This window comes from Burkholderia reimsis, from assembly GCF_003294055.1.
GTDB classification, from domain to species: Bacteria; Pseudomonadota; Gammaproteobacteria; order Burkholderiales; family Burkholderiaceae; genus Burkholderia; species Burkholderia cepacia.
The window spans coordinates 1-57410 of sequence record NZ_QMFZ01000036.1; the positions used below are offsets into that span (position 1 = coordinate 1).

The following is a 57410-nucleotide window of genomic DNA, read 5'->3' on the forward strand; positions in this document are numbered from 1 at the left end:
CCCAATCCCCTCCCGTCGACCCCGGCTCCATCTCGGCCCGCCTCGACCGCCTCCCGCCCACGCGTGCCGTCTGGAAGCTCGTCGTCCTGCTGAGCCTCGGCTTCTTCTTCGAGCTCTACGACCTGCTGTACAGCGGTTACGTCGCGCCGGGCCTCGTGAAAAGCGGCATCCTGTCGGCGACGACACATGGCCTGTTCGGCACCACGGGCGTCGCGAGCTTCATCGCAGCGCTGTTCTCCGGGCTCTTCATCGGCACGATCGCGTGCGGCTTCCTCGCCGACCGCTTCGGCCGCCGCGCGATCTTCACGTGGTCGCTGCTGTGGTACACGGCCGCCAACGTCGTGATGGCGTTCCAGGACACCGCGACCGGGCTGAACTTCTGGCGCTTCGTCGTCGGTCTCGGCCTCGGCGTCGAGATGGTGACGATCGGCACGTACATCTCCGAACTCGTGCCGAAGCAGATCCGCGGCCGTGCGTTCGCATGCGAGCAGGCGGTCGGGTTCGTCGCGGTGCCGGTGGTCGCGTTCCTCGCCTACCTGCTCGTGCCGCACGCGCCGTTCGGCCTCGATGGCTGGCGCTGGGTCGTGCTGATCGGCGCGCATGGCGCGCTGTTCGTGTGGTGGATTCGCCGCGAATTGCCGGAAAGCCCGCGCTGGCTCGCGCAGCAGGGCCGGGTCGACGAAGCCGACCGCATCATGCGCGCGCTCGAGGCGAAGGTCGAAGCCGAATACGGACGGCCGCTGCCGCCGCCGGCGCCCGCCGAGCCCGTGCCGCCGCGCGGCAGCTTCCGCGACATGTGGGTGCAGCCGTATCGCAACCGCACGATCATGATGACGATCTTCAACGTGTTCCAGACGGTCGGCTTCTACGGCTTCGCGAACTGGGTGCCGACGCTGCTGATCAAGCAGGGCATCACGATCACGTCGAGCCTGATGTATTCGAGCGTGATCGCGCTCGCCGCGCCGGTCGGCCCGCTGATCGGCCTCGTGATCGCCGACCGCTTCGAGCGCAAGTCGGTGATCGTCGCGATGGCGGCGGCGATCGTCGTGTGCGGGCTGCTGTTCAGCCAGACGACGGTCGGCGCATTCCTGATCGTGCTCGGCATCGGCCTCACGCTCGCCAGCAACATCATGTCGTACAGCTTCCACGCATATCAGGCCGAGCTGTTCCCGACGTCGATCCGCGCACGGGCCGTCGGCTTCGTCTATTCGTGGAGCCGCTTCTCGGCGATCTTCTCGTCGTTCGTGATCGCGGCCGTGCTGAAGGGCTTCGGCACCTTCGGCGTGTTCGCGTTCATCGCGGGCGCGATGGTGATCGTGATGGCCGCGATCGGGCTCATGGGGCCGCGCACGAAGGGTATCGCGCTCGAAGCCATCTCGAAGTGACCGGTGATCGTGCACGCGTGTCGCACGGTTCGTGCTGCATGCGTGCCGTGCGATCGCATCGCACTGCGCGGCCGGTGCGTACGGCTTGTCGGGAATGATCCGGTTTCCGAATCGATTCGGCGAAGCCATCGCACCGCGGCGAAAAAGCAGCGCCTTTTGTCGGACTCGAATGTGCAACCAACGAGATTGCCATGCATCGAAAGATGCGTGCGGCAACGAGTTGAAACAAAGCGTGACGAAGCGCAAATCCCCGTAAAACTGCGGCTTGCCTCGCTGAAGATTCCTCCGCGGACGCGTAGAATGAAGGGCCTGACGACTCATTAGCCGCCATCGGACCGTACGCGTTGCATCGGCGAACGGCTCCGCCGCGAAGAGGCGTCGGCGCCGGGCGCACACGATGCGCTGGACGTGTCGATGGCTCGCGCGGAAGATGCGCCGCCCGCAACTGCAGCATGCGGCGGCCGGATCGGCCGATGGCTTCGAACGTATGATGCCTTTCAGCCTGACGCGGCCCATTTCGAAGTCGCGTTGCCGTACCCGCACAGTCGCCGCGTATGTGTCGCTCGCTGTTGCCCTGATCGTTCCCGTGCTTGTCGGGCCGCCTGCGTTTGCCGCGTCCGGCCCTTCGTCGTCCGTTGCTCCGTCATCCTCATCAGTTGCGCCGCCCGCGTCGGTGGTGTCTCATGCGCAACGAGGCTCGCCTGCGCATGCGTCGTCGGGGGCGTCGGCCGTACAGCCCGCTTCTGCAGCGTCGCACGAGCGTCATGCGGAGCCTGCCAGCGCGGCATCGGGTGCATCGACTGCTTCTGGCACTTCCGCTGCCGACGTCGCGTCAGCCGCTTCCGCCGCTGCGCCCGCTTCCGCCACCGCCGCGAGCGAGGCCGAAGCACCCGCGCCGACACCGCCACGCCGGCATCCGCCGCTATCGGCAGAAGAAGCAAAAAATGCGACGGCGCGCGCGGTCGACATGCGCAAGCGCTTCACGCAGGAAGTCACGCGGCGCCTGAACGTGCCCGCAAGCGAGCAGCGCGACTACGGCCAGCGGCTCCAGGAGGCGCTCGCCGATGCGGAACTCGGCGACCTCGCCGGCGAATACGTCGCGATGGTCGACCGCGCGCCGAACGTGCAGGCGCTCTTCATCTACTTCCGTGCAACGCCAGCCAACGCGTGGCTGATGATCGGCGCTTCGCCGGTCGGCACCGGGTTGCCGGGCAAGTACGACCATTTCCTGACGCCGCTCGGCGTGTTCCATCACTCGCCAGACAACATGGATTTCCGCGCGGAAGGCACGACGAACGAGAACGGCATTCGCGGCTACGGCCGCCGCGACATGCGCATCTACGACTTCGGCTGGGTGGACGGCGAGCGCGGCTGGGGCAAGGGCGGTGTGTCGCCGATGCGCTTCCAGATGCATGCGACCGATCCCGACCGGCTCGAAGCGCTGCTCGGTATCCGGCACTCGAAGGGCTGCGTGCGGATTCCCGCGTCGCTGAACACGTTCTTCGATCGTCACGGCCTGCTCGACGACGATTATCAGGCGCGTGTCGAGGCCGGCAAGTCGTTGTGGGTGCTGCGTCGCGACCGCGACATCACGCCGATCGCGGGCCGTTATCTGGTCGTGGTCGACAGCGCACGCAAGACCCGCCCGGCCTGGGCGCCGATGCCGGGGCGCAATGCGTGGTCGAAGGTGCCGAAGGGCGGCGACACGGCGGATTGACCGCCGGTTCGCGGGGCTGACGGCTGCAGGCGATGCCAGGATGAGAATAAATCCTTTTTATTGATACATAAGAAAAGCAAACTTTTATTATCCGATCCGGGTTCGTATAGTCGAGGCCAGTTTCGCGGAACCCTGCCGCGCCTGGACCACCACCGATCACACGACCCGCATGAAAACTCTCTACAAGCTCGCCCCGCTCGCGATGCTCGGCGCCTTCGCGACGCATGCCTGTGCGCAAAGCAGCATCACGCTGTACGGTCTTATCTCGGCCGGTGTCGGGTTCGCGACCAACCAGGGTGGCAAGAACGCCTGGCAGGCGTTGTCCGGCACGAACCAGAACCCGCGCTGGGGGCTGAAGGGCAAGGAGGATCTCGGGCAGGGGCTGTCCGCGATCTTCCAGCTGGAGAACGGCTTCAACGTGATGACGGGCACGGCCGCGCAGAACGGCCGCGAGTTCGGGCGGATGGCCTACGTCGGCCTTGCCGACCGCACCTACGGCTCGCTGACGTTCGGCCGCCAGTACGACGCGATCCACGACTACATCGGGCCCGTGATCATCGCGAGCAACGGCGTGAACATCGGCGACAACGACAACGGCTACAACGACATCCGCGTGCAGAACTCGGTGAAGTACGTGAGCCCGGTGTACCACGGCCTGAAATTCACCGCGCTGTACGGCTTCAGCAACGCGACGGGTTTCGCGAACAACAGCGCCTACAGCTTCGGGCTCGGCTACGAGCAGGGCCCGCTGCGCTGGAGCGCGGTCTACGCGCAGTACAACCACCCTTACAGCGCGACGAACCAGGACGGCGCGATCGCGAACGACTACGCGTCGCCGCTGCTGATCTTCAGCAAGAGCGCGATGACGCCCGCGGCTTACGCCAGCCGGCAGCGGATCGCGGGCACCGGCGGTTTCTACACGATCGGCCGCGCGCAGTTCGCCGCGATGTTTACCGACGTGCGCTACGATTACCTCGACAATTCGCACCTGCACCTGCAGAACCTCGGCGTGAACGTCGTCTACACGATGACGCCGCAGCTCTTTCTCGGCGCCGCGTATGCGTTCACGAACGGCAAGTACGACGTGATCGACAAGCGGCCGAAATGGCACCAGGTGAACCTGCAGGCCGATTATTACCTGTCGAAACGCACCGACGTCGCGCTGACGGTGATCGCGCAGCAGGCGGCCGGCGACGCGGACCATGCGCAGATCTTCGCGTATGCGCGCTCGACCGGCACGCGCCAGATGATGGCGACGCTGGGCGTCCGGCACGTTTTCTGAGCGCCCGACCATGACCCATCCGATCGCATCCCGCCGCACCTTCCTGAAACTGTCCGCCGCGCTGGCCGGCACCGCGCTGCTGCCCGAAACGGGCGCGTTCGCCGCCGGCGGCGACGCCGCGCGCCGCACGGTGATCATCGATACCGACCCGGGGCAGGACGACGCCATCGCGATCCTGTTCGCGCTGGGCGCGCAGGACCGCCTCGACGTGCGCGCGCTGACCGCCGTCGCGGGCAACGTGCCGCTCGACCTGACCGAACGCAATGCGCGGATCATCCGCGACTGGGCCGGCCGCACGAAGACGCTGCCGGTCTACGCGGGCTGCCCGCGGCCGCTCGTGCGCGAGCTCGTGACGGCCGCGAACGTGCACGGCAAGACGGGGCTGGAAGGCGTCGAACTGCACGAGCCGCGCGCGCCGCTCGCGGCAGGCCACGCGGTGTCGTACCTCGTCGATACGCTGAGCCGCGCGGCGCCGAACAGCGTGACGCTGTGCGCGCTCGGCCCGCTGACGAACGTCGCGACCGCGCTGGTCGAGGCGCCGCAGATTCGCGGTGCGCTACGCGAGATCGTGCTGATGGGCGGCGCGTTCTTCGAGCGCGGCAACATCACGCCGGCCGCCGAGTTCAACATCTATGTCGATCCGCAGGCGGCCGAAGTCGTGTTCGGCAGCGGCGTGCCGATCGTCGTGCTGCCGCGCGATGTCGCGGTGAAGGCGCCGATCACGCCGGCGCGCGTCGCGCCGTTCCGTGCGCTCGGCAACCGCTGCGGCGCGATCGTCGCGGACATCATGGATGCCGAACTCGCATACAACAAGAAGCGGCGCGGCGCTGAGGACGCACCGATGTACGACCCGACCGCGGTCGGCTACCTCGTCGATCCGACGCTGTTCGGCGGGCGCAAGGTGAACGTGATGGTCGAGACGACCGGGCAGTGGACGCTCGGCGAGACCGTCGTCGACTGGAACGGGCGCAGCGGCCGCGCGGCGAACGCGACGTGGATCAACGAGGTCGACGCGGACCGCTTCTACGCGACGCTCGTCGAGCGTATCGCGAAGCTGCCCTGAGCGCGGGCGCTCATGCGGCGAACGGCGAACCGCATTCGGCCGACGTAATCAGATGTGCTTCGCAATCCACTCGCGGCATGTACGCACGTGCGGGCCGCGATCGTCGGCGGCGAGCGAGATCAGCGAGATCGCGCGCGTGACGCGCGGCTTGTCGACGCGCAGCGCAACGAGTTCGGGATCGTGCAGATGCATCGTATAGAGGCTCGGCAGCACGGCGGTCGCGAGGCCGTTGCGCGCGAGCGCGTAGAGCGGCTCGGTGTATTCCATCCGGTACGTGACGTTCAGGCGCAGCTTCTCGGCGCCGCCGGTGCGATGCAGCGATTCGCTGACGCTGCCGCGCACGAACACCGCGAGCTCGCGATCGACGAGCTTCGCCCACGTGACGCTTTTCGCGCGGGCGAGCGGATCGTCGTGCCGCACGACGATCACGATCTCGTCCTCGAACAGCTGCCGGTAGCGCAGCGTGCCGTCGTCGCTGTCGGGTTCGCGTACGCCGATGCCGAGATCCGCGACGCTGTCGCGCACGGCTTCGACGAGTGCGCTGTTGGGCAGGTCGGTGAGCGTGAAGCGCAGCGTCGGGTGGGCATCGCGCAGTGCGTTGAGCGCGGGCAGCAGGCGGCCGGCGACCGACGGGATGAACGCGATGCGCACGGTCTGGATGCGTTCGCCGATGAGCCGCGTCATGTCGTCGAAGGTGCCGCGTGCCTGGTTGAGCAGGCGTTCGGCGAGCGGCAGCACGGCTTCGCCAGCGGTGGTGAGCGTGAGCCGGTGCGCGGAACGCGCGAACAGGCGCCCGCCGAGCAGGAACTCGATCTGGCGGATCGACGCGGTGAGCGCGGGCTGCGTGAGCGACAGCGCCTGCGCGGCCTGCGTGAAGCTGCGTGCGTGGGCGAGCACGACGAAGTGCTGAACCTGCCGCAGCGTGAGCGCGGGCAGCAGCGACGAGCGGTCGGACGACATCGGGCAATAACGGTCGGGGTGCGGTACGCGGCAGTATAAGACCGCGCTGCGTGCATCGACACAGGACAATATTCGGAATCACAGGAGAACCACCATGTCAGCGACTGACACGATGCCGGCGCGCGCGCCGGCCAACTGGCTCGAACGCCGCTTCGCGCTCGCCGCGCGCGGCACGAGCGTGCGCACCGAGACGATCGCGGGCGTCACGTCGTTTCTCGCGGCCGCGTACCTGCTCGTCGTGATCCCGTCGCTGCTCGCGACGGGCGGCATGGAGCGCGGCGCGGCGACGACCGCGACGATCGTCGTGTTCGTGCTGTTCACGACGCTGATGGGGCTCTACGCGAACCTGCCGTTCCTGGTCGGCCCCGGCATCGGCGGCTCGGTGATCATCGGCGTGACGCTCGCGACGACGGAGCATGTGGGCTGGCAGACGGGCCTCGGCATCGCGTGCGTGTCCGGCATCCTGTTCTTCCTGCTGACGATTCTCGGTGCGCGCGGCGTCGTGATGAAGCTGATACCGGTGCAGATCAAGCTGGGGCTCGGCGCGTCGATCGGGCTGTTCGTGACGATGCTCGGGTTGCGCAATGCGGGGATGGTCGTCGCGAACGCGAAGACCAACGCGTTCGCGCTCGGCGATTTCTCGCGGCCGGGTGCGCTCGTCGCGCTGATCGGCCTGGCGGTCGCGATCGTGCTGCAGGCTCGCAAGGTGCCCGGCGCGATCCTGATCGCGATCCTCGTCGCGGCAGCGGCGGGCGTGCCGCTCGGCGTCACGCATCTGCCCGCGTCGTTCGTGTCGCTGCCGCACAGCATCGCGCCGATCGCGTTCAAGCTCGACATCGGCAGCGCGTTGAGCCTCGCGGCCGCGCCGTACCTGTTCGCGTTCTTCGCGGCGGAATTCTTCTCGACGCTCGGCACCGCGCTCGCGGTCGGCGCGAAGGCGAACCTGCTCGACGAACAGGGCAACCTGCCGAACATCAACCGGCCGTTCCTCGTCGATTCGCTCGCGGCGACGATCGGGCCCGTGTTCGGCATTCCCGCGCTGACCGCGCTGATCGAATCGGCGGCAGGCGTCGAGGCCGGCGGCCGCAGCGGGCTGTCGTCGCTGGCCGCGGCCGTGCTGTTCGCCGCGATGCTGCTGTTCGTGCCGGTTGCGCTCGCGATCCCGAAAGAGGCGACCGCGCCGGCGCTGATCCTGATCGGGCTGTCGATGTTCGCAACGATCCGCCATACGCATTTCGACGACTTCACCGATGCGCTGCCCGTGATGTCGATGGTGCTGCTCACGCTGATGTCGAACAGTTTCGGCACCGGCATCGCAGGTGGGCTGCTGTGCTACGTGCTCGTCAAGCTGCTGGCCGGCCGCCGGCGCGACGTGTCGTGGGGGCTCGTCGTGCTCGCGCTGCCGCTCGGCTATTACTTCTGGACCGTCGTGAAGCCGCACTGAGAGACGGCTTTCGCGACGTATCGGCACTACCCAAAACGAGACTGCAATGAAGGCAACACCAGGTAACGTCCCGGCCGCGCGCACGGGCATCGAGATCACGCCGGCCCATCGGGCCTTCTTCCACGCGCTGCCGAAGGTCGAGCTGCATTGCCATCTGCTCGGCGCGGTGCGGCACGACACGTTCGTCGCGCTCGCGGAACGCAGCGGCGCGCCGATCGAGCGCGCGGAGATCGACGCGTTTTATGCGCGCGGCGAGAAGCCGGTCGGCGTGCTGCACGTGCTGCGCGCGCTCGACAAGTATCTGCTCACGCGGCCCGACGATCTGCGGCGCATTGCTTACGAGTATCTGGAGGATGCGGCCGCGCACAACGTGCGGCATGCGGAATGCTTCTGGAATCCGACGGGCACGGTGCGGGTGTCGGGGATCGCGTATGCGGACGCGCAGGCCGCGATCGTGACGGCGATCCGCGACGCCGCGCGTGATTTCGGAATCGGCGCGCGCCTGATCCCGAGCATCGACCGCGAGCAGGATCCGGACGAGGCCGTGGCGATCGTCGAATGGATGAAGGCGCATCGCGCGGACGAAGTGGCGGGGCTCGGGATCGACTATCGCGAGAACGACCGGCCGCCGGAGCTGTTCTGGAAGGCTTACCGCAATGCGCGCGCGGCCGGTTTCCGCACGACCGCGCATGCGGGCGAGTTCGGGATGCCGTGGCGCAACGTCGAGACGGCCGTGGATCTGCTGCAGGTCGATCGCGTCGATCACGGCTATACGATCGTCGACAACCCCGAGCTGTGCGCGCGCTACGCGGAACGCGGGATCGTCTTCACCGTCGTGCCGACGAATTCGTACTACCTGCGCACGCTGCCGCCGGAGCAATGGGCGGAACGGCATCCGATGCGCAAGATGCCGGGCCTCGGGCTGAAGATCCATCCGAACACCGACGATCCGACGCTGCACAAGGTCAACCCGTCGGAGGCGTGGGAGCTGATGTTCAGCCACTTCGGCTTTACGGTCGCCGATCTCAAGCAATTCATGCTGAACGGGATCGACGGCGCGTGGGTCGACGATGCGACGAAGGCCGCGTGGCGTGCGGCGTGGGCGCCGGAGTTCGACACGCTGGCCGCGACGCTCGCGGCCGGTTGAGCGCGTTGCCTGCCACATCGGCCGGCCGGCGCGTCAGCCGGCCGGTACTTCGTTCAGGTGGAAACGCAGGTCGCCCGCGAGATCGAACAGCGTGTAGTCGCGAAACGCGAAACGCCACGCGCCGTCGACGCGCTCGAACGCGTCGTGATAGCGGCCCGCCGCGATCGGCTGCAGCGGAAAGCCTTCGGTGGCCTGCAGCACCGTGTAGTACGAGCGAGCCGTCGCGCGCTGCGCGGCTTCGTCGATCTCGATGACCGGATTCGTGATCACATGCTTCGTGCGCGGGGTGCCGCACGGGTAGCGTTTCACGCGCGCGTCGAACAGCGCGAGCAATTCATCGGCGCCGATCGTCGGCGCATCTTCCGCGACCTTGATCCGCGCGTGCCGGAACAGCGCCGCCATGCCCGGCAGGTCGCCGGCGTCGAGCAACGCCGCGTAGCGGTACAGCAGGTTCGCGATCTCGACAGCGCTTGCGGTCATGCGGCCTCCGGCATCGATGGACGATGACGGCGATGGTGCGCGGCGCGGGGGCGGGCCGCTTCGTCCAGGTGGACTAAGGCGGCGCATCGTTCAGGCGCGATGCCGCGCACGCATCCCGTCATGGCTTCGCATCGCCGGGCGCGACCTGCCAGCCTTGCGGGCTGGCGTAGGTCGGTCGCGTTCGCTATATTGGCGCACGGCGGCACCCGGTCGTGTCGCTGCCGCCGTGCGCGCCCGCGCCGGCGTCCGACAATAATTCGAATCCTGAGAGGGCCGCCGTGCGCATTCCTGTTTTGTGTCTGATGTTGTTCGTCTCGATGTCCGCGCGAGCCGGCAGTGCCTGCGACGGGCTGCTCGGCGATTACGCGCCGGCCGCCGGCAAGCCGGCGACGCTGCGCGTCGAGAAAGTGGGCGGCAAGATCGTGCTGCGCGGGCGCGACGCCGGCCAGTGGAGTGCCGAAACGGCACCGACGCAGGAAGCCGAGCTGGAAACCGACGGCCCTGACAAGGCGCCGCCGGGCGCCTGTGTGCTCGAGGTGCCGGGCGGCGAACTGATCAAGATGCCGATCGGCTCGCCGTATCAGGTCACGTCGATCACGGGCAACAGCTTCACCACGAAGCATTCGACCACGGGCGTCCTGCTGCGCAGGGTGCAGGGCTTCCAGGTCGACGGTATCGAGTTGTATCGGGTCGCGCGCCGCGGCGATTCGCCGCCGGCCGCGGCACGCTGACGGCGTGCGAGCCGACGTTCCGCGATACACGACGACACAACGACACAACGACGAGGGCGACCCTTCCGATGGGCAATCGATCATGGCTTTATCTCCAGGCCGGTGACGGCGACGACGCGCGAACGATCGAGTTCGCGGAATCCAACAATCACTTTCCGCTGCTGTGGCGCGTGCTGCTCGCCGACGGTGGCGCGAGCGACGCGATAACGGATCAGCGCGTGTTCGGCGACGCCGGCACGCCGAACCTCGCCAGCGATGCGCGCGCGGCGCATGCGCGACTCAGCCGGCTCGCGTCGTTCGTCGTCGCGTATCCGCTGCCCGGCGACGATCCGGCACTCGCGCGCCAGTTCGATGCGCTCGTGCGTCACCTCGGCGAGTCGATCGATGCGTTCGGCGATGCGCACGGCGCACCGCGGCTGTCCGCGAATCTCGACGAACTGTCATGGCTCGACGGCGGCGATCCGGACGAATTCATCCGCGAGGAACGCGACAACTGCACGCGCCTGTGGTGGCGGGTCGCGAACTGCATGGATTTCCGCGACGTGCGCGGCGTGCGCGACGTGCTCGAGATCGATACGCCCGCCGACTGGCGCGACTGGGCGTGGGGCTTCGGGTTCGGCGGCGTGTCGCATTACTATTTCCAGCGACAGGAGCCGCCGCGCGGCGTGGCGTTTGCCGAGATGTTCGACGCCGGCGAAGTGCACGGCAACTGGCTCGGTTACGGCACGTTCAGCTTTCGCGCGCGCAACGGCCTGTGGGGCGTGCGGCGGGAAGTCGATGACGCGTGGCACGTGATCGTGCCGCCAGAGTGGACGAACCTGTGGACGAGCGGCGCGCGCGATCGCCGGTTGCTGTGGGCCGCGCGCGACGGGAAGGTCGGCCTGCTGTTCGCCGATGGCGACGTCGACGGCGATGGCGACGAGATGCGGATCGTGCGCGAACCGGCGTTCGACGCCGTGTGGGATTTCAGCGGCGACGTCGCGTGCGTGCGCGTCGGCGAGCGGTTCGGGCTCGTGGGCACGGACGGCACGTGGGTGCTCGAACCGTCGCTCGACGATTTCGGCGAATTCACCGGCGGGGTTGCGTCCGCGAGCCTGGACGGCCGCTGGGGCTTTGTCGACACGCACGGTGCGTGGGTGATTCCGCCACGCTTCGACGATGCACATGAATTCGTGAACGGCGCCGTCGCGGCGGTATCCGAAGGCGAGCAGTGGGGGCTGATCGGGCGCGACGGGCAATGGCGCGCGCCGCCCGAGTGGGCCGCGCTCGAATGGTCGTCCGAATGCGGCGCCTTCCTCGCGCGACGCAACGGCCATGTGGGCCTGGTCGATGCGAAAGGCCGGGTCGTCGTCGAGCCGTTTTACGCGGAAATCGCCACGCTGACCGACGACGAACGGACGGACATGCTGTCCGAGCTTGGTGCGATCCGCCATGTCGTACGGCGCGACGACGGGCGTTGCGCGATCGTCGACGGGCAGGGCCACGTGCTGACGCCGTTCGATTTCGTCAACATGGGGGCGCTGCCGTGGTTACCCGATGACGAAGCCGTGCCGGGCGAACTGTTCACGCGGTACGCGATCGGCGTGCTGCCGGGCGAGCCGGTGAAGGTTGCGATCTGCGATCTCGAGACGGGCGCGACGGTCGTGCAGGGGCGCTACGACGACGTGGCCGGCCTGTTCTGGGGTGCGGATCACGGCTGGCTGGCCTGCGTGAAGGACGAGGGCGGTGACGACGTGCGGGCGACGGTGTTTCGCGCGGACGGCACCGTGCTGCATCCGGCGCGTTACACGCGGATCGGCGACGATGCGCTGTTCGACGACGATCCCGATGCCGCTGCCGGGCACACGACGTTGATGCCGTGGTACGTCCGTCGTGCCGAGGTCGCGCAGAACTGGAGCATGGGCGAACCGGTCGCCGCGTTGCGCGACGACGGCGTGCCGGTATGGCTGTACGCGGACGGGCACGCGACGACGACGCGGCGCTAGCCGGGGCCGCTGGCGTGCATGCCGGCGTGGCATGCAGGCACGACGTTCAGCGGAAGAACCTCAGCCAGTCGAACAGGCCGGGGTGCGGACGCCGCTTCGGCGCCGGCGCCGGTGCGCTGCGCGGCCGGAAGTCGGGCGAGAACTGCGCACGCGGATCGATCGCGCGCGTACGCAGTGCCGCATCGTAGAACGCCCCGACGATCGGCAACGCGCTGTGCGCGCCCGCGCCCCAGTAGTCGCTGCGCAGCGTCACGTTGCCGTCGTCGAAGCCGACCCACGCGCCGGCCACCAGTTGCGGATGCATCAGGATGAACCAGCCGTCCGTGTTGTCCTGCGTCGTGCCGGTCTTGCCCGCGACGTCGATGCGGATTCCGTAGCGCGAACGGATGTCCTCGCCGGTTCCGTAATCGACGACGCCGCGCATCACGTCGACCAGCGTCTGCGCGGCGGCCACCGGCAACGCGCGTTCGGGCGGTGCGCTGTTGAATGCGGCGAGCACCTTGCCGTCGCGGTCCTCGATGCGCGTGATCATCTGCGGCGCGACGTATACGCCCCGATTCGCGATCGTCCCGTAGGCGGACACCATTTCCTTCAGCGTGACGGGGCTCGTGCCGAGCGCGAGCGACGGCACCGCGTCGAGCGGGCTTTCGCGCACGCCCATCGCGCGCGCGAGCTGCGCGACCCTGGCCGCGCCTTCGCGCTGCATCACCTGCGCGGTGATGCGGTTGCGCGACAGCGCGAGCGCGTCGCGCAGCGTCATCGGTGCGTCGGTCGGCGGCTCGGCATCGGTCGGACGCCACACCGCGTGCGTGCCGGTCGGGATCGCGACGGGGCGATCGACGAACGTGTCACCCGGCCGCATGCCGTCCGCGAACGCGGCGCCATAGACGAACGGCTTGAACGTCGAACCCGGCTGGCGCCGCGCCTGCACCACGTGATCGAACGGCTCGCTGCCGAAGTCGGGGCTGCCGACCCATGCGCGAATCGCGCCGTTGCGCGGGTCGATCGCGACGAAGCCGGCCTGCACCTGCGTCTTGCGTTCGCACAACGCATGCATGAATGCGCGATTCGCGCCGAGCTGCTTCAGCGCGGCGACATCGGCGAGCCCTGCGGCGCGCGCGTCGCGATAGTCGGGCGTCTGCCGGATGAAGCCGCGGAACAGGTCGTTGCGCAGCCCGCAGCCGGACGGGCCGCGCCATGCGCTGTCCGCGACTGCCTGCAGGCGATCGGTTTGCTGCGTCAGCGCTTGCGTCGCCATGTCCTGCAGTTGCGCATCGAGCGTCGTGCGCACGACGAGGCCGTCCGAGTAGAGGTCGTAGTTGTTGCGGTCGGCCCAGGCGATCAGCCACTTGCGCAGCTGCACCGCGAAGTGCGGAGCCGGGCCCGGCTGAGCGGTCTGCGGCTCGAAGTCGACGCGCAGCGGCCGGCGCTGCAATTGCGCGAGCTGCCGCGGCGACAGCATGCCCATCGCCGCCATCCGCGCGAGCACGATGTTGCGGCGCTGGACCGCGCGTTCCGGATTCAGCACCGGGTTGTAGTAGCTGTTGCCCTTCAGCATCCCGACGAGCGTCGCGCTTTCGACGATGTCGAGCTGGTCGGCCGATTTGCCGAAGTAGGTACGCGCGGCCATTTCGACGCCGTATGCGTTGTACAGGAACGGTACGGTGTTCAGGTAGGTCTCGAGAATCTCGTCCTTGCTGTACACCGTCTCGATCTTGAACGCGGTGATCAGCTCCTTCACCTTGCGCGTGAGCGTCGGTGCGCGGCCGACTTCGTCCGGGTACAGGTTGCGCGCGAGTTGCTGCGTGATCGTCGAGCCGCCCTGGCGACTGCCCGAGAACGTATGCAGCCCGGCCGCGAGCGTGCGGCGCCAGTCGATGCCGTGATGCGCGTAGAAGCGGTGGTCCTCGGTCGCGATCAGCGCGTCGACCATGTGCGGCGAGATCTGCTTGAGCGGCACCCATTCGCGGTTGACGGGCCGGAATTCGGCGATGACCTGGCCGTCGGCCGACAGCACGCGCGCGGGGCGGTCGATGCGGGCCTTGCGGATGTCGCCGATGCTCGGCGTGAACGGCACGAACGCGAGCAGCACCAGCAGGCCGGCCATCGGTATCGCGGCGAGCGTCAGCGCGACGCCGCGGCGCGTCGGATGGCGCAGGCGATGCCACGCGCCGGCGCACAGCGCGCGGATGCGCGCGCGGCTGGCGGCGGCCAGCGGTGCGACGCGGGCGCGGCAACGGAGCCACGCGTCTCGAAGAAGCGGCACGAAGCGGTTCAAGGCGGCAGGAGCGCGGATGGAGGAGGCGCGATCCTAACAAACGACCCACGTGCGCCGCCCGCTGAAACGGCCGTTTGCTTGCAGGATTTACAGACGATTACGTTTGTTGCCCATCGACAACCTTTTGCGGCACCCGCCGCCGCGATTCCGCTGACGATACGACGTCCGCGAGCCGTTGCGCGGCCGCTTCCATCTGCGCGCGGCCGAACCCGCCGAAGCCCAGCACGAGCCCCGGGCGGGCCGTGCCCGGCGCGAACATCGGCGACACCGCGCGCACCGCGACGCCGGCTTGCGCGGCGCGCTCGACCACGTCGAGATCGTCGATGCCGCTTGCGAGCCACAGCACGACGTGCATCCCCTGATCGCCCGGCTGCACCCACGCGCGTTCGCGCGGCAGCCGCGCACCGAGCGTGTCGATCAGCAGCGCGCGCTGCTCCGCATACACGCCGCGCACGCGGCGGATGTGGCGGTCGAGATGGCCTTCCGCGATGAACGCGGCCAGCACGTGCTGGTCGGCGGTCGGCACATGGCGATCCATCAGTGCGCGCGCGCCGCAGAACGCGGGCACGAGATCGTGGGGGGCGATCACGTAGCCGAGCCGCAGCGACGGAAACAGGATCTTGCTGAACGTGCCGAGGTAGATCACGCGATCGGGGTCGAGACCCTGCAGCGACGGGAACGGATAACCTTCGTAGCGCAGCTCGCTGTCGTAGTCGTCCTCGACCACCCATGCGTGCCGTGCACGCGCCCACGCGAGCAGCGCATTGCGCCGCGCCATGCTGAGCGGCATGCCGAGCGGATACTGGTGCGACGGCGTGACGAACGCGGCGCGCGCATCGGGTGCGAGGCGGATGCCGGCGTCGACGTCGAGGCCGTCGGCGTCGACCGGCACGCGCACCATCGCGTCGTGTCGCCCGGTGCTCTCGAGCAGCGCGGTGATGCCGCGATAGGCCGGGTTCTCGACCCACGCGCGGTCGCCCGCGCCGAGCAGCAGCTGGCTCGCGAGATGCAGCCCCTGCTGCGTGCCGCTCGTGATCACGACCTGGCCGGCATCGCAGCGGACCGAGCGCGAACGGCGCACGTAGTCGGCGATCGCTTCGCGCAGCGGCAGCGCGCCTTGCGGATCGGCGTAGCCGGACGGCGCGCCGGCGCCGCGCGCGCGCAGGCGGTTGCCGAGCCGGCGCCAGATGTCGTCGGGTGCGGTGAGGCCGATCGGTACCGAGATCGCGAACGGCATCGCCGGCAGCGGGCGGAATTCGCGGGCGATCCGCGCGAAGGCGGCGGCCGGCTCGGGCAGCCCGGCGTGGGCCGCGCGCCGTCGTGGCGCAGGCGGCGCGGGTTCGGGGCCGGGCGACGGTTCCGCGAGCGCGTTCGCGACCCGCGTGCCCGCGCCGCCGCGCGATTCGAGAAAGCCTTCGGCGATGAGCTGCGCATACGCATCGACGACGGTGCCGCGGGCAACCTGCAGCGACGTGGCGAGCAGCCGCGTGGACGGGAGCGCATCGCCCGGCCGGACGTCGCCGCGACGCACGGCTTCGCGCAGCGCCTGCGCGAGCTGGCGGCTCAGGTCGCCGGCCGCACGGTCGAGCGCGCCGAGCGACGGGATTTCGACGATCCGGGTCGTTCTTGCCATGATTCTGGTCTGCTGAAATTGTTCAAAACCGGCTCTACAGCATAAACCAGTTTGAAGTCACAATCGGCGGGTGACGGGCTCGCGCCCGCGCCGTTTCCAACCCCGCATGACCGTGGAGCCGACATGTACGTCCCCGCCGAATTCAACGAGCCCGACCCCGACGCGATGCGCGAGCTGATCGTGCAGCATCCGTTCGGCAGCCTGATCACGCACGGCAGGAACGGGCTCGACGCGAACCATATTCCGTTCGAACTGCTGCCCGACGACGGCGGGCTCGGCGAGCTGCACGCGCACGTTTCGCGCGCGAATCCGGTCTGGCAGGACGTTGCGAACGGCGACGAGGTGCTCGCGATCTTCCGCGCGGGCGACGCCTACATCTCGCCGACCTGGTATCCGAGCAAGCACGTGGCGCACCGGCAGGTGCCGACCTGGAACTACGTGGTCGTGCACGCGCACGGCCGCATCACGGTGCGCGACGACGAGAAGTTCGTGCGCGGCGTGGTCGCGCGGCTGACGCGCACGCACGAGGCGTCGCAGCCGGTGCCGTGGAAGATGGGCGACGCGCCGAAGGACTACATCGACAGGATGCTGGAGTCGATCGTCGGGCTGCAGATCGAGATCACGCGGCTCGTCGGCAATCGCAAGCTCGGGCAGAACAAGGACGAAGCCGATATCCGCGGCGCGGGCGAAGCGCTGGTCGCGGAGGGCAACCTCGCGATCGGGGAGGCGATGCTCGCGGCGGCCGACGCGAAACGCGCGTGACGCGCAAGCGGCGTGCACGCCGTGACCCCGGCGGCGCGCGCGGGCGAGTGCCACGCCCGCGCACCGGCGCCCGTCATTGCGTGCGCGTCGCGCCCTTCGTGCCTTCTCCCGCCTGCGCGAGCGCATCGCGAATCGCGGCCTCGGTCTTGTCGTACGCGCCTTCGCCATAGCGCGTATAGACGACCTTTCCGCTCGCGTCGATCAGGTAGAGCGCGGGCCAGTACTGGTTGCCGTACGCGCGCCACGTGTCGTAGCGGTTGTCCTGCGCGACCGGATAGCGGATGCCGAAGCGCCTGATCGCATCGGCGACGTTGCCCGCGTCGCGCTCGAACGGATACTCGGGCGTATGCACGCCGACCACCACGAGCCCCTGGTCGCGATACTTGCGGTCCCATTCCCTCACGTACGGAATCGTATGAATGCAGTTGATGCACGAGTACGTCCAGAAATCGACGAGCACGACCTTGCCGCGCAACTGGCCGAGCGTCAGCGGCGCGCTGTTGTGCCAGCGGTCGATGCCCGTGAAATCCGGTGCCGCCGTCCCGGCCTGCGAGGCCGGCATGCTCGCCTCGTCGCGGGTGCCGGCGAACGCGGCGAGCCCGGCCGTGGCGGCGAGGGCGATGACGAGGGCGGCGGTCTTGAGTCGGGGCAGCATGGCGTTCTCCTGAGCGGGAGGCCGCCGCGCGGAGGCGGCGGCCGGACGTGTTTCGACAGGCCCCATTAGGCGGCGCCGACGTATCTGCGATGTGTCCGGCAAGCCGCGCGTGTGCAATGTTGTGTGTCGTCGCGGCGGCGCGATACATTGGGATACAAACGCGTGTCCGCCGTGCGGTATAAAAGCGGACATCGCCTGCCTCGACTCATCGAATCATCGATACCTCGATACCGAAACGACCCATGGACAAGATCGACCACGTGCTGATCGTCGACGACGATCGCGCGATCCGCGAACTGATCGCGGATTATCTGGAGAAGAACGGCATGCGCGTATCGCTGGCCGCGAACGGCCGCGAGATGCGCAACGTGCTGGACGACGGCGCGCCCGACCTGATCGTGCTCGACCTGATGATGCCGGGCGAGGACGGCCTCACGCTGTGCCGCGACCTGCGCGCGGGCAAGTTCCGGACGGTGCCCGTGCTGATGCTGACCGCGCGCGGCGAGGAAACCGACCGCATCATCGGCCTCGAGATGGGCGCCGACGACTACCTCGCCAAGCCGTTCGCGGTGCGCGAACTGCTCGCGCGAATCCGCTCGGTGCTGCGGCGCGCGCGCATGCTGCCGCCCGGCATGCAGGTGACGGAAACGGCCGCGATGCTCGCGTTCGGCGAATGGCGTCTCGACACGACCGGACGCCACCTGCTCGATACCGACGGCACGCTGGTCGCGCTGAGCGGCGCCGAATACCGGCTCTTGCGCGTGTTCCTCGACAACCCGCAGCGCGTGCTGACGCGCGACCAGTTGCTCAATCTCACGCAGGGGCGCCAGTCCGACCCGTTCGACCGGTCGATCGACCTGCTCGTGAGCCGGTTGCGCCAGCGCCTGCGCGACGGCGCGCGCGAGCCGCGCTACATCAAGACGCTGCGCAACGAGGGCTATGTGTTCTCGTCGGCCGTGACCGCCGTCGACGGTACGCCATGAGCGCGCGCACGTTGACGTTGTGGCACTGGCCGCGCTCGCTGTTCGCGCGGCTCGCGTTGATCCTGTGCGTGGGCCTTGCGCTCGCGCAGACGCTGTCGTTCTGGCTCACGGTGACCGAGCGCGACCAGGCGACCACCAACCTGATGATGGGCTACATCGAGCGCGAGGTCGCCAGCTCGGTCGCGCTGCTCGACCACCTGCCGCCGGCCGAGCGGGCCGCCTGGCTGCCGCGCCTCGCGCGGCGCAGCTATGCGTTCATCCTCGGGCCCGGCGAGACCGGCACGCCGCCGGAAGCGCGGCTGTCGGCGCGCGTCGAGCGGTCGATTTCCGACGGCATCGGCGGCGACTATCCGCTGACCGCGAACGCGATCCCCGGCGACCGCGAACATCTGCAGGTGCATCTGCGCCTGACCGACGGGTCGCCGCTCACGATCGACATCCATCCGATGTCGACGGTGCCGCTGTCGGGCTGGCTGCCGGTCGTGCTCTTGCTGCAGCTCGCGGTGCTGGCCGCGTGCTGCTGGCTCGCGGTGCGGCTCGCGACGCGGCCGCTCAAGCAGCTCGCGCAGGCCGCCGATGCGCTCGGCCCCGACCTGAAGGGCGAGCGGCTGAACGAGGACGGGCCGTCGGAAGTCGCGCGCGCCGCCCGGGCGTTCAACGCGATGCAGGACCGCATCGCGCAGTACATGGCCGAGCGCATGCAGATCCTCGCGTCGATCTCGCACGACCTGCAGACGCCGATCACGCGAATGCGCTTGCGGGTCGACGTGATGGACGACGACACGCAGGGCGCGAAGCTGCGCCAGGACCTGCTCGAGATGGAGCATCTGGTGAAGGAGGGCGTGGCGTATGCGCGGACGCTGCACGGCACCGAGGAGGCCGCGCGCCGCATCGATCTCGATGCGCTGCTCGACAGCATCGTGTGCGATTACACGGATGCGGGGCAGGACGTCGCGCTGCACAGCCGCGCGCCGCTCGCGCTCGTCACGCGGCCGAAGGCGCTGCGCCGCATCGTCGGCAACCTCGTCGACAACGCGCTGAAGTTCGCGGGCACCGCCGAGATCGACGTGTACGCCGCGCCGGACGGCGGCGCGGTGATCGCCGTGCTCGACCGCGGGCCCGGCATTCCGGACGATCAGCTCGACGCGGTGTTCGAGCCGTTCCGGCGCGTGGAGACGTCGCGCAACCGGGAGACGGGCGGCACGGGGCTCGGCCTCGCGATCGCGCGGCAACTCGCGCTTGCGATGGGCGGCACGCTCACGCTGAACAACCGGGCGGACGGCGGCGGGCTGGAGGCGCGACTCACGCTGCGCAATGCGGGGTGACGGGGGGGCGGCGCGTGAGCCGCGGGGTTTCAGGTTCGTGCCGCAGCCGTAGCGGAAACTGACGCCGACGCCGACGCCGACGCCGACGCCGACGCCGACGCCGACGCCGACGCCGAAGCCGAAGCCGACGCGCGCGACGTCACACGCGCTGCAGATGCGCGTCGACGAGCGGCGCGAGCGTCGCCGCATGCACGGCCGCGAGATCGTGCCGGCCGCCCGGCACGACGTGCAGCTGCGCGTCGGGCAGCCGTTCGAGCAGGCGCCGGCCGGCCGCGACGGGGCTGAGCGGATCGTCGTCGCCCCACAGCAGCAGCGTCGGTTGCGCGATGCGGCCGATTTCCCGCGACAGGTCGGCACGGAACGTCAGGAACCAGTCGGGCAGTTGCGGGTTGGCTTGCGCGAACCCGGCCCGCCAGTCCTGCGCGCCGAGCCCTTCCATGTCCAGCCCGCCGGACGTGACCGTCAGTACGAGGTGCGTGACCAGGCCGGGCTTGTCGAGCGCCGCGCGCATCGCGATCACGCCGCCCATCGATTGCGCGATCACGGCGGTCGGCCGGTCGATCGTTTCCAGGACATGACGCACGAGGCTGTCGAAATCGTCGACGGCAGGATCGCGCGGCGTGTCGCCGAAACCCGGATAGCCGACGATCCGGCGCTCGGCCGGATGCATCAGGCTGCCGGCGAGCGGTTGCCAGAAGGCGGTGCTGCCCGATGCACCGGGCAGGAAGAGCAGTTGCGACGGAACGGTCATGGTGACGCGGTTTTCCAGTGAATGAAGTAACAGTGGGTGGCGGGGAGCGCGTGTCAGCACCGGCCGGTGCGCAGCGCGACGGTCCAGTCGTCGCGCCCGCGCGATGCCGCGGTGGCGGCCGCCGTGTGCCAGTCGTATTCGACCGCATGAAATTCGACGTTCCAGCCGGCCGCCGTGCGCGACACCATCGCGTAGCGCGCATGCGGCGAACCCGTCTCGATGCGGTGCGGGTGCGGCAGGTCGTCCGCGTAGGCCTGCAGCCCGACGCTGCCCGGGTTGACGATCAGCCGGCCGTCGTCGAGCCTGGCCGTCCGCGGGATGTGCGTGTGGCCGCACAGGATCAGCGATGCCGGTTCGTCGCCCGCGCGTTGCGCGATTTCCGCGGGCGTCGCCGCGCGGCAGCCGTCGGGCGTGACGGTTTCGAGGAAATAGGCGAGGTCGCTGCCGGGCGTGCCGTGCACCATCAACACGTCGCCGTCGAGCGTCGCGCGCTCGGGCAGCGCGGCGATCCATTCGAGATGATCGGCGCGCAGCGTGTCGTGCGCCCAGCGATCCGACAGCCGCATCGACTCGCGATCGCCGCCGAGCAGTTGCCGTTCGTGATTGCCCTTGATGGTCGGCAGGTCGAGCGCGATCAGGCGGTCGGCCGTTTCGGGCGGATGGAGCGCCCCCGACAGGATGTCGCCGAGATTGACGATCACGTCGGCGCCGCGGCGACGGACGTCGTCGAGCACCGCGTCGAGCGCGGCGAGGTTGCCGTGGATGTCGGACAGCGCGGCGATTTTCATGGTGGATCGTCGGGGAAGGGAACGGCGATTGTCGCCAATTCGGCTCGGGTCGTCCAATGGCTTGCGCATGTATGCATGCATGTATGCGATGCCGCAAGCCGCAAGCCGCAAGCGGCAAGCGGCAAGCGGCAAGCGGCAAGCCGCAAGCCGCAAGCCGCAAGCCGCAAGCCGCAAGCGGCAAGCCGCAAGCGGCAAGCCGCAAGCGGTTTGGCGTGAAGCTGCAGATGTCGCGTCAGTCGGTCGCGAGGCGCGCGTACATCGCGAAATCGCCCGGTGTGCCGCGCACCATCCTGTACGCGCGCAACAGCCCTTCGTAGCGGTAGCCGCACTTCTGCAGCACGCGCGCGGAGCCCGCGTTGCTGGTCAGCACCACGCCCTGCATGCGCATGAAGCCGCCGTCCGCGAAGGCCCACGCGGTGACGGCCGCGCACAGCGCGCTCGCGATTCCGCACCCCCAGTGCGACGGTGCGAGATCGTATGCGATCTCGGCCGAGAGGTTCGCGATGGAGACGGTATGCAGGCCGATCGTCCCGGCGAGCGCGCCCGATGCGTCGTCGATCACGGCGAGACGCCGGATCGAATCGGGGTCGGTCGATTCGATGGCGTCGAACAGCGGCAGCAGATCGTCGGGCGAGCGCAGGTTCCAGCTCGTGTGGCGGAAGACGTCAGGGTTCGACAGGTACGCGTACCACGCGTCGAGGTCGGCGCGTTCGAGCTGGCGGAGCGACAGGCCCGGCAAGCCGGAGCGGGGCGGTGCGGCGATTTTCATCGGTGTCCGCCCCTACGCCGCATGACGCCGGTACAACGCCAGCGACCCGGCGAGCGCGAGCAGCATCGCGCCGCACGTGCGTTCGAGCCACAGCGCGCCCGCGCGCTTCAGCAGCCGCACCGCGCGTGCGCCGAGCAGCGCATAGCCGAACATCACCGCGCCGTCGAGCAGCGCGAAGGTGACCGCGAGCGCGACGTATTGCGGCGCGAGCGGCGCGGACGGATCGAGGAACTGCGGCAGGAACGCGGAGAAGAACAGGTAGCCCTTCGGATTCGTCACCGCCGTGAGGAAACTCTTCGCGAAGATCGACGCGTTGCGCCCGGATACCGCTTCACCGTGCGCGGCGGCGACGTCGAGCGAACCCTTCGACATCAGCAGCCGGATGCCGACGTACGCGAGGTAAGCGGCGCCGAGCCACTTCACGACCGAGAACCAGAACGCCGACGCCATCAGCAGCGCGCCGAGGCCGAGCGCGACCGCGACGATCAGCACGAAATCGGACAGCATCGCGCCCGCGAAGCCGTAGGCCGCGCGTCGCACGCCGTAGCGCGAGCCGTTGGTCAGCGCGAGCAGCACGGTCGGGCCGGGTGTCGCGATGCCGACGAAGGCGACGGCGGCGAAGACCAGCAGGGTCGTTTCATGCATGACGGAACTCCCGAGGGAAGGGGCGCGCTCGATTATCGGCTGTGCCCGCCCGGGCTGTACAGGGACGGCGCGCCGCGCACACGGCCGCCCGATCGACTATCTCGATTTTGGCAATAAACTTTTTTCATTATTCCGCTTCAGGTTGAAACCGGTTCCATCTACCATGGCGGCCGCAGCGGGCATGCCCGCCGCGTCGTCGCGCGCGGACGATGCCGGCCTCGCACCGCCGGCGGATCTCGCCGCCCGCGCGCTACTCGCAACTGACAGCCAGAACAACGGGTTCACCGCCCGGAGACACGACAATCATGAACAAGCAACTGATCGCAGCCCCGCTGCTGCTCTCGCTCGCGGGCGTCGCCGCCGCGCAAAGCTCCGTCACGCTGTACGGCATCGTCGACACGGGCGTGACCTATCGCAGCAACGAACGGGTCGGCTCCGCGGGCGCGTACACCGGCCATTCGAACGTCGGGCTCACGACCGGCAACCTGTCCGGCAGCCGCTGGGGCATCAAGGGGTCCGAGGATCTGGGCGGCGGGATGCGCGCGCTGTTCGTCCTCGAGAACGGTTTCGACATCACGAACGGCACGTCGGGCCAGGGTGGCCGCCAGTTCGGCCGCCAGGCGTTCGTCGGCCTGGGCAGCGACCGCTACGGCACGGTCACGCTCGGCCGCCAGTACACGTCGCTCGACGACTTCGTGAGCCCGGTCGGCCCGTCGTCGTTCATCGGCGGCTTCGGCGCACACCCGGGCGATATCGACGACCTCGACCAGACGGCGCGCGTCGACAGCTCGATCAAGTACACGAGTGCCAACTACTCGGGCTTCACGTTCGGCGCGCTGTACGGTTTCGGCAGCCAGCCGGGCAGCATGAAGCAGCGCAACACGTGGAGCGTCGGCGCGGCCTACGCGGCGGGCCCGCTGCGTGTCGGCGTCGGTTACGAGCGTTCGGACAACAGCAAGACGGGCGCGACCGACCCGACGGCCGGCAAGTGGCAGAGCACCGACGACGGGCTGTTCAACTCGTCGATCAACGAAGGCTATGCGAGCGCGCAGTCACAGCAGATCATCGCGACCGGTGCGACCTACGATTTCGGCCCGGCCGTCGTCGGGGTGAACTACAGCAACGTGCAGTACCGCAGCGGCGACCAGTCGCGGTTCACGGGCCACGCGACGTTCAACGTCGCGGGCGTGTTCACGCGCTGGAACGTGCGCCCGCAGACGCAACTGTTCGCGGGCTACAGCTACACGCGCGGCAGCGATGTCGATGGCGTGGACGACCGCGCGCAGTATCACAACGTCACGCTCGGCGCCACCTACGACCTGTCGAAGCGCACCAGCGTGTACCTGCTCGGCGCGTACCAGCACGCATCGGGCATGACGCTCGACGCGCTCGGCCGGCCGGTGGCCGCGACCGCGTCGGTGTCCGACAAGGCGAACGGCCACTCGTCCGATTCGCGGTCGCAGGCCATCGTCAGCCTCGGCCTGCGCCAGAAGTTCTGACGCGCAGCGATCGTTGCGCCCGCAACGTTGCCCGCAGCCGATGCGGGCGACGTTGCAGGCATGCCCCTATACTGTCGCCTCCGTTCTTCGAGGAGACGACATGACCCGAACGTATTCCGCGAGTTGCCTGTGCGGAACCGTCACCGTGACGTTGCGCGGTGAGCCGGCGGCGCGCGCGAACTGCCATTGCGCGACCTGCCGCGATTTCTACGGCACGCCGGTGCTGTCCGCGACCGCATGGCCGCCGGAGCAGGTGGCCGTCGAGGGCGGCCATGCGACGTTCCCGCATCCGGCGAAGTCGATGTCGCGCACGTATTGCGCGTCCTGCGGCGAGATCGTGTGCGGCACCAACCGGCTCGGCATGCGCGTCGTACCGAACAGCCTGGCCGCGCGTGCGCACGGCGGGCAATTGCCCGGCGACCTGCAGCCGACGATGCACCTGTTCTACCGGCACCGCGTGATCGACGTCGTGGACGCGCTGCCGAAATTCCTCGACGGCTGGGACGGCCCGACGCTCGACGACGCGAACTGAACGATCGCGGCTGCGTGCCGGCACGGCCGGCGCGCGGTTCTCTCCGCCGTATCCCGCTTTCTCCTTTCTCCCTTCCTCCCGCCGCATGCCGCCGCGCTGAATCGCACCGACGCGATCGAGCCGGATAATATTTTTTCCCTTTCATTTAAATTTCGATTTGTAATCATCGAGCCCATTTCCGGGGAATGAAAAAGGCAATGCGTGAATTTCAGAAAAAATGACGTATTTGCATTGAGCAATCCGGAAGAAAATGCCGGGGAAAAGCGCCGAAGCCGTGCGGCCGGCAAGCCGTTGCGGCGCGGTGGGCGGGTTTGACCATCGTTGACGGAAAAGCGCCGGACGGCAAAAAGAATGGCGTGAATAATTCGGGAGGAAGGCGAATGCGCTTTAGCCGGAATCACCAATATTTCATGCGCCGCGATTTACAGTGTCGACAATTGAACGTTCGGGAGCATTATTCATGTCAATGAAACAAATTCGGGCGGCATTGCTGGGAATGTGCATGGCGATGCTGGCGCCGGCGAGTCACGCGCAGGTGTCGTACTCGACCGACTGGCTCGCGAACACGTACGGCACGCTGGCCCAGCACGTGGGCAATGCCGCGCGCTCGATGTGGGTCGCCCCCGAGGGCGTGATCTACACGGCGTCGCGCTGGGACGAGAACGCGGGCGGTGTCGCGCTCTACCAGAACGGGCAGCCGATGGGCACGATCGGCATCCACGACGAATTCCAGGGCGGCGCGATCACCGGCAACGCGACGTCGATCTTCGTCGCGCTCGGCTACAACCGCAACTTCGGCAGCGGCTCGGTGGGCCGCTACAACCGTGGCACGAACCAGCGCGACCTGCGCATCCCGGTCAGCACGTGGACGGGCCTGCCGAATCCGGACGTGATCACCGGCCTCGCGACGGCCGGCAACCTGCTGTATGCGAGCGATTTCTACGGCAACCGCGTGCGCGTCTATACGACCGACGGCGTCTGGCAGCGCGACATCGGCGTGACCGGGCCCGGTGCGCTGGCGCTCGATGCGGCGGGCAACCTGTGGGTGGCGCGCATGAGCGCGGGCGTGGTCGTGCAGTACAGCGCGACCGGCACGCTGATGAACACGATCCAGATGGCGGCCGGCGCACGGCCGTCGGCGCTGTATTTCGACGCGTCGACGGGGCAGTTGCTGGTGGGCGACCAGGGCCCGGACATGAACATCAAGCTCTACAGCCTCGCCGGGCTGCCGCAGCAGGTCGGCACGTTCGGCGTGCAGGGCGGTTATCTCGACACGACATCGGGCATCAAGGGGCAGGTCGGCGACAAGCGCTTCACGCGCGTGGTCGGCATCGGCAAGGATGCCGGCGGCAACCTGTACGTGCTCAACAATGCGTGGGGCGGGGGCTGGGATCTCGGGCGCAACGGCAGCACCGACCTGCATTCATACGGCCCGACGGGCACGCTGCAATGGAAGCTGCAGGCGCTGAACTTCGAGGCGATCGCCGCGCCCGACCCGGCGACCGACGGCGCGTTCTTCTATAGCGGCAACAACGTGTACACGGGCTCGGCCGGCGGCACGTTCGTCGCGAATACGGTCGATCCGTTCAGCTATCCGAAGGACCCGCGCCTCGACATGAACGACTACCAGCGCGGCCAGCACTTCGGCCAGCTCGTGACGGTCGGCGGCAACCGGATCCTCGTCGCATCGGGCCAGAACCCCGGCAACTTCAACTTCTACTACTTCACGCCGGCGACCGGCTATATCGCGAATCCGGCCGGCTCGCTGCCGGGCAAGCCGTTCAACACGACGCTGCAGGTCACGGCCGGTTTCGACATCGACGGCAACGGCGACGTGTGGGCCGGGTTGAACGGCTCCAACGTGATTACCCGCTACCCGATGACGGGCTTCGACGCGACCGGCAAGCCGTCGTGGGGCAAGCCGACGACGACGGCCGTGCCGGGCACCGTGGCGCCCGTCACGCGCATCATCTACCAGGCGGACAGCGACACGATGATCCTCGCGCAGGGCCTCGCCGGCAATTGGGACTGGACCGCGATGAACGGGCATATCGAGGTCTATCACGGCTGGAAGAACGGCAATACGAGCGCGCCGAACCCGGTGATCAACCTGACGAGCGCGAACCCGAAATCGATCGCGGCGGCCGGCCACTACCTGTTCGTCGGCTACGTGCACACCGTGCCGAACGTCGACGTGTTCGATCTCAACACGGGCGCCCTCGTCACGACGCTGACCAACTCGAACACGTCGGCGATGGATGTCGGCAACGACGTCGACTCGATGTACGGGATCCGCGCGTACCTGCGCTCGACCGGCGAATACGTGATCACGAAGGACAACTACAACGGCACCAGCATGATCGTGTATCGCTGGCGTCCGTGAACGCGCGGGCCGGGCAGGCCGCGCGGCCTGCCCGGCGCCCGCGTCACGGCGCGCCGAGCACGCGGCCGTTCACGCTGAGCCCGTACATCGAATCGGGCGAATCGTGGAATTTCGCGCGCGTGTCGTGCACCGAGCCCGTGAAGCGCGGGTCCTGCGGACGTTCGTGGCTGTCCATGAAGGTCGCGACGTCCCACGCTTCCTGATCGGTCAGCGTGCCGCCGAGCCCGAGCGGCATGTTGGCCTTGATGAAGCCGGCCGCATTGCGGATGTCGCCCATCCCCGCGCCCCAGTTGAACGAACGCGCGCCCCACAGCGCCGGGAAGACCGCCTTGCCGCCGCTCGACTGCCCCTGGCCGTCCGCACCGTGGCACAGCGCGCAGTGCTGCGTGTAGACGGCGGCGCCGCGCGCATAGTCGGCCTTCTGCGCGGGCGGCGGCAGTTTCAGGAAACCCTGCCCCGGCAGCTTCGTGCCGACCGGCGCGCCCTTCGCGAGCCAGTACGAATAGGTTTCGAGCGCGACGAGAATCGGGTCGCCGGCCGGCGGCGCCTTGCCGTTCATGCTGTAGCGGAAGCATCCCTGCAGGCGCTCGGCGAACGTGTTCACGTGGCCGTTCTTGCTGCGGTACGCCGGATACAGCAGGTACGCGGCCCACATCGGGCTCGAATCGGGCCGCCGGCCCGCGTCGAGGTGACAGCTCGCGCAGGTCAGCTTGTTGCCGACGTACTTGCCCGCGAACTCGGGCGTGTGCAAAAAGATCTGCTCGCCGAGCTTCACGGTCTTGCCGAACTCGTCGGCGGGGATCGCGGATTCGGCGGGCGGCGCGAACGGCCTGGCGGCCGCCGCAACGGCGGAGGGCGCGGATGCGGAAGCGTTGGCCGGTGGTGCATCCTGCTGTGCGGCCGCGAACGCGAGCGCGGGCATCCAGGCCGCGCCGAGCAGTGCCGCGCGGGTGCGGCGGATCAGCGTCGTGCGGTCGATCATCGCTTGTCTCCCTGCGCGGCGCCGCCGCGTGCGTAGTAGGCGGCCACTGCGTCGATGTCGGCGTCGGACAGCTTGCCGGCGATCGCCGGCATCAGCGCCATCGGCCCAGGCGGGCGCGTGCCGTGTTTCCAGCCGTTCAACTGGCCGGCGATATAGGCGGCAGGCTGGCCCGCGAGCGGCGGAAACGCGCTGCCCACGCCGAGGCCGCCGGGGCCGTGACACTGGGCGCATGCGGGCAGGCCTTGCGACCAGCGTCCGCGCGTCGCGAGCCACGCGCCGGTGTTCGCCGGATCGATCGACGTGTCGTCGGCGGCGACGATGCCGACCGGCGCGGGCAGGCTCGCGAAGTACGCGGATACCGCATCGCGCTCGTGCGGCGTCAGCAGTTTCGAGAGCGGCTGCATGACGGGATTCTGGCGGCTGCCGTCCGCGAACGCGGCAAGCTGCGCGGACAGATACGCGGCGCTCGTGCCCGCGAGGCGCGGGAAGCCGGCCGCCGCGTTGCCTTCGCCCTGGCTGCCGTGGCAGCCGATGCAGGCGGCGACGCCCGTCGTCGAACCCTGTGTCGCGAGCGTCTTGCCGAGCGCCGCGTCGTCCGCGCGCGCGTGGCCGCCCAGCAGCGTCGCCGCGGCGAGCAGCAGCGGCGCGAACCGGCGTCGCGGTGTGTGCACCGTATCGTTCACGTGTCCCCTCCTTGTTGTAGGCCGCGGCCGCGCCGCCGGGCAGCCGGCGCGGCCGCGCGGTCAGCCCGCGTCGGGCTGCTTCTCCTGCTGCGCCGGCGCGAGGTGCTGCGGCGGTGTCGTCGCATCGTATCGGCCGAAGCCGTAGCGCTGGAAGATCTCGAACGCTTCCGGCGACCGGATGAACGCGAGCCATGCGCGCGCGGCTTCCGGATGCGGCGCGTCCTTCACCATCGCGCCCGCATAGATCGCAGTCGTATTCTGCTCGGCCGGAATGTCGATGTGCATCAGCGGATGCCCGACCTGTTCCTGGAACGCCGCCTCGGATTGCCACAGCACGCCCGCGTCCGCGCGCCCCTGCATCAGGAACAGCGCGGTTTCCCGATGGTGGATGTGCGTGAGCTCGGTCGTGCCGGCGCGCACCTTGTCGTCGTAGACGGTACGCGCGAGCGCGTCGCCGCCGGCCTTCACGAGCGACGCGCGGATCTGCCGCGCGACGCCTTCGAATGCAGGATTGGGCATCGCAAGCTGCACGTCGGGCCGCGCGAGGTCGTTCAGCGACGCGATGCGCTTCGGATTGCCGGCGCGCACCATGATCGTCAGCTGGTTCGTCACGTAGGGCACGGCCGGGCCGGCGAGCGTGCCGTCCGCGATCAAGCCGTCGATCTTGCCGAGCCCCGCGAAATACGCGTCGGGCTTGACCGTCCACGTCATGTTGCCGACGGTGATCGTGCCGCCCGCATGGATCTGCTTCACGAGCAGGCCGGGCGGGATCGTCTCCCAGTAGATGCGGCCGCGGTACTCGGGATGGTCTTCCTCGAACTTCGCGACGAGCGGCGCCATCGCGAAGAAATAGTTGCCGCCGACGAACAGCACGAGCTTCGGCGCGGTGAGGTCGCCGTGGAAATCGGCGAGCACGTCGACCTGCGGCACCGTGAATTCGAGGCCACGATGCGTCGCGTCGTTGTTGCGGCCGTCCTGCCAGGGCGGGAAGACGTTCGCGGCGGGGCCGGCCGGCGCGGCGAGCGACAGCGCCGGTGCGCAGCAGAGCCAGGCGGCCAGCACGGCGCGCAGCGTGCGCCGACGGCGGGGCAACGGTGACGGCGGTTGCATGGGGATCGATGTCATCGCGGTGCTCATTTTGCGTACGTGAAGCCGGCCTGCTGCAGTTCGGGCAGCGTGCCGACCGCACCCGGCGTGACGATTGCCGACGGGATCACGTGGTTGGTCAGGTCGGCCGCGAGCGCGTCGAGCGGCAGCTTGTCGGGATTCGCGTTCGCGCCGTCGAGCCGCTCCGCGAGTTCCCAGATCGCGTTGTGGCACGACAGGAACACGACGCCGCGCTGCTGCAGCGCGGCGATGCTGTTGTCGTGCGACGAGAACGCGCCGTCGGGCGACTCGTGGTCTTGCGCGCCCTTCGATTGCGCGGGTTTCGCGTCGAGCAGCATGTTGGCCGGAAAGGCGGCGCCGGCGAATTTCGCGAGGCCGTATTTGTCCCACGCGGCCTGGTCGAACAGTGCGAGATGCGCGCTGCCGTGCGTGGCCGATACGACGAGGAAATCCGGATGGCGATACGACCAGATCTGCGCGTTCAGCGAATTGCGCATCAGGTTCAGCCACGGGCCGCCGAGCTCGGTGTTGTCCCACACCTGCTTCGGGCCGCCGCGGTAGCCGGCCAGTTCGGCGAGCGCCGCATGATCCCACTGGTCGGGGCGTTCGAGGATCATCGGCACCGTCTTGAAGTCGCGCCGCCGCAGCGCGGCCGCGAGGCGGCGCGTGAGGTCGGCGAGGTGCGTGGCGCCGCCGGGCAGCAGCGCGCCGGTTTCGGGCGCGGCGGCGCGAGCGGGGCGCGCGGCGGCGAGCAGCGCGGTGCCGGCCGCGAGGCCGAGTGTCTTGAGCGCGCCTCGGCGCGCGTGCCGGTCGGACATGGGGTATCTCCCGGAATCGTTTTTGTGGGGGCGTGCCGCGTTGCGGTACGGCGCTGCGGCGTCGCGAATGCGTAGCCAGTTTAGCGGCGCGTGTCCGGTACGGAAAATCGCGGTATCGGATGGGAGATATTCGGGAGGCTGATGATTGGGCGGCCGGGGTTGGGGCGATCGGTGAAACGACCATCGGTTCGGTCATTGCACTCGGCTTCGTTCGCCGAGCCCGTCGTTGAGGGGCTTCCTGCGGCCGGTTCCGGTTCCGGTTTTGATCGGCGAATCGATCGTCCAGTTGATACGGATAGCTGATTATCTGGAACGGGCTGAACAGGATCGACTTGTATAATCGCCTTCTGCGAATGCACACATGCCTTACCGAGAGAGAGAACGTTACTCATGAATTGGGACGATGCCCGCGTTTTTCTGGCCGTTCATCGCACCGGAACGCTGCGCGAGGCCGCGGCCGTTCTCGATGTCGACCAGGCCACCGTGGGGCGACGGTTGACCGCACTCGAGAAGGCGCTCGGTGCGAAGCTGTTTCTCAAGACATCGTCCGTTTATGTCGTGACGCAGGTCGGCGAGCGTTCGCTGCAGGCCGCGGAAGCAATGGAACAGGCGGCGTGCGAATTCGAGCGCCGCGTCCAGGGCTCGGACGATCGCCTCGAAGGCGAGGTCCGGGTGACGACGACCGATTCCCTCGCGATGGATTTCGTCGTTCCCGCGATACGGGAGCTGCGCCGGAAATGTCCGGCGATACACGTGATCCTGACGACGTCCGTGCAGGTGCTCAACCTGACGCGACGCGATGCGGATCTCGCGATTCGCACCGTGATGCCGGAAAATCCCGACCTCGTGCGCCGGAAGCTCGCCGAATGGGAGGTCGGGCTGTTCGCGAGCCGCGAGTATCTGGATGCGCATGGCGAGCCCGCGATCGGAGCCGCGTTCGAAGGGCATGACCTGGTCGTCTACCAGCCCGGCACGACGTCGAACCAGGGGCACGCGCTGTGCGGCGAGTCGATGGAACGCGGGCGCATCGTGGCGCAGGTGAGTTCGAGCCTGATGCTGGCGGCGTCGATCCGGTCGGGTATCGGCATCGGCGAACTCCCCGCGTATATGGCGCAAGACGACGATTCGCTCGTGCGAATCTGGCCCGACCGGACGCGAGCCGTGCCATATCAGGTCTGGCTCGTATCGCATACCGACCTGAACCGGACGGCGCGCGTTCGGGCGGTCACCGCAGAGATCGCGGCTACGTTCGACCGTTATCGATAGCGGCCGGGGCCTCGCCCGCGCAGGGTCACGGGCTCAACGGGGGAGCGTGTCGCGCATCGAGCGCGTGCGCCGCGCGGCACACCAGCGCGGCACGATCGCGATGGCCGCGACGATCGCGAAGAACGGGATGGCCGCCGCCAGCACGTGGCTTCCGGTGCCGAGCAGGCCGCCGGACACGGTGGCGGCGAGCGACGCACTGCCGATCTGGAAGAAGCCGACCAGCCCCGACGCCGTCGCCGCGCGCCCGTGTTCGCTCGCGATGGCGCCCGAGACCGCGAGCGACAGCGACGATCCATTCGACAGGCTGACGAGCACCATCGGCATCACGATCGCGACGACCCCTTTGACGTGCCACGATTCGCACAGGGCGAACGCCGTGCCGCCGGCAACGAAGCAGCCCACGCCGGCCACGACGATCGAGTCGTAGGACATCCGGTCGAGCATGCGGCGCGCAACCAGGTTGGCGGAAACGATGCCGGCGGTCAGCGGCAGATAGAGCCAGCCGCTTTGCCGTTCCGAAAGACCGAGGCCGGAGAAGATGAACGGCGACTGCGTCAGGTAGACGAACCACGCGCAATAGATCGCACAGACGACGAGCGTGTAGCGGATGAAGGCCCGGTCCGCGAGTACGCCGGTGAAGCCGGCCAGCGGTGCGGCGCGATGTTGGCCCGGCGCGACGGGCGGCCGGGTTTCCTTCAGGAGCAACTGAACGAGCGCGAGTGCGACGACGCCGAATGCGGCGACGAAAATGAAATCGCTTCGCCACCCGAACGCCGCAGCCAGATATCCGCCGATTGCGGGGGCGATTGCAGGAGACAGCGACACGAGCGGATACACGATGCTGTAGATCTTCGCGGATGCGTTCTTGTCGCAGGTGTCGGCGATGATCGCGCGACCGATGACGAGGCCGGACGCCGCGCCGAGCGCTTCGAGCACGCGCCATCCGAGAAAGCTCGCGAAGCCGCCGGCGCTTGCGCAGCCGATCGAGCCAAGGATGTACAGGACGATGCCGGCCGTCAGCACGGGTTTGCGTCCCCATCGATCGGAGAGGGGGCCGTAGGCCAGCTGCGCGCAGGCGAGCGCGATCAGGTAAGCCGATACCGTCTGCGGCATCTGCCATGCGCCGATCGAAAACTCGTGGGCCATCGACGGCATCGCGGGCAGGTAGACGTCGGACGCGATCAGGCCGAAGGCGCTGAGCATGGAGACGACGAGGATGAGTGAGAGGTTGGACATGTTCGCAGGTGGTTGGAGCGGAGCGCGTGAGCGAATGGAGAGGTAGACGCGCATCGGGCCGCCGTGGGGAAAAGCCGGGGCGATCATACGGCGCGCGATGCGGTTCGGGAGCGGGCGGAAATGCATCGCTCGGATGCATTTTTGCGGGCGGTGAAGCGAGTGCCGGGGAGGCGTGTAAATGGTGGCGTCGGGTGCCGCGCGGGACGGCAGTCAAGCGGAATCCGGCGCTGGTGTGGGCGGCAAGCAACGGGGTGATTCGCTGTCGTTCCTGCTTCGCCGGCGGATCGGACGATGTTCCGTCGCCGCGTCGTTGGTGGTTGTCCGGCGCCACGCGCGCGGATTCGCGGTGACCGCTTGCGAAGCGGCAAGGATGTCGCACTGGGGCAAGGGGTGAGTCGCTACGTGTCGTGAGCGGCTGCGAATGCGGCCGTGGTGCAAGGGCCGCCGCGTTTGGGCCGGCCCATGCACGCATCGGGCGATCGGAACGTCAGGCCATCAGAACGACACCGTCGTCGTCAGCGTGACGAGCCGCGGCTCGCCGACCGCGACGATCAGGTTGTTGTTGCTCGACGGGTAGTAGGTCTTGTCGAGCAGGTTCTTCACGTTGAGCTGGAAGCGTGTCGGGAACTTGCCGATCGTCGTTTCGTAGGCTGCGAAGGCATCGACGGTCACATAACCGGGCAGCGTGAAGCTGTTCGCCGTGTCGCCGGAGCGTGCGCCGACGAGACGCGCGCCGCCGCCGAAGCGCCAGCGGCCGGGCAGATTCGCGATGGCCGTGTCGTACACGGCGAACAGGCTCCCGATATGGCGCGCGACGTTCGTGAGCGGGGTGTTGCTGTCGCGATCGGTCGCGTTCGTATACGCATAGCTGCCGATCAAGCTCAGGTGGCGCGTGATCTGCCCGGCGACGTCGAGCTCGATCCCGCGCGAGCGCGCGGTGCCGATCGTCGACGTGATGTCGCCGACCGTGACCGCCACGTTGCGCTTGTCGATCTGGTAGACCGCGAGCGTGCCGGTGATCGCGGGCTTCAGGCTGAACTTCAGCCCGGCCTCGAGCACGCGGCCGTATTCCGGCGCGAGCGGCGCGGCGACGTTCGATGCGACGTTCGGCTTGAACGACCGGCTCACGTTCGCGTAGGCGGTCAGCGCCGGCGTGAGCGCGTATGCGAGCCCGAACTGCGGCAGCCAGACGCTGCCGCGCGAGCGGTCGGCGAACACGAACGGCCGGCCCATCCCCGATTCCTGCTGCCAGTTTTCCCAGCGCAGCCCGCCTACCGCGGTGAGGCGGTCGGTGATCTTCACCGAGTCCTGCACGATCGTCGAATACGCACGCACGACCGAGCGCGAATCGCTTTGCTTCGCGTTGGGCGTGCCGCCCGCCGCGAGCAGGCCGTACACGGGATCGTAGAGATTGAAGCCCGTCGTCGCCTTGCCGCGGATCGTGTCGCCGCGGAAGCTGCGCTGCCGTTCGTATTCGCCGCCGATGTAGATCGCGTGGTTCATCCCGGCGAGCGTCACGTTGCCGAGCAGGCCGAGCGTCGCGATCTGGTCGGAGTCGTTGCGTCCGAGGTTCGCGTCGGACGAGCGTGTCATTGCGCCCGTCTTGCTGTTGAACGAGTTGCCGCGGGTGATGGTTTGGTCGTAGCGGTCGCGGCCCCAGCCGTAGGTCGCGCGCACGCGCCATGCGTCGGAGAAGCGGTGCTCGATGCGCGTCCGCAGCGTTTCCTGGATGCCGCTGCTTTGCGACCATGCTTCCTCGTAGCGGCGATAGCGCAACGCATCGTCGAGCTGGCCGTTCACGAGCACGGTGCCGCGATCGAACGGCATCGTGTAGTCGACGTACTGATAGCTGACGTCGATCGACGTGTTCGCGTCGTGCCACGACAGCGCGGGTGCGATCAACGCGTTGCGTTCGCGGCCGAAGCTGCGCCAGTAGCGGCTCGTGTCGTATTCGCCGGTCAGCCGGAACGCGAGCGTGCCGCCCGCGACCTGGCCCGGCTTGCCGAGCGGCCCCGTGAGATCGAACTGCGCGTTGCTGCCGCCGTGGTTCGTGTGCGATGCGGAGATCGAGCCGCCGAACGTGTCTTCCGGCTTGCGCGTGACGAGATTGATCACGCCGCCCGGATCCTGCATCCCGTACAGCAGCGAAGCCGGGCCCTTCAGCACCTCGACGCGGTCGATCGTCGCGAGATAGCTGTGCAGCACCGGCGTGCGCACGCCGTCGACCAGCACGGAGCCGTCGTTGTTCGACCCGAAGCCGCGCTTGATGAACGCGTCGCGCGTGCCGCCGAGCGTGTTGGTTTGGGTCACGCCGCTGATGTTGCCGAGCACGTCGTCGAGCGAACGCGCCTGCTGGTCCTGCATCACGCTGCTGCTGACCACCGCAACCGATTGCGGAATCTCCTTCAACGGACGGTCGCTGCCGCCCGCGATGCTGCTGGTGCGCGGCTGGTAGCCGATGGTCGGGTCGACGGTCGACGATGCGTTGACGTTGATGGCGGGGAGTTCTTTCCCGGCCGGCGTCGCGGGTGCCGATGCGGTTGCACCGGCTTCGGCGTTGGCCGCATGCGCGCCGCTTGCGACGCAAAGGGTAATCAGGGCAGGCAGGCTCGAGCGCCACGGACACGGGGTCCGGACGCGGCGGGGCGTTCGACGGGATGGCATGAATCGATACAGGAGGGAGTGCTAAGGATCGTGTCGCGGGCCGCGGCGTTTCGTTACGGCCAAGGCGTGCATGATATATGTAATGAGAATCATTTGCAATTGTAGTGACATGATTGCCGGCGCTCGGGTGTCGGTTGCCGGGCTGGCGGCCGTCTGCTACCGTAGCGGCCAAAATCAGACGCAGTGAAATTCAACGAGAGAACCGGGGGCCGCACCATGTCATCTTCCTGTCACGTCGCGTTCCGCGCGACGTCACGCACCGCGCACGACCACGCGGGCGATGAAGTGATCGCAGCCGTCATCCGCCATTCGAACGATTAAAGCAACGGAAGCGAGTTCATCCGGCGTTGCGCCGGGCTTCAATCACTTCAACCACCACGCTAGACGGGAGACCACCCATGAAGAAGATTTCCGCGCCGTTCGCGGCGGCCGCGCTTGCGGCCTGCGCGCTGCTGGCAGGCATTCACCAGGCTGCTTGCGCGGCTTCCGATGCCGACCCCGCGATCGACGCGCACTACGGCGCCGTGATCGAGGCCTACACGCAGGACGTGGCCGCGGCGAAGGCGAAGTACGACGGCAAGCGCCTCACGTTCGTCGGCGCCGTGATCCGGATGGGCAGCGATCCGGGCGGCACTTACTTCGGCGCGCTGACGGCCGACGGCGAGCAGTTCGATACGCATTTCGACGTGGCCGACCAGGATGCGCTGAAGCCGAAATTCCCCGGCGGCGAAATCAAGCCGTTCGTCACGTCGGCGGCTTTCCGCTTCAGCTGCGTGAACGAAGGCTATATCGATGCGCCCGTGTTGCCGGGCCTGAAGCTGGCCCACTGCCGTCTCGCCAACTGACCGGCGCACGGGCGTCCGGCGTTCAGAACTTCTGCTGGATGCCGGCCATCACGCCGAGCTGGTTCATCCCGGTGCCGACCGTCCCGCCCGCGGCGACCGCGTTCGCGGCCAGCGTGCTGTTGAACATGTAGCCCACCGACGTATAGACGGTCGTCCGCTTCGACAGGAAATAGTTCGCGCGGCCGACGAGCAGTGTCGCGTTCGTGCCGCCTTCGCTGTTTTCCCGGCGTTGCAGGTAGCGGACGCCCTGAAGGTCGAGCGCGAGGTAGGGCGTCGCGTAGTACGTGCCGCCGGCGAACACGATATCGGCCTGCAGGTGCTCGGCCGCCGCGAGGTTGCGGCGAATCCACCCGGCGCCCAGTTTCGCGGGGCCGATCTTCACGTAGCCGGCGACGATGTCGCGCGTGTCGGTGTATGCCGGATTGTTCAGCGGCGCGAGCGCACCGCCGCCGCCGCGCATCACGTCGTGCGACGCGGCGAGCCCGAAATTGCTCGCGTCATACGCGAGCATCGCCGTGTATTGGCGGCAAGCGACGAAGTCGCCGGGCACCTGTCCGGCACAGCCCGTCGCCGACGGCCCTGCCGGCCCGGCCGCGTCGCGGCCGAAGCTGTAGGTGGCGCCGAGCGTCACACCGTGGAACGTGCCCTTGTAGCCGATCGCATTGTCGCTGCGCGCGTTCGGCAGATAGGAATCGAAATCCGCCATCGAGTGAATCGACGGACCGATCACATCCGCATTGGTCAGCACGATCATCGACATGTTCATCTGGCGGCCGAGGGTCAGCGCGCCGAACGGACTGTTCACGCCGACGTTCGCCTGTCGCCCGAACAGGCGCCCGCCGTAGTTCAGTGCGCCCGTGCCGGGCTGGAAGCCGTTCTCGAGCACGAAGAAAGCCTGATAGCCGCCGCCGAGATCCTCCGTGCCCCTCAGCCCCCAGCGTGACGGCACTTCGCCGGTCAGTGTCGGCATACCCGTGAACGATCCGCCATGTGCGGCGTTGTTGTAGTAGGACACGCCGGTATCGATGATCCCGTACAGCGTGATGCTGCTTTGCGCGCAGGCCGGTCCGGCCAGCGTCAGTGCCATCGCCGTCGCGAGTGCGGCGCCCAGTTTCGTTTTCATGGCTGTCTCCAAACAGTATGTAGATATGCTTATCGATATTTTTATGACCCGAGCCGATCCGGGATGCCGACGGGTATCGGCAAGGCTGCGTGCGTCGTGCGTTACGACATCGCCGGGTCGCGTTGCCTGCGCGGTGCCGCGGCGCGCGTACCCACCACGGCGACGGCGATCGCCGCGCCGATCATCGGCACGAGGAACGCGAGATACAGATGGGACACGGACCAGCCGTCGTCCAGCAGCGCACCGACCGTCATCGGCGACAGGATCGCGCCGAGGCGACCGATGCCGACCGCGAGGCCGATGCCGGTCGTGCGGATTTCGGCTGGATACGGCGTCGGCGACAGCGCATACATGCCGGCCACGCACGCATTGATCACGGCGCCGAGGAATACCGCGACCGTCATCCCGATCCCGAGCGAGCCGGTGTTCGCGCCGAACACGACCATCAATACGCCGCCGAGCAGCAGCGTCGCGCCGAGCAGGTTGCGGAGGCCGAACCGCGTCGACAGCAGGCTGAAGAGCGATGCGCCCGCAATGCCGCCGAGATTGAGCAGCACGCCACCGGTGACCCCCTGCGATGCCGACAAACCGGCTTGAACCAGCAGCTTCGGTGTCCAGCTCACGACGAAGTAGAAGCTGCCCATCACGAGAAAGAATGCGATCCACAGTGCGATCGTGCGGCGCGTCAGCGGCGCGCGCAGCACGGCCGTCCAGCTCGACGCGGCGTTCGCCGAGTCGATGGAGGCAGTCGCCGCCGGCAGCATGTCGATCGGCGCGCGCTTCATTCTCGCGAGGATGCGGTTGATTTTCAGCAGCGCGTTGTCCGGACGCCTTGCCAGCAGGAAGTCGAGCGATTCCGGCAGCAATGCGAGCACCATCGGGATCGACAGCAAGGTCAGGATGCCGCCGAACGCGAACACGCTGCGCCATCCCCACGTCGACAGCAGGTAGCCGGCGATGACGCCGCCGCCGGTCGCGCCGATCGCGTAGCCGGTCGACTGCATGCCGATCGCGGCGCTGCGCCATTTGTTCGATGCGTATTCGCCGCTGATGACGGTCAGGCTCGCCAGCATGCCGCCGATGCCGAGCCCCGTGTACGCACGCGTGACGGCGAGTTGAATCGTGCTGTGCGTGGCCGCGCAGGCGAGCATCCCGGTCGAGATCACCGCGAGGCAGAGCAGGATGATGCGGCGGCGGCCGACGCGGTCGGCGAGCGGCGCGATCAGCACCGAGCCGATGCCCATGCCGGCCAGCCCGGCGCTCAGCAGCAGGCCGATTTCCTTGCCGCTCAGTCTCCACTCGGCCGCCAGGTGCGGCGCGGCGAACGCGATGGCCAGCACGTCGAAGCCGTCGAGCATGTTCAGCACGACGCAGGCGGTGACCGCCATCGCCTGGAACGTGCTCATCGGGGATTCGTCGATCGTATTGCGGATGTTTGCGCTCACGTCAAAGATCCTTGTAAATAGTATGACTAATTAAATGGGATGAAATCGAGGCCGGTGATGGCGAATGGGGCGAAAGCGATTGAACGGGCCGACGGGACACCCTGCAGAGCGCCCGTCGCGACCGGCGGGTGTTGTCGGCGGGGCGGCGCGATGCTCAAGCGGGTTCGAGCAGCAGCCGCTCGATCACGCGCCGCGCGCGATTGGGGCCCGCGTCGACGTGAATGTCGATCTGGCGGCCGCCCGGAAACCGCAGCTGGTTCCGGTATTGCGCTTCGATCACGGTCTTGTCCTCGTCGAACGTCGCCGCGGATTGCTCGATGACCGTTTGCGCGACGCGCTCGATGTCGTGTTGCGGATTGGTCGCGACGGTCCAGAAGTAGTGCGTCGTCGTTTCCGTCTCGGGCGTGATGCCGTGGAAGCCGCGCATGTGAAAGCCGCCGCGTGCCGGATCGTGCAGGTCGCCGGTGCCGGCGTCCATCGCGCCGGTCCAGATCCGGATGTGCGATACGTGGAATTCGATTTCCTGCCAGCGATCGACGCGGCCCGCGAACGGCCACGCAGCGGTATAGGTTGGCGGCGGGTCGGAATCCGGCATCCGGCGAACCAGCGTCACGGTATCGCCGTCGCTGCTGACGCGGGTTTCCGCACCCATGTGCAGTGCCGCGTTGCCGCCGATCGTTTTCAGATGGACATAACCGAGGTGGCTCAGGTCCATCAGGTTGTCGTGAATCAGTTGATACGGTGCGTCGTAGTGGTAGTGGCCGCCGCCGAACCGGTATTGCGGATCGGCATGGAACGCATAGCGTGGCGGCGCGCTCGTCGGTCGAGCGTGCGCGTCGGCGCCGATCCAGATCCACACGATGGCGTCCTGTTCCCGTACCGGATACGACGACACGCACGCCTTCGCCGGAATCCGGTCCTGGCCGGGAATCTCCACGCACGTGCCGCTGCGGTCGAACAGCAGGCCGTGATAGCCGCAGCGCAGGCCGCGCGATTCGAGCGAGCCGCACGACAACGGCAGCGACTTGTGGCAGCAGCGATCCTCCAGCGCGCCGACTTCCCCGGACGGCAACCGGAACAGGACGACCGGGCGGCCGAGGAGCGTGCGGGCGACGGGTTTGTCCGTCAGTTCGGATGACAGCGCGGCGACCCACCATCGGTCGGCCGGGAACTGAGTAGTACTGAGCGGTGCCGGGGCATGTTGCTCCATTGATCGTCTCCAGTATTGTGATTGGCCGCCGCGAGTCGGGCGGTCCGTCTACAGATTTGCGGATCTACAGATCAAGGACCAGCAGGTCGCTTCGCGATCGCGAGCAGCACGGCATGAACTGATCGCCGGCTGCCTTTTCGTCGTCGGTCAGATACGCGTCGCGATGATCGGGCTCGCCTTCGAGCACACGCGTCGCGCAGGTGCCGCATACGCCTTGTTCGCACGACGTCAGCACGTCGACGCCGTTCGCCGCCAGCGCCGCGATGACCGTGCATTCGGCCGGCACGTCGATCACCATGCCGCTGCTCGCGATCCGAACCTGGAACGCACGGTCCGCGCCGGACGACGCAACCGCGCCGCCGAAGAACTCGTAGTGCAGCCGCGCTTCGGCCCAGTTGCGCTCGCGCGCGGCGTTCAGCACTGCGTCCATGAAGCCGCGCGGGCCGCATACGTACAGGTGCGTGCCTGCGGGCGCGGCGGCGAGCACGGCGGCGAGATCGAAGCGTTGCCCGGGGGCGCCGTCGTCGACGTGGAGGCGGGCGCGATCGTGAAACCCGGCCGCGTTGATTCGCTCGACGAAGGCCATGCGATCGGTCGAGCGCGCGCAGTAGTGCATGTCGAACGGCATGCCGGACGAGAACAGTCGTTCCGCCATGCTGAGGATCGGCGTGACGCCGATCCCGCCCGCGAGCAGCAGGTGGTGCGGAGCGTCGGGGGCGAGCGGAAACTGGTTGCGCGGCATGCCGATCCGCACGGTATCGCCTTGCTGGACTTCGTCGTGGATCGCGCGCGACCCGCCGCGGCCGTCGGCATCGCGCAGCACGGCGATCTGATAGCGATCGGCGTGTTCCGGGTGATTGCACAGCGAGTACTGGCGCACGAGCCCGCCCGGCAAATGCACGTCGATGTGGGCGCCGGCTTCAAAGCCCGGCAGCGGCGAACCGTCGTCGCTGACGAATTCGAAACCGCAGATGTCGCGCGCTTCCTGCCACTTGCGGGCCAGCCGGACCGTCAATGTCGCGGCGCTCATGACGCCTCCTTGACCTGCGCGACCGGAATCACGGGCCGCTGCGGGCTCGCCGCGTTTTCTTCGGCGAGCAGCCGGTCGATCACCTTGCGCGACAGCACGCCGCCGGCGTCGATGTTGAGTTTGAGCAGCTTGCGGTCCGGCCACTGCTCGAGGTTGAGCTGCTGGCGTTCGAGCATCTCGAGATCCTCGGCGAAGATCTTGCCCTGGCCTTCGCGGATCTCGGCGGTCAGCGCGTGATCGTCGGGCCGGAAGTTGCGCGCCATGCCCCAGAAATACCAGATCGACGTGTCCGTCTCGGGCGTGATGAAGTCGACCACGATCGACGACGCCTTCAACTCGGCCGGCGCGTCGTAGCCGCCGTGGCCCGCATGGGCGACGCCCACTTCGATCATCACGTGGCTCGGCGGCGTGAAGCGGCAGATCTGCCAGCGGTCGACCGGCACGTCGTCGGCGAGCCCGTTGCCGCGCAGCGCCATCCGCCAGAACGGCGGCGGCATCACGTTCTCCATGAAGCGGCTCGTGACGACTTCGTCTCCATGACTGGTGGTCTTCGGCGGCGCTTCGTCGATTTCCTTCTGGCCGATGCTCGACGCATGCACGTAGGTTTCGTGCGTGAGGTCCATCAGGTTGTCGATCATCAGCCGGTAATCGCAACGGATGTGATAGAGGCCGCCGCCGTGCGCCCAGGCCGGGTCTTCGGCCCAGGCCAGCGCGGGCAGTCTGGCGGGATCGGCTTCCGACGCATTGCCCGGCCAGACCCAGACGAATCCGTAGCGCTCGATCACCGGGAAGCTGCGAATCGGCGGGAAGCCGCCGACGCGCTGGCCCGGCATGCCGGACGCCTTGCCGTCGCAGCCCATTTCCAGCCCGTGATAACCGCACACGAGCACACCGTCGCGCACGAATCCCAGCGACAGCGGGGCGCCGCGGTGCGGGCAGAAGTCCTCGAGCGCGGCGACCCGGCCGTCCGCCGCGCGGTAAAACACCATCGACTCGTTGCAGATCTTGCGGCCCAGCGGCTTGCCGTCGATTTCATCGGGCGTGCACGCCACATACCAAGCGTTCTTGAGAAACACGTTCGTCGTCTCCTTCGGGGCGGTGCCGCTGACATGCGGCAGTTCTTCATTCCGTGTACTGAATGAGATTCAGTGTACGCATTGAGATTGGCCGGGGCAAGGCGAGCGGTATACTGGTTTTCCCGGGAAATGGCGCGAGGCAGCGCCATGCCGTCGGCGCGCGCAACCGGCGCGCGCCGCCTATGTCATCGACTCATTCATGGAAAAAACGAATCCCGCCGACGCGCCGGCTTTCCCGCTCGACCTGTACGACGAGCCGGGGCACCTGATCCGGCGCGCGCACCAGATTGCCGTCGCGATGTTCTACGAGAAGCTGGGCCGGGACGTGACGCCGGTGCAGTACGCCGTCCTGCGGATGCTCTACGAGTGTCCGGGGCTCGATCAGGTGACGCTGGCGCAGCGGGTGGCGCTCGACACGTCGACCACGGCCGACCTCGCGGTCCGGCTCGAAGCGAAAGGATTGATCGTTCGCGAAGTGCTGCCGCGGCGTCAGCGGCGCCTGCTGCTGACACCGACGGGCGTCGAACTGCTCACGCGCCTGATTCCGTCAGTGCAGGAGCTGCGTGCCGGCCTGTTCGACGGGATGGGCGAGGAAGATTCGCAGGAGCTCGTACGCCTGTTGCGCAAGTTCGTCCATTTGAACAACGAGCAGAGCCGCGCGCCGCTGCGTGTCGGCGAGGATTCCTAGCGGTCGGTTACGCGCGGCGCACGATGCGACGTGCGTCGGGCCGCACCCCTGCGTCACGGGCGTGACGCTTCCCCTTCCAGCCGCCGCACGGCTTCCGCCACTTCATTCCTGAACCGCACGAGCGCCGCCTGCTCCGGCGCCGGCGGCTGCACGGCGGCCCACAGCATGTCGACGAGCTGCGTGGCCGTCGTTTCCGTGTCGAGCTTGCGGTGCCCGAGGATCGCATCCCACAGCACGTGCTCGATCGGCCCGAACACCATCGAGCGCAGCAGGCTCAGCGGCAGGTCGGTACGCACTTGCCCGGCCGCCTGGCCGCGCGCGAGCACGTCCATCAGCGGCGCGGTGTAGCGGCGCTGCAGCGCGGTGAGCTCGTCGCTCAGCGCATGCTGCTTCGCGCGGCCTTCCGACAGCACCAGCGCGCACAGGCCCGTGCCGTTCACCAGCATTAGCCGCAGGTGGGTGCGCACGATGAACGCGAACTGCTGCCGCACCGACGCTTCCTGCGGCATCCCCTGCTCGAACGCGGCAATGTTTTCGTCGTACCAATCCGCGATGACGCGCGCGCACAGCTCGCGCTTGCCGCGGAAGTAGCTGAACACCGTCGCCTCCGATACGCCGACGCGCTGCGCGATCTCGGCGGCCGTCGCATGCTCGTAACCCTTTTCGGCGAACACTTCCCGGCCGGCGCGCAGGATGTCCTGCACGCGTTGCTGGGATTTGCGCCCGGCGGGCGCGCGCGACGTGTCGGCGCGATCGGCTTTGACGGTGGCGGTCATGGTGTCGGCGGTAGCGGCTGTCATCTCGGCATGATATCTGAGTGTCACTCAAAAAACTATTGACGACGAACCCGACGAGGCGCGAAACTGTGCAAAATTTACGCTGTATTGGTCAATGAATCGGTGCATTCATTCGATTTGAGCGAAACTCAGAAATCGGTGGATGCCACACACTTTCTGGAGACGGAGGAGACATGATCAACCTGCCCGGTGTGCAATTCATGCTCGGTGAAGACATCGAGATGCTGCGCGACGCCGTCGCGACGTTCGCGGCGAAGGAAATCACGCCGCGCGCGGCGGAGGTCGACCGCACCGACCAGTTTCCGATGGATCTGTGGAAGAAGTTCGGCGACCTCGGCGTGCTCGGCATGACGGTGGCCGAGGAGTACGGCGGCGCGAACATGGGCTATACCGCGCACATGGTCGCGATGGAGGAGATCTCGCGCGCCTCGGCGTCGATCGGCCTGTCGTACGGCGCGCACTCGAACCTGTGCGTGAACCAGATCCACCGCAACGGCACCGAGGCTCAAAAGCAGAAATACCTGCCGAAGCTCGTTTCGGGCGAACACATCGGCGCACTCGCGATGAGCGAGCCGAATGCCGGCTCGGACGTCGTCAGCATGAAGCTGCGCGCCGACAAGCGCGGCGATCGCTACGTGCTGAACGGCACGAAGATGTGGATCACCAACGGGCCCGATTGCGACACGCTGGTGGTCTACGCGAAGACCGACCTCGAAGCCGGCCCGCGCGGCATCACCGCGTTCATCGTCGAGAAGGGGATGAAGGGCTTCTCGGTCGCGCAGAAGCTCGACAAGCTCGGCATGCGCGGCTCGCACACGGGCGAGCTGGTGTTCCAGGACGTCGAAGTGCCGGAGGAAAACATCCTCGGCCAGCTCAACGGCGGCGTGAAGGTGCTGATGAGCGGCCTCGACTACGAGCGCGCCGTGCTGTCGGGCGGCCCGACGGGCATCATGGCCGCGTGTCTCGACGCGGTCGTGCCGTACATCCACGACCGCAAGCAGTTCGGCCAGGCGATCGGCGAATTCCAGCTGATCCAGGGCAAGGTCGCCGACATGTACACCACGTTCCAGGCATGCCGCGCGTATCTGTACGCGGTCGGCCGCCACCTCGATTCGGCCGGCAGCGACCACATCCGCCAGGTGCGCAAGGACTGCGCGGGCGTGATCCTCTATACGGCCGAGAAGGCGACGTGGATGGCCGGCGAGGCGATCCAGATCCTCGGCGGCAACGGCTACATCAACGAATACCCGGTCGGCCGCCTGTGGCGCGATGCGAAGCTGTACGAGATCGGCGCCGGCACGAGCGAGATCCGCCGGATGCTGATCGGCCGCGAGCTGTTCGCGGAAACGATGTAACGCCCCACGTCACGCGAACGGAGCCCCGTCGATGCCGATCATCGAATCGAAACTGAACCCGCGCTCGGAAGACTATCGCGCGAATGCCGCCGCCCTCGAGGCGGTCGTCGCCGATCTGCGCGCGAAGATCGAACAGCTCGCGCAGGGCGGCGGCCAGGCCGCGCGCGACAAGCACCTGGCGCGCGGCAAGCTGCTGCCGCGCGACCGCATCGCGCAACTGCTCGATCCGGGTGCGCCGTTCCTCGAGTTCTCGCAGCTCGCGGCGAACGGCATGTACAACGACGACGCACCGGGCGCGGGCGTCATCACCGGGATCGGCCGCATCGCCGGCCGCGAATGCGTGATCGTGTGCAACGACGCGACGGTCAAGGGCGGCACCTATTACCCGGTCACCGTGAAGAAGCACGTGCGCGCGCAGGAGATCGCCGCGGAAAACCGGCTGCCGTGCGTGTACCTCGTCGATTCGGGCGGCGCGAACCTGCCGAACCAGGACGACGTGTTTCCCGACCGCGACCACTTCGGCCGCATCTTCTTCAACCAGGCGACGATGTCGGCCGCGGGGATCGCGCAGATCGCCGTCGTGATGGGCTCGTGCACGGCGGGCGGCGCGTACGTGCCGGCGATGAGCGACGAGTCGATCATCGTGAAGGAGCAGGGCACGATTTTCCTGGGCGGCCCGCCGCTCGTGAAGGCCGCGACCGGCGAGGAAGTGAGCGCCGAGGATCTCGGCGGCGGCGACGTGCATACGCGCCTGTCGGGCGTGGCCGACCATCTCGCGCAGAACGACGCGCATGCGCTGTCGATCGCGCGCAACATCGTCAGTCACCTCGCGCCGAAGATCGCGCCGCCGGTCGCGCTGCGCGAGCCGAAGCCGCCGCGCTACGACGCGACGAGCCTGTACGGCGTGATTCCGGTCGATACGCGCAAGCCGTTCGACGTGCGCGAGGTGATCGCGCGTATCGTCGACGATTCGGAGTTCGACGAATTCAAGGCGCGCTACGGCACGACGCTCGTCACGGGTTTCGCGCACATCTGGGGCCACCCGGTCGGGATCGTCGCGAACAACGGCATCCTGTTCTCCGAATCGGCGGTGAAGGGCGCGCATTTCATCGAGCTGTGCTGCCAGCGCAAGATCCCGCTCGTGTTCCTGCAGAACATCACGGGCTTCATGGTCGGCCGCAAGTACGAGAACGAAGGCATCGCGCGGCACGGCGCGAAGATGGTGACGGCCGTGTCGAACGCGAAGGTGCCGAAGTTCACGGTGATCATCGGCGGCTCGTTCGGCGCCGGCAACTACGGGATGTGCGGCCGCGCGTTCGGCCCGCGCTTCCTGTGGATGTGGCCGAACGCGCGGATCTCGGTGATGGGCGGCGAGCAGGCCGCGTCGGTGCTCGCGACGGTGCGCCGCGACGGCATCGAGGCGAAAGGCGGTTCGTGGTCCGCCGAGGAAGAGGACGCGTTCAAGCAGCCGATCCGCGACCAGTACGAGCGCCAGGGCCATCCGTATTACGCGAGCGCGCGGCTGTGGGACGACGGCGTGATCGACCCGGCGCAGACGCGCGACGTGCTCGGGCTCGGCCTTGCCGCGTCGATGAACGCGCCGATCGAAGACACGCGCTTCGGCGTGTTCCGCATGTAACGGCCGGGAGGGCTGACCGATGCGATACGAAACGATCAAGGTAAGCGAAGCCGGCCGCGTGGCGACCGTCACGCTCGCGCGCCCCGATGTGCGCAACGCGTTCAACGAGACGACGATCGCCGAGCTGACCACCGCGTTCGAATGGCTCGACGCGCACGAAGGCGTGCGCGCGATCGTGCTCGCCGCGGAAGGCGCCGCGTTCTGCGCGGGCGCGGACCTGAACTGGATGAAGAAGATGGCCGGTTACTCGGACGACGAGAACCGCGCCGATGCGCGCAAGCTCGCGCGCATGCTCGAGGCGATCCATCGCTGCGGCAAGCCGGTGATCGCCCGCGTGCATGGCGATGCCTACGCGGGCGGCGTGGGCCTGGTGGCCGCGGCCGATATCGCGATTGCCGCCGACGGCGTGAAGTTCTGCCTGTCGGAAGCGCGGCTCGGGCTGATCCCCGCGACGATCGCGCCTTACGTGGTGCGCGCGATGGGCGAGCGCGCGGCGCGCCGTTACTTCACGACGGCCGAGGTGTTCGACAGCACGCGCGCGGCGTCGCTCGGCTTCATTCACGAAGCGGTGCCGGCCGATGCGCTCGACGAAACCGTCGCGAAGCTGGCCGCGACGCTCGTCGCGAACGGCCCCGACGCGGTGCGCGCGTGCAAGCGGCTCGTTGCCGACGTGGCCGGCCGCGCGCTCGACGCGACGCTGATCGAGCAGACCGCCGACTGGATCGCGCGAACCCGGGCCGGCGCGGAAGCGCGCGAAGGGATTGCGTCCTTTCTCGAGAAACGCACGCCTGCGTGGCGTGAATGACGGCGTGCCCCTAACTTTCCGGACGACACCGAAGCCATGTTCGACAAGATTCTGATCGCCAACCGCGGCGAAATCGCGTGCCGCGTCGCCGCGACGTGCAAACGTCTCGGGATCGCGAGCGTCGCCGTCTATTCCGACGCGGACGCGAACGCGAAACACGTGGCCGCGTGCGACGAAGCCGTGCACATCGGCGGTTCGGCCGCCGCGGACAGCTACCTGCGCATCGAGCGCATCATCGAAGCCGCGCGTGCAACCGGCGCGCAGGCGATCCATCCCGGCTACGGATTCCTGTCGGAGAACGAAGATTTCGCGCATGCGTGCGAAGCGGCCGGCATCGTCTTCATCGGGCCGCCGGTCGACGCGATCGCGGCGATGGGCTCGAAGGCCGCCGCGAAGGCGCTGATGCACGCGGCCGCCGTGCCGCTCGTGCCCGGTTATCACGGCGACGACCAGGACGCGGCCAACCTGCATCGCGAAGCCGACGCGATCGGCTACCCGGTGCTGTTGAAGGCGAGCGCGGGCGGCGGCGGCAAGGGGATGCGCGTGGTCGAGCGCTCCGACGATTTCCCCGCGGCGCTCGCGTCGTGCCAGCGCGAAGCCGCGAGCAGCTTCGGCAACGACCGCGTGCTGATCGAGAAATACCTGACGCGCCCGCGTCACGTCGAGGTGCAGGTGTTCGGCGACACGCACGGCAATACCGTGTACCTGTTCGACCGCGACTGCTCGGTGCAGCGCCGTCACCAGAAGGTGCTCGAGGAAGCGCCGGCGCCGGGCCTGCACGACGACGTGCGTCAGGCGATGGGCGAAGCGGCCGTCGCGGCCGCGCGCGCGGTCGGTTATGTCGGCGCGGGCACCGTCGAATTCATCATGACGGGCGAAGCGTTCTACTTCATGGAAATGAACACGCGCCTGCAGGTCGAGCATCCGGTCACCGAGATGGTCACCGGGCTCGATCTCGTCGAATGGCAACTGCGTGTCGCATCCGGCGAGCCGCTGCCGCTGCAGCAGGACGAACTGCGCGTGCAGGGTCACGCGCTCGAGGCGCGCCTTTATGCGGAGAACCCGGCGCGCGGCTTCCTGCCGTCCACGGGCACGCTGAAGCACCTGCGGCTGCCGGCTGGCGTCGAGTTCGCGATCGGCGCATCGGTGCGCGTCGACAGCGGCGTGCGCGAAGGTGATGCGATCACGCCGTTCTACGATCCGATGATCGCGAAGCTGATCGTCCACGGCGCGGACCGTGCGGAAGCGCTGGGGCTGATGCTGCGCGCGCTGCGTGCATGCGAAGTGGTCGGCCTGCACACGAATGCCGCGTTCCTGCAGCGGATCGTCGCGTGCGAGCCGTTCGCGACGGCCGATCTCGACACGGGCCTGATCGAGCGCAATCACGATGCGCTGTTCGCGCCGCAAGAGCCGCCGCGCGCGATGCTCGCGCTCGCGTGCGCCGCGCTGCTCGCGCGCGAACGCGGCGCGGCCGCGCACGGTTCGTCGCCGTGGGGCGCGCTGCCGGACTGGCGGCTGAACGGCGGCTATCGCCGCACGCTCGACTGGCATGCGGCCGAGCGCGAAGCGGACGTGACGGTCACGTACGAGGACGACGGCGCGGTCGCGCGCCTCGCGACCGGCGGCGCGGCCGCGCAACCGTTCACGTGGACGCGTGGCGCCACGCCGCTCGATTTCGACGTGACGCTCGGCGACGTGCGCAGCAGCGGCCGCGTGTATGCGGACGGCGACACCTTCCACGTGTTCTCGCAAGGCGCGGCCGAGACGTTCGAATGGCGCAACCTGCTCGCGCATGCGGGCGATGCGGAGCAGGGCGGCGGCCGCCTGACCGCGCCGATGCCCGGCAAGGTGATCGCGGTGCTGGTCGAGCCGGGCCAGAAGGTCGAGGCGGGCACGCCGCTGATCGTGATGGAAGCGATGAAGATGGAGCACACGATCGGCGCGCCGAGCGCGGGCGTCGTCGCGGAAGTGCTGTACGGCGTCGGCGACCAGGTTTCGGATGGCGCGCAGTTGCTGATGATGGCGGAAGGCTGAGCGGCGCCGGTTTCGCGGTATGCGGGCCGGCTGCCGCGGCTGCCGGCCCGTAAGACAGGCGTCGTGGTGCGTTGCTCGACCGGCACCGCGACAGATTCGCTTCGATCGCTTCGGCAAAAACGAAGCAATGCGAATCTTTCGATTGCATTACGTCAACCTCTCGTAATCCCCTCCGCCGCGACATGCGCGCCCCTTGCGTGCACGCGGCGCGCCTCTTTGCACGACACCATCGTGTAACACGTGATAATTAGCATCTCGCCGTCGACACGACCGGTGCGCATCCGCGCCTGTGTCAAGTCATCACCTCCACGGAGAGACGTTATGCGAAAGTCGGCCCTACGGCCTTTCGCGATCGTTGGCCTGATCGCGCTGACCGCACTCCTCGGTGCCTGCAACGACGACCTGACCGCACCCGCCGCACCCGTGGCGCAGCAGAAGGCCGCATGCGGCGGCGGCGTGGTCGCCACCGCGCAGATGCACTGCCCGCCCGGTTTCACCGCGCCTGCTTCCTCGCCCGCTTCCTGATCCCGGCCGTTTCCACCAGAAATCCAATCAAGAGCAACCAGCATGGCCACCCATTCGCGACGCGATTTTCTGAAGTTCTCCGCCGGCCTCGCCGGCGCGACCGCCGCCACCGCACTGCTTCCCGAATCGATCCGCAAGGCGCTGGCGATCGAGCCGAATACCGTGACGGGCACGATCCAGGATGTGCAGCACATCGTCGTGTTCATGCAGGAAAACCGCTCGTTCGACCACTACCTCGGTCACCTGAGCGGCGTGCGCGGCTACAACGACCGCTTCCCGGTCACGCTGCCGAACGGCAAGCCGGTGTGGTTCCAGCCGCGGCAGGAGGACAAGACGAGCGTGATCGCGCCGTTCCGCTACGACACGACCAACCCGGGCGTCAACGCGCAGTGCATCGGCGGCCTGCCGCATACGTGGGCGACGACGCACGGCGCGATCGACAACGGCCGTGCCGACCAGTGGGCGGTGCAGAAGTCCAACATGACGATGGGCTACCACGTCCGCGACGACATCCCGTTTCATTACGCGCTCGCGGATGCGTTCACCGTGTGCGACAACTACTTCTGCTCGATCCCGGGCAACACGCACCCGAACCGCATGTACCTGATGACGGGCATGGTCGACCCGCTCGGCACGGGCGGCGGCCCGCTGCTCGACAACACCGACTACATCGACAACCAGTTCGACAAGATCCAGTTGCCGCCCTTCAGCTGGACGACTTATCCGGAGCGCCTCGAGAAAGCGGGCATCTCGTGGCAGGTCTACCAGCAGGGCACCGGGTTCGACAACTTCACCGGCAACTACGGCACGAACATGCTCGCGTGCTTCAACAACTTCGTGAATGCGCCGGCCGGTTCGTCGCTGCAGACGCGCGGGATGAGCACGCGCCCGATCACGCAACTGAAGGCCGACGTGCAGGCGAACGCGCTGCCGCAGGTATCGTGGCTGCTGCCGCCCGCCGCGTATTCGGAGCATCCGAAGTTCACGCCGCTTTACGGCGCGTATTACCTGTCGACGATTCTCGATGCGCTGACGTCGAATCCGGACGTGTGGAGCAAGACCGTCCTGCTCGTCATGTACGACGAGAACGACGGCTTCTTCGATCACGTCGTGCCGCCGTCGGCACCGACGCTGCCGGGTTCCGGCATGAGCACCGTGGACGTGTCGCTCGAGCGGCACAACGTCGTGACCTCGACGCAGACGGGTACGTACACGGCCGACAACCTGCCATACGGCCTCGGCCCGCGCGTGCCGATGTTCGTGGTCTCGCCGTGGTCGAAGGGCGGCTTCGTGTGCTCGCAGGTCTTCGATCACACGTCGGTGCTGCAATTCATCGAGAAGCGCTTCGGCGTGATGGAAACGAACATCTCGCCGTGGCGCCGCGCGATCTGCGGCGACCTGACGTCGGCGCTCGACTTCTCGAAATCGGATGCGACGCTGCCGACCCTGCCGAGCACGCAGGCGTATGTCGCGCAGGCGGACCTGCAGTGTTCGCGCGCGTCGTCGCAGACCGCACCGGCCAGCACCGCGCAGCAGGTCGTGACGGCACAGGAACCCGGCACGCGGCCGGCGCGTGCGCTGCCGTACGAATTGCACGTGACCGGCCAGCTCCAGACGCAAGGCTACGCGCTGACGTTCGCGAATACCGGCACGCAGGGCGCGCATTTCTGGGTCTATACGGGCGACCCCACCGCGATGCCGCGCCGCTACACGGTCGAAGCGGGCAAGCAGCTGACCGACACGTGGGCGCTCGATGCGAACGGCAACTACCTGGTGAGCGTGTGGGGGCCGAACGGCTATTTCCGGCGCTTCGCCGGATCGGCCGCCGCGGATGCCGGCGCAAAGCCTGAAATCACGCCGTGTTACGACACGGCCAACGGCGACGTGTACGTGACGATCGCCAACGCGGGCACCAGCACGCTCACGGTCACGGCGACCGATGTCGCGTACGGCGGCGCACCGCGCACGTTGACGGTTCCGGCCGGGCAGCGCGTCGAAGCGCACTGGGATCTGTCGTGCAGCAGCCACTGGTACGACCTGCAGTTCGCGGTGGCCGGGAACGCCGGCTGGACGCGCCGCATCGCGGGGCACGTCGAAACCGGCAAGGCCAGCATCACCGACCCGGCCGCCGTGGCGCCGACGACCTCGGCGATCTGACGGCAATCCATGCGTGCCGGCTCCGCGCCGGCACGCGACGAGCGCATGTCAGAAACGAAAAAGGCGCCGCGCGGCGCCTTTTTCAGTCGGGTACACGAAATCAGATGGGGCGAAAAACTGCGTATTGATCGCCGTCGAGTTTTTCCAGGTACCGGGAATCATGGAGCGTCAGGTTGACCGGCTGGAGCAATTTCTCGTCGGTGGCCTCGCGTTCGTTGCTGGCGCGCGTATTGAACAGGCTCGACGCATTGGCGGAGTTCACGAGAGAATCGAGGCGCGGTGCGTTCCAGTCGAGGTGCCCCCTGAGCAGGTAGAAGTGCATGATCCCGCATTGCTGATGGGCCCAGAAGTCATGCCACATGAATGAATCGGGCCGCCACACGGAGTTGTGGCTCTCGAAGTACGATGCGCTGCTCATCGGCATGCACTCGGGGGTCGAGATGATGATGTATCGCGATCGATAGTTGAGAAACTCCAGTAGATCGCGACCGTGGGAGTGGCGCATGTGCTCGATGACATCGCCCAGGATGATCGTGTCGTACGAGTCGCCGGACCGTTCGTACAGCGTGTCGCTGACGCCGGAAATGATGTCGTCGTAGCCGTTCTCGATCAGGAACGGATGGGTCTCCTCGTCACATTCCAGCGCCGTGATACGGCAATCCGGCACGACCTTCCTGAGCAGGCGCCCGTATTTCCCGCCCCCGGCCCCGATATCCAGAATCTTGCCCGGGTTGATCGACTTGACCAGATACTGCGTGAGTTGATCGAAGGTTGGCCACGAATACCCGATCTGCTCCACTTTGACCTCCCGTCAAGGCTGGTTTGTAAAATTGATCGTAGCGATGTCGCAGTGTTGCTGCGAAGTCGTTTTCTGCCCACCCTGGATGCCGATACCGCCCGGCAACCCGGTGGCGCGGCGGGTCGCACGAGTATCGCACAACCGTCTCGCGGATCTGCGCTTGCTGGCCGGGCGCTGACCATCCCTGACAGTATGCGGCGGGCACTCCGCTAGAATGCCGGGTGGCCGGCGGCGTGCGCCGCTTGACGCGGGCGGCGCTTCGCGCGCTACACTGCATCCATTCCATCCCCACCCAACTTCCCATCCCGCCGACGATGACATCCCCTGTCCTGAACGGCCTGCGCATCGGTATCACGATCGGACTGCGTGCCCCTGACGAAAGCATGTGGATCAACGGCATCAAGCAGAACGCGCTGTTTCTCGCGAAGCTGCTGATGGCGTCGCCGCATGGCTACCGCGTGACGCTGGTCAACACCACCGACGTACCGCTCACCGATGCATTGCCGTGGGATCGCAGCGTGTACGACACGCGCGCATTCGCTGAGATGAAGGATGCGCTCGACGTGGTGATCGAGCTCGGCGGGCAGATCGACGGCGAGCAGACGGCCTACCTGAAGGCGCGCGGCGCGAAGCTCGTCAGTTACTGCTGCGGCGTCGAGTACGTCAACGCGATGGAATCGATTCTGTTCGGCCGCCGGCTGTGGGATTCGCTGTTCATCAATCGCGGCTACGACGAGGTGTGGGCGATTCCGCAGATCGCGCCGTCGTCGCTGCCGTTCCTGCAGTCGCTGCGCCGCTGCCCCGGGCGCGTCGTGCCGTTCGTGTGGGACCCGATGTTCCTGAGCGCGCGCGCGCAGTCGTTGCCGGAGCGCGGCGAATACCGGCCGCGCAGCGAGCCGGGCAAGCGGCTGACGGTGATGGAGCCGAACCACGACGTCGTGAAGTTCTGCGTGTATCCGATGCTGATCATCGACGAAGCGTATCGCCGCGATCCGGATGCGATCTGCTTCACGCACGTGACGAACGCCGATCGCCTCGCGCACGACAGCCCCGAGTTCGTGATGCTGATGAACTACCTGGACATCGTGCGCGCGGGCAAGGCGAGTTTCGTCGGGCGCTTCGATACGCCGCTGTTCCTGGCCGACCTGACCGATATCGTCGTGTCGCACCAATGGTCGAACCCGCTCAACTATTTCTATTTCGACGTGTGCTGGCAGGGCTATCCGCTCGTGCACAACGCGAGCCTCGCGCCCGAACTCGGCTACTACTATCCGGACAACGACGTGCAGCAGGGCGCCGATGCGCTGTTGCGCGCGCTGCATACGCACGATGACGACTGGGAAGCGTACACGCGGCGCCAGCGCGACATCCTGAGCCGCTATACGTCGGCGAATCCCGCGCTCATTGCCGAATACGACGCCCTGCTCGCGAACCTGGTCGGCGCATCGGCCGCATAAGGCCCGATTTTTCTCGCGGCGCACACGTTGCGCCGCGGCCCGCCATCGGGATTGTCCCGCCCTAATGTCTGACGAAATAATGCCGTTAAAAAAGAAACCGCCGAACCCGATCGGTTCGACGGTTTTTGAAGGCACGAATTTGACGGCTCCGAGGGAAGTCCGTCGGAAATCATTTTATAGGTTAACAAGAATTCAAGATTGTTAAAAATGGTTTGATCGATAATCGTCATATGATTTAAATTGATATTATCGATTAACAGTGGCTTGATTCGGGTTGGAAATTTAATAATTCGTTTGAAACGGGAAAATTGAGCGCTGCGATGATCGAATGACGTGCGGCAGCCGATTTGCGGCGACGCGCAAGCCGGGCCGCCAGCCTTCACGGCGAGTCCGGCAGCGGGCGAGGGCGCGGCCTCGCGGGCCGGTATTGATCTGATTAATTGAAGATTTTCGAATTTGCGAGGCATGCAGATTACGCAGGAATTGATTCGGACAAGAATGTTTAGGTACCTGGAATAAACAATATCCGAATCGCGTTTATGTAATTTGCGTTAGTGTGACCTGTCGCACAATCAGTGTTGCGCATGCGTGGTGTATTCCAGTAACTGAATATCGTTGAAAATATCGAATTTGACGGCGCGCCGAAGCGAAAAGTACGCTCCCCGGAAAAGATCGACATAACAGGATGGGCCGGGTAGGCGGCGGAGCACGCCATGATCGGTTTGCTCCGCATGTTTGTTGAGGTCGAGCCGCGATCGGCGGCTCGCCATTTGCCGGAGCGCCGGATGAATGCGGTCGAAGCTCGCCAGGAGGCGAATCGGGAAGCGAATCGTGACGAAATCGATCTCGTGTTCGGCGCCCCCGACGATCATCCCGACCTCGCGTCGGTACGCAGTTTCGTGGAGAGCCGGCTCGCGTTCGCGCAAGAGCCCGTGTGCCGGGCCGACCTGTCGGGTGGTGTGCTGTACCAGGAATGCCTGGCGCGATTGCGGTGGGGCGAGCGCGATGCGCTGCCGCCGGTCGCGTTCCTGCCGCGCCTCGAGGCGCTCGGGCTGATGCGATGGTTCGACCGGCTCGTGGTCGGCCGGACGATCGACGCGCTGCGCGCCGATCCGGCTGCCGTCTACGGCTGCAATGTAGCGGCGGCGAGCGCGGTCGTCGACGATGCGTGGCTGGCCATCTTCAGGCGGCTCGAGCGCGAGCCGTCGGTCGCGGCGCGGCTGGTGGTCGAGATCACGGAGACGGGGCCGCTGAATCCCGTCGCGGGTCGTTCGTTCGTGAACCGCTTCCGGCAGACCGGATGCCGCATCGCGATCGACGATTTCGGGGTGGGTTTCAGCGCGTTGAACAACCTGGTGGTCGGCAATCCTGACATCGTGAAGCTCGACCGGTCGATCCTGTCGATGATCAAGCGCAACGCGATCGGCCGCTATCAGTTCCGCAGGCTGATCGCGTTCGCGCATGAAGGTGCGCGGCACGTCGTCGTCGAAGGCGTGGAGAGCGAGATCGACCGGCAGATCATCGTGGATGCCGGCGTCGCCTGGGCGCAGGGCATCCGTTTTTCATGGCGGTCGCCGGCCGCCGCGTGACGGCGCGGAAGCAGGCGGGGTGGCGTGCATGACGCACGCCGGTGTCAGGCATGGCCGGCGCGTGGCCGGGACGAATCGCAAAGGGGCATGGGCATGGCGGGGACGAAGGCCGGAAGCGGAACGGGCACGCAGGCAGCCGGTGCGCGCGAACTCGTCGCGATCGCCGAGCTGGCCGACATGCTGTGGCAGCTGGGCGCCGAATCGACCGAAGTGCCGATCGACGTCGCGCCATATCTCGACGGACTGAAAACCATTGCGCGCCGCATCCAGCGGATGACGCCGCTCGATGCCGGCGGCCGCGAACTGGCCGCGCGGCACTATTACGCGGGTGTCATCGCGGGCGCGTGCGGCGACGATTCGGCGATCGCGCGTGGTGTGTCCGACAGCCTCGTCAAGTTATCCGGCGGCATCAGCCGGCCGGCGGCGCGTTGCTTTGCCGTGCTCGCGCGAACGGGCCGGCGGCATGGCCGTGTGTTCGCCGCGCAGAGCGGCGACCGGGTGCTGGTCTAGCGCCTGTTCACGCCGGTCGCGGGCGCCGGCGCGGCGCGATGCGCGCGGCCCGCGTCGATCTCATCTTTTCGTGTAGCGGCCCGATCGCGCGCCATACCGGTCAATCCTTCCCGAATCCGCCGAGCACGAACGCCATCGCGCGGTCGACCGCGTCGTCCCATCGGCCGACGTGCGCGGCGCGCACGATCCGGACGCCCGGATAGAGAGCGGTGCGCGAGCCGGTTTCCCAGCGCGCGTCGGCTTTCGGGCTGAGCAGCAGCACGGCCGGCACGCCGAGCGCGCCGGCGAGGTGCACATGCGCGGTGCAGGTGGTCACCACCGCGTCGAGCGCGAGCATCAGCGCCGCCAGGTCGCTGAAATCGCCGATCGCGTG

50 protein-coding genes (1 of these 50 running past the window's edge) are annotated in these 57410 nt (G+C 67.7%); 26 read left to right on the forward strand and 24 right to left on the reverse strand.

Annotation, left to right across the window (positions count from 1 at the left end):
- The 4 genes from DPV79_RS31755 to DPV79_RS31770 form a co-directional block, all read left to right on the forward strand.
- Window positions 1-1385 (forward strand): MFS transporter (locus DPV79_RS31755; protein WP_113047316.1); only part of this gene is annotated, 1385 nt, incomplete at its 5' end.
- Window positions 1386-1782: 397 nt separating this feature from the next.
- Complete coding sequence (locus tag DPV79_RS31760; protein ID WP_113047317.1) at window positions 1783-3102, forward strand: hypothetical protein; 1320 nt, start codon at window positions 1783-1785, stop codon at window positions 3100-3102.
- Window positions 3103-3271: 169 nt separating this feature from the next.
- Window positions 3272-4384, forward strand: a complete 1113-nt coding sequence (locus tag DPV79_RS31765; protein WP_048025427.1) for a porin — start codon at window positions 3272-3274, stop codon at window positions 4382-4384.
- Between the two features lie 10 nt (window positions 4385-4394).
- Window positions 4395-5447, forward strand: a complete 1053-nt coding sequence (locus DPV79_RS31770; RefSeq protein ID WP_059486959.1) for a nucleoside hydrolase — start codon at window positions 4395-4397, stop codon at window positions 5445-5447.
- Between the two features lie 48 nt (window positions 5448-5495).
- On the opposite strand, the gene DPV79_RS31775 is transcribed toward DPV79_RS31770, so the two are convergent.
- A complete protein-coding gene (locus DPV79_RS31775; RefSeq protein ID WP_021161167.1) occupies window positions 5496-6407 on the reverse strand; it encodes a LysR family transcriptional regulator in 912 nt (303 codons plus the stop codon).
- 94 nt (window positions 6408-6501) lie between these two features.
- Here DPV79_RS31775 and DPV79_RS31780 point away from each other — a divergent pair, with 94 nt between their 5' ends.
- On the forward strand, window positions 6502-7851 hold the full coding sequence (locus DPV79_RS31780) for an NCS2 family permease (protein ID WP_021161168.1): 1350 nt from the start codon (window positions 6502-6504) through the stop codon (window positions 7849-7851).
- Between the two features lie 46 nt (window positions 7852-7897).
- Window positions 7898-8998 (forward strand): adenosine deaminase, encoded by a 1101-nt coding sequence (gene add / locus DPV79_RS31785; RefSeq protein ID WP_059685316.1) that lies wholly within the window; start codon window positions 7898-7900, stop codon window positions 8996-8998.
- 33 nt (window positions 8999-9031) lie between these two features.
- Here the strand turns inward: add and DPV79_RS31790 are convergent, their stop codons facing one another.
- Window positions 9032-9478, reverse strand: a complete 447-nt coding sequence (locus tag DPV79_RS31790; RefSeq protein WP_060068376.1) for a nuclear transport factor 2 family protein — start codon at window positions 9476-9478, stop codon at window positions 9032-9034.
- Window positions 9479-9795: 317 nt separating this feature from the next.
- On the opposite strand from DPV79_RS31790, the gene DPV79_RS31795 reads away from it, so the two are divergent.
- On the forward strand, window positions 9796-10209 hold the full coding sequence (locus DPV79_RS31795; RefSeq protein WP_225740393.1) for a hypothetical protein: 414 nt from the start codon (window positions 9796-9798) through the stop codon (window positions 10207-10209).
- Window positions 10210-10277: 68 nt separating this feature from the next.
- Window positions 10278-12194: a WG repeat-containing protein gene (locus DPV79_RS31800; RefSeq protein WP_113047318.1), complete on the forward strand. Its 1917-nt coding sequence runs from the start codon at window positions 10278-10280 to the stop codon at window positions 12192-12194.
- Window positions 12195-12240: 46 nt separating this feature from the next.
- Here the strand turns inward: DPV79_RS31800 and DPV79_RS31805 are convergent, their stop codons facing one another.
- Window positions 12241-14472 carry a penicillin-binding protein 1A gene (locus DPV79_RS31805; protein ID WP_113047319.1) on the reverse strand — a complete coding sequence of 744 codons (2232 nt, stop codon included), beginning with the start codon at window positions 14470-14472 and terminating at the stop codon, window positions 12241-12243.
- 97 nt (window positions 14473-14569) lie between these two features.
- Window positions 14570-16105: a MocR-like pyridoxine biosynthesis transcription factor PdxR gene (gene pdxR, locus DPV79_RS31810; protein ID WP_113047320.1), complete on the reverse strand. Its 1536-nt coding sequence runs from the start codon at window positions 16103-16105 to the stop codon at window positions 14570-14572.
- A 123-nt stretch (window positions 16106-16228) separates the two neighbouring features.
- Here pdxR and DPV79_RS31815 point away from each other — a divergent pair, with 123 nt between their 5' ends.
- Window positions 16229-16867 carry an FMN-binding negative transcriptional regulator gene (locus tag DPV79_RS31815; protein ID WP_113047321.1) on the forward strand — a complete coding sequence of 213 codons (639 nt, stop codon included), beginning with the start codon at window positions 16229-16231 and terminating at the stop codon, window positions 16865-16867.
- 73 nt (window positions 16868-16940) lie between these two features.
- On the opposite strand, the gene DPV79_RS31820 is transcribed toward DPV79_RS31815, so the two are convergent.
- Window positions 16941-17522 (reverse strand): thioredoxin family protein, encoded by a 582-nt coding sequence (locus DPV79_RS31820; RefSeq protein ID WP_113047322.1) that lies wholly within the window; start codon window positions 17520-17522, stop codon window positions 16941-16943.
- A gap of 242 nt (window positions 17523-17764) precedes the next feature.
- Here DPV79_RS31820 and DPV79_RS31830 point away from each other — a divergent pair, with 242 nt between their 5' ends.
- Both DPV79_RS31830 and DPV79_RS31835 read left to right on the forward strand, forming a co-directional pair.
- On the forward strand, window positions 17765-18505 hold the full coding sequence (locus DPV79_RS31830; RefSeq protein ID WP_021161177.1) for a response regulator: 741 nt from the start codon (window positions 17765-17767) through the stop codon (window positions 18503-18505).
- Complete coding sequence (locus DPV79_RS31835) at window positions 18502-19830, forward strand: ATP-binding protein (RefSeq protein WP_113047323.1); 1329 nt, start codon at window positions 18502-18504, stop codon at window positions 19828-19830. Before DPV79_RS31830 ends, DPV79_RS31835 begins: the two co-directional genes overlap by 4 nt.
- Window positions 19831-19969: 139 nt before the next feature.
- Here DPV79_RS31835 and DPV79_RS31840 read toward each other — a convergent pair whose 3' ends face one another.
- The 4 genes from DPV79_RS31840 to DPV79_RS31860 all read right to left on the reverse strand — a co-directional run bounded on the left by DPV79_RS31840 (window position 19970) and on the right by DPV79_RS31860 (window position 22783).
- Window positions 19970-20581 carry an alpha/beta fold hydrolase gene (locus tag DPV79_RS31840; protein WP_113047324.1) on the reverse strand — a complete coding sequence of 204 codons (612 nt, stop codon included), beginning with the start codon at window positions 20579-20581 and terminating at the stop codon, window positions 19970-19972.
- A 53-nt stretch (window positions 20582-20634) separates the two neighbouring features.
- Complete coding sequence (locus DPV79_RS31845) at window positions 20635-21369, reverse strand: metallophosphoesterase family protein (RefSeq protein ID WP_059685337.1); 735 nt, start codon at window positions 21367-21369, stop codon at window positions 20635-20637.
- A gap of 232 nt (window positions 21370-21601) precedes the next feature.
- Window positions 21602-22138, reverse strand: coding sequence for a GNAT family N-acetyltransferase (locus DPV79_RS31855; protein WP_113047325.1), 537 nt, complete (start codon window positions 22136-22138; stop codon window positions 21602-21604).
- 12 nt (window positions 22139-22150) lie between these two features.
- Window positions 22151-22783 (reverse strand): LysE family translocator, encoded by a 633-nt coding sequence (locus DPV79_RS31860; protein ID WP_021161182.1) that lies wholly within the window; start codon window positions 22781-22783, stop codon window positions 22151-22153.
- A gap of 305 nt (window positions 22784-23088) precedes the next feature.
- Here DPV79_RS31860 and DPV79_RS31870 point away from each other — a divergent pair, with 305 nt between their 5' ends.
- The 3 genes from DPV79_RS31870 (at window position 23089) to DPV79_RS31880 (ending at window position 27197) form a co-directional block, all read left to right on the forward strand.
- Window positions 23089-24282 (forward strand): porin, encoded by a 1194-nt coding sequence (locus DPV79_RS31870; RefSeq protein ID WP_113047326.1) that lies wholly within the window; start codon window positions 23089-23091, stop codon window positions 24280-24282.
- Window positions 24283-24382: 100 nt separating this feature from the next.
- The gene (locus DPV79_RS31875) at window positions 24383-24814 is read left to right on the forward strand and encodes a GFA family protein (RefSeq protein ID WP_021161185.1); all 432 of its coding nucleotides are present in this window, start codon (window positions 24383-24385) and stop codon (window positions 24812-24814) included.
- 460 nt (window positions 24815-25274) lie between these two features.
- The gene (locus DPV79_RS31880; protein WP_021161188.1) at window positions 25275-27197 is read left to right on the forward strand and encodes an SMP-30/gluconolactonase/LRE family protein; all 1923 of its coding nucleotides are present in this window, start codon (window positions 25275-25277) and stop codon (window positions 27195-27197) included.
- Between the two features lie 43 nt (window positions 27198-27240).
- On the opposite strand, the gene DPV79_RS31885 is transcribed toward DPV79_RS31880, so the two are convergent.
- From DPV79_RS31885 to tetH, 4 genes are read right to left on the reverse strand one after another with little or no spacing between them, the layout of a single operon-like run.
- Window positions 27241-28179: a c-type cytochrome gene (locus DPV79_RS31885; protein WP_113047327.1), complete on the reverse strand. Its 939-nt coding sequence runs from the start codon at window positions 28177-28179 to the stop codon at window positions 27241-27243.
- Window positions 28176-28862 carry a c-type cytochrome gene (locus tag DPV79_RS31890; RefSeq protein ID WP_113047328.1) on the reverse strand — a complete coding sequence of 229 codons (687 nt, stop codon included), beginning with the start codon at window positions 28860-28862 and terminating at the stop codon, window positions 28176-28178. The genes DPV79_RS31885 and DPV79_RS31890 overlap by 4 nt, the downstream gene beginning before the upstream one ends.
- 60 nt (window positions 28863-28922) lie before the next feature.
- A complete protein-coding gene (locus tag DPV79_RS31895; RefSeq protein WP_113047346.1) occupies window positions 28923-29987 on the reverse strand; it encodes a molybdate ABC transporter substrate-binding protein in 1065 nt (354 codons plus the stop codon).
- An 8-nt stretch (window positions 29988-29995) separates the two neighbouring features.
- Window positions 29996-30787 (reverse strand): thiosulfate dehydrogenase, encoded by a 792-nt coding sequence (gene tetH, locus DPV79_RS31900; protein WP_113047329.1) that lies wholly within the window; start codon window positions 30785-30787, stop codon window positions 29996-29998.
- Between the two features lie 390 nt (window positions 30788-31177).
- Here tetH and DPV79_RS31905 point away from each other — a divergent pair, with 390 nt between their 5' ends.
- Window positions 31178-32053 (forward strand): LysR family transcriptional regulator, encoded by an 876-nt coding sequence (locus DPV79_RS31905; RefSeq protein ID WP_113047330.1) that lies wholly within the window; start codon window positions 31178-31180, stop codon window positions 32051-32053.
- Between the two features lie 33 nt (window positions 32054-32086).
- Here DPV79_RS31905 and DPV79_RS31910 read toward each other — a convergent pair whose 3' ends face one another.
- Window positions 32087-33289, reverse strand: coding sequence for a multidrug effflux MFS transporter (locus tag DPV79_RS31910; RefSeq protein ID WP_113047331.1), 1203 nt, complete (start codon window positions 33287-33289; stop codon window positions 32087-32089).
- 495 nt (window positions 33290-33784) lie between these two features.
- Window positions 33785-35953 (reverse strand): TonB-dependent siderophore receptor, encoded by a 2169-nt coding sequence (locus tag DPV79_RS31915; RefSeq protein ID WP_113047332.1) that lies wholly within the window; start codon window positions 35951-35953, stop codon window positions 33785-33787.
- Between the two features lie 398 nt (window positions 35954-36351).
- On the opposite strand from DPV79_RS31915, the gene DPV79_RS31920 reads away from it, so the two are divergent.
- Window positions 36352-36798 carry a hypothetical protein gene (locus tag DPV79_RS31920; protein WP_059586784.1) on the forward strand — a complete coding sequence of 149 codons (447 nt, stop codon included), beginning with the start codon at window positions 36352-36354 and terminating at the stop codon, window positions 36796-36798.
- 22 nt (window positions 36799-36820) lie between these two features.
- On the opposite strand, the gene DPV79_RS31925 is transcribed toward DPV79_RS31920, so the two are convergent.
- The 5 genes from DPV79_RS31925 to DPV79_RS31945 form a co-directional block, all read right to left on the reverse strand.
- A complete protein-coding gene (locus DPV79_RS31925; protein WP_113047333.1) occupies window positions 36821-37921 on the reverse strand; it encodes a porin in 1101 nt (366 codons plus the stop codon).
- A 101-nt stretch (window positions 37922-38022) separates the two neighbouring features.
- Window positions 38023-39366: an MFS transporter gene (locus tag DPV79_RS31930; protein ID WP_113047334.1), complete on the reverse strand. Its 1344-nt coding sequence runs from the start codon at window positions 39364-39366 to the stop codon at window positions 38023-38025.
- Between the two features lie 154 nt (window positions 39367-39520).
- Complete coding sequence (locus DPV79_RS31935; protein ID WP_060125104.1) at window positions 39521-40576, reverse strand: aromatic ring-hydroxylating oxygenase subunit alpha; 1056 nt, start codon at window positions 40574-40576, stop codon at window positions 39521-39523.
- Window positions 40577-40640: 64 nt separating this feature from the next.
- Window positions 40641-41606: a PDR/VanB family oxidoreductase gene (locus DPV79_RS31940; protein ID WP_113047335.1), complete on the reverse strand. Its 966-nt coding sequence runs from the start codon at window positions 41604-41606 to the stop codon at window positions 40641-40643.
- The gene (locus DPV79_RS31945) at window positions 41603-42682 is read right to left on the reverse strand and encodes an aromatic ring-hydroxylating oxygenase subunit alpha (RefSeq protein WP_113047336.1); all 1080 of its coding nucleotides are present in this window, start codon (window positions 42680-42682) and stop codon (window positions 41603-41605) included. The genes DPV79_RS31940 and DPV79_RS31945 overlap by 4 nt, the downstream gene beginning before the upstream one ends.
- Before the next feature lie 199 nt (window positions 42683-42881).
- Here DPV79_RS31945 and DPV79_RS31950 point away from each other — a divergent pair, with 199 nt between their 5' ends.
- A complete protein-coding gene (locus tag DPV79_RS31950; RefSeq protein WP_021163015.1) occupies window positions 42882-43370 on the forward strand; it encodes a MarR family winged helix-turn-helix transcriptional regulator in 489 nt (162 codons plus the stop codon).
- Window positions 43371-43423: 53 nt separating this feature from the next.
- Here DPV79_RS31950 and DPV79_RS31955 read toward each other — a convergent pair whose 3' ends face one another.
- Entirely contained in the window at window positions 43424-44170 is a 747-nt protein-coding gene (locus DPV79_RS31955; RefSeq protein WP_021163016.1) for a TetR/AcrR family transcriptional regulator, read from the reverse strand.
- A 170-nt stretch (window positions 44171-44340) separates the two neighbouring features.
- On the opposite strand from DPV79_RS31955, the gene DPV79_RS31960 reads away from it, so the two are divergent.
- From DPV79_RS31960 to DPV79_RS31985, 6 genes are all read left to right on the forward strand, one after another.
- Complete coding sequence (locus DPV79_RS31960; protein WP_021163017.1) at window positions 44341-45522, forward strand: isovaleryl-CoA dehydrogenase; 1182 nt, start codon at window positions 44341-44343, stop codon at window positions 45520-45522.
- A gap of 31 nt (window positions 45523-45553) precedes the next feature.
- Entirely contained in the window at window positions 45554-47161 is a 1608-nt protein-coding gene (locus DPV79_RS31965; protein WP_113047337.1) for a carboxyl transferase domain-containing protein, read from the forward strand.
- A gap of 19 nt (window positions 47162-47180) precedes the next feature.
- A complete protein-coding gene (locus tag DPV79_RS31970) occupies window positions 47181-47966 on the forward strand; it encodes an enoyl-CoA hydratase/isomerase family protein (protein WP_059619767.1) in 786 nt (261 codons plus the stop codon).
- Window positions 47967-48002: 36 nt separating this feature from the next.
- Complete coding sequence (locus DPV79_RS31975; protein WP_113047338.1) at window positions 48003-50000, forward strand: acetyl/propionyl/methylcrotonyl-CoA carboxylase subunit alpha; 1998 nt, start codon at window positions 48003-48005, stop codon at window positions 49998-50000.
- Between the two features lie 321 nt (window positions 50001-50321).
- Window positions 50322-50525, forward strand: coding sequence for a hypothetical protein (locus tag DPV79_RS31980; RefSeq protein WP_059685375.1), 204 nt, complete (start codon window positions 50322-50324; stop codon window positions 50523-50525).
- Between the two features lie 42 nt (window positions 50526-50567).
- Window positions 50568-52682: a phosphocholine-specific phospholipase C gene (locus tag DPV79_RS31985; RefSeq protein ID WP_113047339.1), complete on the forward strand. Its 2115-nt coding sequence runs from the start codon at window positions 50568-50570 to the stop codon at window positions 52680-52682.
- A 100-nt stretch (window positions 52683-52782) separates the two neighbouring features.
- Here DPV79_RS31985 and DPV79_RS31990 read toward each other — a convergent pair whose 3' ends face one another.
- Window positions 52783-53481: a class I SAM-dependent methyltransferase gene (locus DPV79_RS31990; RefSeq protein ID WP_060073213.1), complete on the reverse strand. Its 699-nt coding sequence runs from the start codon at window positions 53479-53481 to the stop codon at window positions 52783-52785.
- A 314-nt stretch (window positions 53482-53795) separates the two neighbouring features.
- Between DPV79_RS31990 and DPV79_RS31995 the strand changes: the two genes are divergently transcribed.
- Window positions 53796-54938: a DUF2827 domain-containing protein gene (locus tag DPV79_RS31995; RefSeq protein WP_042977538.1), complete on the forward strand. Its 1143-nt coding sequence runs from the start codon at window positions 53796-53798 to the stop codon at window positions 54936-54938.
- Between the two features lie 572 nt (window positions 54939-55510).
- Here the strand turns inward: DPV79_RS31995 and DPV79_RS42855 are convergent.
- Window positions 55511-55810, reverse strand: coding sequence for a hypothetical protein (locus tag DPV79_RS42855; RefSeq protein WP_165843601.1), 300 nt, complete (start codon window positions 55808-55810; stop codon window positions 55511-55513).
- On the opposite strand from DPV79_RS42855, the gene DPV79_RS32000 reads away from it, so the two are divergent.
- Both DPV79_RS32000 and DPV79_RS32005 read left to right on the forward strand, forming a co-directional pair.
- The gene (locus DPV79_RS32000) at window positions 55724-56527 is read left to right on the forward strand and encodes an EAL domain-containing protein (RefSeq protein ID WP_027790583.1); all 804 of its coding nucleotides are present in this window, start codon (window positions 55724-55726) and stop codon (window positions 56525-56527) included. The genes DPV79_RS42855 and DPV79_RS32000 overlap by 87 nt on opposite strands.
- Window positions 56528-56614: 87 nt before the next feature.
- Window positions 56615-57037: a hypothetical protein gene (locus tag DPV79_RS32005; protein WP_081063994.1), complete on the forward strand. Its 423-nt coding sequence runs from the start codon at window positions 56615-56617 to the stop codon at window positions 57035-57037.
- A 100-nt stretch (window positions 57038-57137) separates the two neighbouring features.
- Here DPV79_RS32005 and DPV79_RS32010 read toward each other — a convergent pair whose 3' ends face one another.
- Window positions 57138-57410, reverse strand: the 3' portion of a protein-coding gene (locus DPV79_RS32010) for an FkbM family methyltransferase (protein WP_113047340.1). Its footprint extends 1695 nt past the window's final position; 273 of the gene's 1968 nt are visible here — the last part of the coding sequence; its start codon lies beyond the right edge, outside the window — the gene reads right to left on this strand; its stop codon occupies window positions 57138-57140.

Excerpts from the sequence above, each read along its gene's own strand:
- DPV79_RS31760 (WP_113047317.1), top strand. The coding sequence starts at position 1,783 with ATGCGCTGGACGTGTCGATGGCTCGCGCGGAAGATGCGCCGCCCGCAA.
- DPV79_RS31765 (WP_048025427.1), top strand. The coding sequence starts at position 3,272 with ATGAAAACTCTCTACAAGCTCGCCCCGCTCGCGATGCTCGGCGCCTTC.
- DPV79_RS31770 (WP_059486959.1), top strand. The coding sequence starts at position 4,395 with ATGACCCATCCGATCGCATCCCGCCGCACCTTCCTGAAACTGTCCGCC.
- DPV79_RS31775 (WP_021161167.1), bottom strand. The coding sequence starts at position 6,407 with ATGTCGTCCGACCGCTCGTCGCTGCTGCCCGCGCTCACGCTGCGGCAG.
- DPV79_RS31780 (WP_021161168.1), top strand. The coding sequence starts at position 6,502 with ATGTCAGCGACTGACACGATGCCGGCGCGCGCGCCGGCCAACTGGCTC.
- add (WP_059685316.1), top strand. The coding sequence starts at position 7,898 with ATGAAGGCAACACCAGGTAACGTCCCGGCCGCGCGCACGGGCATCGAG.
- DPV79_RS31790 (WP_060068376.1), bottom strand. The coding sequence starts at position 9,478 with ATGACCGCAAGCGCTGTCGAGATCGCGAACCTGCTGTACCGCTACGCG.
- DPV79_RS31795 (WP_225740393.1), top strand. The coding sequence starts at position 9,796 with ATGTCCGCGCGAGCCGGCAGTGCCTGCGACGGGCTGCTCGGCGATTAC.
- DPV79_RS31800 (WP_113047318.1), top strand. The coding sequence starts at position 10,278 with ATGGGCAATCGATCATGGCTTTATCTCCAGGCCGGTGACGGCGACGAC.
- pdxR (WP_113047320.1), bottom strand. The coding sequence starts at position 16,105 with ATGGCAAGAACGACCCGGATCGTCGAAATCCCGTCGCTCGGCGCGCTC.
- DPV79_RS31815 (WP_113047321.1), top strand. The coding sequence starts at position 16,229 with ATGTACGTCCCCGCCGAATTCAACGAGCCCGACCCCGACGCGATGCGC.
- DPV79_RS31820 (WP_113047322.1), bottom strand. The coding sequence starts at position 17,522 with ATGCTGCCCCGACTCAAGACCGCCGCCCTCGTCATCGCCCTCGCCGCC.
- DPV79_RS31830 (WP_021161177.1), top strand. The coding sequence starts at position 17,765 with ATGGACAAGATCGACCACGTGCTGATCGTCGACGACGATCGCGCGATC.
- DPV79_RS31835 (WP_113047323.1), top strand. The coding sequence starts at position 18,502 with ATGAGCGCGCGCACGTTGACGTTGTGGCACTGGCCGCGCTCGCTGTTC.
- DPV79_RS31840 (WP_113047324.1), bottom strand. The coding sequence starts at position 20,581 with ATGACCGTTCCGTCGCAACTGCTCTTCCTGCCCGGTGCATCGGGCAGC.
- DPV79_RS31845 (WP_059685337.1), bottom strand. The coding sequence starts at position 21,369 with ATGAAAATCGCCGCGCTGTCCGACATCCACGGCAACCTCGCCGCGCTC.
- DPV79_RS31855 (WP_113047325.1), bottom strand. The coding sequence starts at position 22,138 with ATGAAAATCGCCGCACCGCCCCGCTCCGGCTTGCCGGGCCTGTCGCTC.
- DPV79_RS31860 (WP_021161182.1), bottom strand. The coding sequence starts at position 22,783 with ATGCATGAAACGACCCTGCTGGTCTTCGCCGCCGTCGCCTTCGTCGGC.
- DPV79_RS31870 (WP_113047326.1), top strand. The coding sequence starts at position 23,089 with ATGAACAAGCAACTGATCGCAGCCCCGCTGCTGCTCTCGCTCGCGGGC.
- DPV79_RS31875 (WP_021161185.1), top strand. The coding sequence starts at position 24,383 with ATGACCCGAACGTATTCCGCGAGTTGCCTGTGCGGAACCGTCACCGTG.
- DPV79_RS31880 (WP_021161188.1), top strand. The coding sequence starts at position 25,275 with ATGTCAATGAAACAAATTCGGGCGGCATTGCTGGGAATGTGCATGGCG.
- DPV79_RS31885 (WP_113047327.1), bottom strand. The coding sequence starts at position 28,179 with ATGATCGACCGCACGACGCTGATCCGCCGCACCCGCGCGGCACTGCTC.
- DPV79_RS31895 (WP_113047346.1), bottom strand. The coding sequence starts at position 29,987 with ATGACATCGATCCCCATGCAACCGCCGTCACCGTTGCCCCGCCGTCGG.
- tetH (WP_113047329.1), bottom strand. The coding sequence starts at position 30,787 with ATGTCCGACCGGCACGCGCGCCGAGGCGCGCTCAAGACACTCGGCCTC.
- DPV79_RS31905 (WP_113047330.1), top strand. The coding sequence starts at position 31,178 with ATGAATTGGGACGATGCCCGCGTTTTTCTGGCCGTTCATCGCACCGGA.
- DPV79_RS31910 (WP_113047331.1), bottom strand. The coding sequence starts at position 33,289 with ATGTCCAACCTCTCACTCATCCTCGTCGTCTCCATGCTCAGCGCCTTC.
- DPV79_RS31915 (WP_113047332.1), bottom strand. The coding sequence starts at position 35,953 with ATGCCATCCCGTCGAACGCCCCGCCGCGTCCGGACCCCGTGTCCGTGG.
- DPV79_RS31920 (WP_059586784.1), top strand. The coding sequence starts at position 36,352 with ATGAAGAAGATTTCCGCGCCGTTCGCGGCGGCCGCGCTTGCGGCCTGC.
- DPV79_RS31925 (WP_113047333.1), bottom strand. The coding sequence starts at position 37,921 with ATGAAAACGAAACTGGGCGCCGCACTCGCGACGGCGATGGCACTGACG.
- DPV79_RS31935 (WP_060125104.1), bottom strand. The coding sequence starts at position 40,576 with ATGGAGCAACATGCCCCGGCACCGCTCAGTACTACTCAGTTCCCGGCC.
- DPV79_RS31940 (WP_113047335.1), bottom strand. The coding sequence starts at position 41,606 with ATGAGCGCCGCGACATTGACGGTCCGGCTGGCCCGCAAGTGGCAGGAA.
- DPV79_RS31950 (WP_021163015.1), top strand. The coding sequence starts at position 42,882 with ATGGAAAAAACGAATCCCGCCGACGCGCCGGCTTTCCCGCTCGACCTG.
- DPV79_RS31955 (WP_021163016.1), bottom strand. The coding sequence starts at position 44,170 with ATGACAGCCGCTACCGCCGACACCATGACCGCCACCGTCAAAGCCGAT.
- DPV79_RS31960 (WP_021163017.1), top strand. The coding sequence starts at position 44,341 with ATGATCAACCTGCCCGGTGTGCAATTCATGCTCGGTGAAGACATCGAG.
- DPV79_RS31965 (WP_113047337.1), top strand. The coding sequence starts at position 45,554 with ATGCCGATCATCGAATCGAAACTGAACCCGCGCTCGGAAGACTATCGC.
- DPV79_RS31970 (WP_059619767.1), top strand. The coding sequence starts at position 47,181 with ATGCGATACGAAACGATCAAGGTAAGCGAAGCCGGCCGCGTGGCGACC.
- DPV79_RS31975 (WP_113047338.1), top strand. The coding sequence starts at position 48,003 with ATGTTCGACAAGATTCTGATCGCCAACCGCGGCGAAATCGCGTGCCGC.
- DPV79_RS31980 (WP_059685375.1), top strand. The coding sequence starts at position 50,322 with ATGCGAAAGTCGGCCCTACGGCCTTTCGCGATCGTTGGCCTGATCGCG.
- DPV79_RS31985 (WP_113047339.1), top strand. The coding sequence starts at position 50,568 with ATGGCCACCCATTCGCGACGCGATTTTCTGAAGTTCTCCGCCGGCCTC.
- DPV79_RS31995 (WP_042977538.1), top strand. The coding sequence starts at position 53,796 with ATGACATCCCCTGTCCTGAACGGCCTGCGCATCGGTATCACGATCGGA.
- DPV79_RS32000 (WP_027790583.1), top strand. The coding sequence starts at position 55,724 with ATGAATGCGGTCGAAGCTCGCCAGGAGGCGAATCGGGAAGCGAATCGT.
- DPV79_RS42855 (WP_165843601.1), bottom strand. The coding sequence starts at position 55,810 with ATGATCGTCGGGGGCGCCGAACACGAGATCGATTTCGTCACGATTCGC.
- DPV79_RS32005 (WP_081063994.1), top strand. The coding sequence starts at position 56,615 with ATGGGCATGGCGGGGACGAAGGCCGGAAGCGGAACGGGCACGCAGGCA.